Below are 57671 nucleotides of genomic sequence, written 5' to 3'. Positions count from 1 at the left end.
GCCCACTTGGCTAAGGGCTGCAAAATGCATCACCGCCACCGGCTGATGTTTGGTAAAAACCTCGTCCAGTCGCGCCCGGTCCATCAGGTCGCCCTGTTCGAACGGGCCGAATTTCACCGCATCCTGCCAGCCGGTGACGAGATTGTCATAGGTCACCGGGGTATAACCTGCCTGCGACAACGCCTTGCAGGCATGTGATCCGATGTAGCCAGCGCCACCGGTTACGAGAACAGTCTTCATATGTCGCCCATAGAGTCAGAGTTGAAGGTTGCTATGCCATCGCAATAGCGAACGTCAGGGGGAAAAGCGGTCAATCCAGACCCATATCTGCCATCATAGCCTCAATTTTAGGCACATCTTGGGGGTTGTTGAGCTCCCAAAACTGACGGCCCTTGGCCTCAACCTCGACGCACAGAACCTTGCGGCCGTTCTCCATGAACCGCAATTGTTCCAGCCCTTCCAGCTGCTCCAGTGGCCCCACCGGCCAATCCGGATAAGACTCCAGTGCGTCCGGGCGGTACGCGTAGACGCCGACATGATGAAAGACAGGGGTTGGATCGGTGCCCGCGTAGGTTTGCGCCGTGAACGGCACAACTTCTTTCGAGAAGTACATTGCGCTATGATCACTGGCAAAAACAGCCGTCGTGCCACCAACACGGTCATGTTTGCGGTCGTTCAAAAGACCTCTCAGCGCATCTCCGTCGCAGCGCAACACAGGTGTTGCCACACCCGCATCCGGTGCGGCGCGCAGGCCCGAGATAAGGTCTTCGACAAACCAATGCGGCGTCAGCGGAGCGTCGCCCTGCAGGTTGACCACGATGTCATACTTCGCGCCCAACACGCTATGAGCCTCGGCACATCGTTCGGTGCCATTGCCACAGGCCTCGGATGTCATCACTACCTCGGCCCCGAACGCTTCGGAAACCTCGCGGATGCGATCATCATCTGTGGCAACGACCACCCGATCGACGCCGGACACGGATTTTGCCGCGCGCCACGACCGTTCGATCAGCGTCATCGCAGTGCCGTTTGCACCTGTCAAAGGCACCAGAGGTTTGCCGGGATAGCGGGACGAGGCATAGCGGGCGGGAATGGCAAGCAGTACGGACATCAGGCCTCCTTCAGGTCTACGCCCGGGGCGTAGGCGATGAAAAACGGGTTTGCATACCCGTCCTTGCCATAAGTAAGGGCAGAATGATCATCAAAACGCACCACCTTGCCACCTGCACCGGCCAGCACAGCATGACCAGCGGCAGTGTCCCATTCCATTGTACGCCCAACGCGGGGATAGATGTCAGCCTCACCAGTCGCGATCAGACAGAACTTGAGCGAAGAGCCCGCGCTCTTGCTGTCCTGAACCTGATATTTGTTGATGTAGTCATCGGTCGCTTGATCGCGGTGAGATTTAGAAGCCACAACCAAAAGCGCGGAGTTGTCAGGATTCGATACAGATATCGGCGTCATCGCACCCGGTTGATCCTTTTCCAAGGCTCCGGTTTCCTCGACAGATTGGCCATCGGCTTGGGTATAGAACATGCGATCGCGGGCAGGGGCGTAAACAACGCCTCGGGTTGGCACGCCGTTTTCAACCAAAGCGATGTTCACCGTGAAATCGCCACGTCGGTTGATGAACTCTTTGGTACCGTCCAGAGGATCCACGATCAGGAACGTATCGCCCTTTTCAGAATGCGAGGCGGCCTGTTCTTCGGTCACCAGCAGAATGTCAGGAAACGCGGCACGCAACCCGGCGGAAATCAGGGCATCAGCAGCTTCGTCTGCCTCGGTCACTGGGCTGGAATCGGATTTGACTTTGACGTCAAAATCATCCGACTGGTAGATTTCCATGATCTTGTCGCCCGCTTCCAGGGCCAAACGTCGGATGACGGGAATGAGGGCGTCATAGGTCACAAAAATGCTCCGTTCCTGTGGTTTGTTGATCCAAACTCATGACGGACTTATGATGCGCCGGTTACCGAACGGCAAGATATTCATGCCAGATTAGGGACAACAAAGCAGGGAAGACGCGTCGCGTGTTTTATTTCAAGCGGAACCAAACGCTGCTGGGCGGCGCATTCACAACGATGGAACTGGTGTTCCATGCGGTGGTGCGCAGTGTACGTTCCCAGCATGCGAACGCGGTCATGGCGATCCTGATCAACATCATGCAGGTGGTGGTGATGGCGCTGATCTTCTATTTGATCATGTCATTCATGGGCACGCGGGTTGCCAAGATCCGGGGGGAGTTCATTCTTTACATCCTGTCGGGTGTTTTCCTGTTCATGATGCATGTCCAATCAGTCGGTTCCATCTCCGGGGTTAAAGGGGTCAATAACCCGATGATGCTGCACTCCCCAATGAACGTGATGGTCATGATTCTGGCGGCTGCGTTTGGAACGCTTTACAAGCAGATGATGTCTATCCTGGTGATCCTGTTTGTCTACAGTGTCTCCGTCAAACCGCTCGAGATTCAGGATCCCGGCGGCGCGTTTGCAATGTTGATCCTGTCGTGGTTCACAGGATGTGCAGTCGGTCTAGTGTTCATGGCGCTCAAGCCGTGGCTTCCAACCTTCTCGTCTATGGCCAGCAATGTTTACCGACGTCTGAACATGGTGTTCTCCGGAAAGATGTTCGTCGCCAATGCGCTTGGCGGCGGAATTCTTATGATGTTTGCCTGGAACCCGCTGTTCCACATCATCGATCAGTGCCGCGGGTTTGTGTTTCGCAACTACTTTCCACGCAACACCAGCTGGGAATACGCCCTTTGGGTTGGGATCGCGCTGCTGATGATTGGCCTGCTGGGCGAGTTCTTCACCCGCAAGCACGTCTCGCAAAGCTGGAACGCCCGCCGCTAATGCGCCACCCTTAGCGTCAGGTTGATCCTGCCACCCTTGGGCAACAGCTTTGATGATCCGTGCCGGATTCGATCCACGCCGTGATATGCCAACCTCGCGGGCCCGCCCATGATCACGACGTCCCCTGAATTCAGCCAGATCGATTCGGTCTTGCCTCCACGCGTGGTGTTGCCGATGCGGAACAGCGCATCGTCGCCCAGAGAAATCGACAATACCGGCCAGGAAAAATCTGCCTCATCCTTGTCCTGATGCAGCCCCATTCGGGCATCTTCACTATAGTAGTTGATCAGGCAGCAGTCCGGGTCACGTTCAGCGCTGGCCAGTTCGTGCCAGATATTCAGAACCGACTCGGGAATTCCCGGCCACGCGCCACCTTTGGGGTGTTGCGTTTGATATCGATACCCGGATCTGTCCGTGACCCAACCAACCGCGCCCGCCGAGGTCATGCGCACGGACATTTCCTTGCCTGACGGGGTCATCGCTCGGAACAAGGGTGCCGCTTTCAGAATCGGTCGCAGGTCTTCGACCAGCTGACCTTGCGCCGCCGCATCCAGATAGCCTTTTCTGATATCAAAACCGCGCAAAAGCAGCCGTGCCATCCCAGATTTCCCATTCCTTACCGAAACCTTGCGGAAAAAGGCCGCAGATTTGCGAAAACCTGCATTTCTGAACGCTTGCAGGCCCCTGTTCCCGCCCTTATATACGCCGGGACGCGCGATGGTGTAGTGCTGTCGCGCACAACATATCGGGGACGGGATGCCATAAAGGGTCCAGCCCTCGGGACATCGCCTTGAAGAGAAAGGGATCGCAAATGGGAAAAGTAATAGGGATTGACCTCGGCACCACCAACTCGTGTGTGGCCATCATGGACGGCTCGCAGCCGAAGGTCATCGAAAACGCCGAAGGGGCGCGGACCACGCCTTCGATCGTCGCCTTCACCGAAGATGAGCGACTGGTCGGTCAGCCTGCCAAGCGTCAGGCGGTCACCAACCCCGACAACACCATCTTTGGCGTCAAGCGCCTGATCGGTCGTCGTGTGGATGATGCAGAAGTCGAAAAAGACAAGAAAATGGTGCCATATGCTATCGTCAATGGTGGCAACGGCGACGCGTGGGTCGAAGCCCGCGGTGAAAAGTACTCCCCAAGCCAAATCTCGGCCTTCACTCTGGGTAAGATGAAGGAAACCGCTGAGAGCTATCTGGGTGAGGAAGTCACACAAGCCGTCATCACCGTTCCGGCCTATTTCAATGACGCCCAGCGTCAGGCGACCAAAGACGCAGGCAAGATCGCCGGTCTGGAAGTCTTGCGGATCATCAACGAACCGACAGCTGCCGCCCTGGCCTATGGCCTGGACAAGGAAGAAACCCAAACCATCGCGGTCTATGACCTTGGTGGTGGTACCTTCGACGTGACCATTCTGGAAATTGATGACGGTCTGTTCGAGGTCAAATCGACCAACGGCGACACCTTCCTGGGTGGTGAAGACTTTGACATGCGCATCGTCAACTACCTGGCGGACGAGTTCAAAAAAGAACACGGTGTCGACCTGTCTGCCGACAAGATGGCCCTGCAGCGTCTGAAAGAAGCTGCTGAAAAAGCCAAGATCGAACTGTCCTCGACCTCGCAGACCGAAATCAACCAGCCGTTCATCTCGATGGGTGCCAACGGTCAGCCGCTGCACATGGTCATGAAACTGACCCGTGCCAAGCTGGAATCTCTGGTTAGCGATCTGATCAAGAAATCGATGAAGCCTTGCCAGGCCGCGTTGAAGGACGCGGGCCTGTCGGCGGGTGACATTGATGAGGTTGTTTTGGTCGGTGGTATGACCCGGATGCCGAAAGTCATCGAAGAGGTCACCAAATTCTTCGGCAAAGAGCCGCACAAGGGCGTGAACCCAGACGAAGTTGTCGCCATGGGTGCCGCCATTCAGGCCGGTGTTCTGCAAGGCGACGTCAAAGACGTGGTTCTGCTGGACGTGACCCCGCTGTCGCTGGGGATTGAGACGCTGGGTGGCGTGTTCACCCGCCTGATCGACCGCAACACCACGATCCCGACCAAGAAGTCTCAGGTCTTCTCGACCGCCGAGGACAACCAGAACGCCGTGACCATCCGCTGTTTCCAAGGGGAGCGCGAAATGGCTGCGGACAACAAGATCCTGGGTCAGTTCAACCTTGAAGACATCCCGCCAGCCCCGCGTGGTATGCCCCAGATCGAGGTGACGTTTGACATCGACGCCAACGGTATCGTCTCGGTTTCGGCCAAAGACAAAGGCACCGGCAAAGAGCAGAAGATCACCATCCAGGCATCGGGTGGTTTGTCGGACGAAGATATCGACAAGATGGTCAAGGACGCCGAAGACAATGCCGAGGCGGACAAAGAACGCCGCGAGCTGATCGAGGCGAAGAACCAGGCGGAAAGCCTCATCCATTCGACAGAAAAGTCGATGGAAGAGCATGCCGATAAAGTCGACCCAACCACCATCGAAGCCATCGAGCTGGCGATTGCCGCGCTGAAGGACGAGCTGGAAACCGAGAATGCCGACAAGATCAAGTCGGGCATTCAGAACGTTACCGAAGCTGCCATGAAGCTGGGTGAAGCCATCTATAAGGCACAAGCCGAAGAGGGTGATGAAGAACCTGCAGCTGCGGATGAAGCTCCGGGCGCGGACGACATTGTCGACGCCGAATTCGAAGATCTGGACGACGACAAGCGTAACTAACGGGCAACCGTGCCATTTCGGGCCGGTCCGGTTACCGGGCCGGCCCGATTACGTTGAGACATAAGGAAACACTGATGTCAAAACGCGACTACTATGATGTGCTCGGCGTGTCCAAGGGCGCATCGGCGGACGAGATCAAGAAAGGCTTTCGTACGAAAGCCAAAGAGCTGCATCCCGACCGCAACAAAGACAACCCGGATGCTGAAGCTCAGTTCAAAGAAGCGAACGAGGCCTATGACATTCTGAAAGACGCCGAGCGCAAGGCGGCTTATGACCGCTTTGGCCACGCGGCTTTTGAAAACGGAATGGGCGGCGGGGGCCGTCCCGGAGGCGGCTTTGGCGGGCAGGGCGATTTCTCCAGCGCGTTCTCAGACGTGTTCGACGACCTGTTTGGCGATTTCATGGGCGGTCAACGTGGCGGTGGTGGCGGACGCCGTGCCGCGCGCGGGTCTGACCTGCGCTATAACCTGCGCGTCACGTTGGAAGAGGCCTATACCGGCTTGCAAAAGACCATCAATGTGCCTGCTGCCGTGGCCTGTTCGGCCTGCGAGGGCTCGGGTGCCGAAGGCGGCGTAGAGCCGACAACCTGCCCAACCTGTTCAGGCATGGGGAAGGTCCGTGCCCAGCAGGGCTTTTTCACCGTCGAACGAACTTGCCCAACTTGTTCGGGATTGGGTCAGATTATCAAAAACCCTTGTAAATCCTGTCAGGGCGCGGGCCGCGTCGAAAAAGAACGCGCCCTTTCGGTCAACATCCCCGCGGGCGTCGAAACCGGAACTCGTATCCGACTTGCGGGTGAGGGTGAGGCCGGAATGCGCGGTGGCCCTCCGGGCGATCTCTACATCTTCGTCGAAGTGTCCGAGCACAAATTGTTCGAGCGTGACAGTGTGAACCTGTACTGCCGCGTGCCGGTCAGCATGGCCAAGGCTGCTCTGGGTGGGTCTATCGAAGTGCCCACCATCGATGGCGGCCGTGGCCGTGTTCAAATCCCGTCGGGTAGCCAGTCAGGTCGCCAGATGCGCCTGCGGAGCAAGGGCATGCCCGCCCTGCGCGGCGGCGGTGTCGGCGATATGTTGATCGAGCTTGCTGTCGAAACCCCGGTCAACCTGACCAGCCGCCAAAAAGAACTGCTGCGCGAGTTTGATGATCTGGGCGAAGACAACCATCCGGAATCCAACAGCTTCTTTTCGTCTGTGAAGTCTTTTTGGGATGGCATGAAAGGCTAAAGCGTTTCTGAGCGCGGGGGTATCTGCCCCCGCAGCATACACACGGCTTTCCCCGAACATGCGTTCAACGGCAGCATATCTTTCCTGCTTCATTTGGCTGAAAATATCCCGGAGCGCGAGGCAGAGCCTCGCATTCCCTGACCTGCCAGGGGCTGTTTTGGCTATAGACTAAAGACCAAACTGGCCAAACAACGGGCAAATTGCCCCTTGATTCCCTGCGTCACCCCTGAGATGGTCTGCCCTAACCGTTGGGGTGCCCAGATCAATGGGCTGAGAGGCGCGAAATCGCTAACCCATCGAACCTGATCCGGGCAATTCCGGCGGAGGGAACGGTCTCAAGTCGATAGACGTTTTCCAAACCCGTTGCCCCCGAAACAGATGGAGCAACGACGTGGCACCTATTGCCTTGACCATTGCAGGATCCGACAGCGGCGGCGGTGCCGGAATTCAGGCTGATCTGAAAGCCATGTCCGCGCTGGGCGTCTATGGCGCCAGCGTCGTTACCGCCGTCACCGCCCAAAATACGCAGGCAGTCACTGCTGTACATGGCATTCCACTGGACGTCATTTCTGCCCAAATCGACGCTGTTCTTGGTGATCTTGACGTCAAGGCGATCAAGATCGGTATGCTGGCAACCCCTGAGATCATTCATACCGTTGCGCAAGGCATTTCCGGCTTTGCAGGTCCGGTGGTCTTGGACCCGGTTATGGTTGCAAAATCCGGTGACGCCCTGCTGGCTGGCGAAGCAATCCAGACCTTGCGCGATGTTCTGATGTCCCGCGCCACTGTCCTGACACCGAACCTGCCAGAGGCCGCTTGCCTGCTGGGCATGCCGGTTGCTGGCTCAACAGCCGAGATGATCGAACACGGGCGGGCCTTGTGTGCTCTGGGTGCAAACTCAGTGTTGATGAAAGGCGGTCATGGCAAAGGTGATGTCTGCCACGACCTGTTGATCAATTCTGCCGGCGTCGCGGCCGAGTTCCAGGCGCCCCGTCAGGACACGAACAACACCCATGGTACCGGATGCACATTGTCATCCTCGATCGCAGCGGGTTTGGCCAAAGGATTGGCGCTGACGGAAGCGGTTGCGCAGGCGCATGAATATCTGCAAGGGGCAATCTCGCAGGCGGACACATTGAATGTCGGCTCGGGCCACGGCCCCGTGCATCATTTCCATCGGATTTGGCCCACGTGACGCTTTGGTCTGTCATAGGGTCCGGCGTCGCCGGTCTGGCCGTCGCCAGCGAGCTGGTCGCGCGCGGTGCTCGGGTGCAGGTGTTCGATCCGGGCGGTCCACCGGGTCCGCATGGATGTTCCTGGTGGGCCGGGGGGATGCTGGCCCCATGGTGTGAATTTGAGAATGCCGAAGAACCGGTTTTGCGTCTGGGGCAATCGGCCATCGATTGGTGGGCGGACAGAACACCAGTTCAAAGGCGCGGAACGATTGTCGTGGCGAATACGCGCGACCTGCCGGATCTGCGCCGCTTTGCCCGTCGCACGACAGGGTTTGTCGACATTGATCGGGGTAAAATCACTGAATTAGAGCCTGATATGGGGTCATTCGGAAAAGGATTGTTTTTCGAACACGAGGCGCATCTCGACCCGCGGCAAGCGCTGCAGGATCTCAGTCGTCAGCTGAAGGAAAAAGGCGTTGAGTTTCGCCAGAAACTGGCCCCTGCACAGCTGGAAAACGCAATCGATTGCCGGGGCTTGCACGCGCGTGAGGTGCTCCATGATCTGCGCGGCGTAAAGGGTGAAATGTTGGTCGTACGCTGCCCCGACGTGACACTGACCCGCCCCGTGCGCCTTCTGCACCCGCGCATGCCACTTTACATCGTCCCCCGCGGCGACGGGATCTATATGTTGGGCGCAACGATGATCGAATCTGAGGACAGCAGCCGCATCACGGCGCGCTCGATGCTGGAATTGCTCAGCGCCGCCTATTCGGTCAATCCCGCTTTTGGCGAAGCTGAGGTGCTGGAAATCGGCGTCGATCTGCGCCCCGCCTTTCCTGACAACCTACCTCGCATCCGGCGCCTTGGGCGGACAATCTATGCCAACGGGCTGTATCGCCACGGCTACTTGTTAGCGCCCGCCCTGGCGCAAGGCGTGGCCGATCTGGCGCTTGAGAACAAACATTCGGAGATGGTCGATGAAGATCGTGCTTAACGGCGAAACGCGCGATGTGCGTGCCGAAACCCTGTTTGATCTGCTGGTGGAATGCGGATTCTCGGGCCGTGTCGCCACCGCCGTGAACGAAGAATTCGTCCCCTCAAGCCTTCGCATCGGCCGCGAACTGAAAGATGGCGACCGGATCGAAGTCCTGTCGCCGATGCAGGGGGGCTGACCATGAAGACTTTCTATGGCACCACGCTGCCCAACCCGCTGATGCTGGGCACCGCCCAATATCCCAGCCCGGCCATCTTAGAGCAAGCGTTTCGCGCAAGTGGTGCAGGTGTGGCAACTGTATCTTTGCGCCGGGAAGGGGCAGGCGGCACCGGGCAGACCTTCTGGGCCATGATCCGCGATCTGGGCGTGCAGATCCTGCCCAACACGGCCGGGTGCCACACTATCAAAGAGGCCGTGACCACCGCCCAGATGGCACGCGAAGTGTTTGATACGACATGGATCAAGCTGGAGTTGATCGGCCATACGGACAGTCTGCAGCCGGATGTGTTTCAGTTGGTTGAAGCCGCACGTATTTTGACCGAGGACGGGTTTCAGGTGTTTCCCTATACCACCGAGGATCTGATCGTCGGAGAACGGCTGCTTGAGGCCGGGTGCGAAGTTTTAATGCCCTGGGGGGCGCCTATTGGGTCTGGTCGCGGTTTGAACAACAAATACGCCCTGCGCGCGATGCGGGCCGAGTTTCCCGACGTGCCGTTGGTCATAGATGCTGGTATCGGCCTGCCCAGCCACGCCGCCCATGCGATGGAGCTGGGATATGATGCGGTGTTGCTGAACACTGCTGTGGCCCGAGCGGGCGATCCGATTGAAATGGCGCAGGCTATGGCATTGGCCGTGCAGGCCGGACAGCTGGCCCGTCAGGCCGACCCGATCGAGCCGCGCGACATGGCCGAAGCCTCAACCCCCGTTGTTGGAAAGGCCTTCTTGTCATGAGTTTGGATCGATTTTACCCGATTTTTGACCACTCGGATTGGTTGCGCCGGATGCTGCCATTGGGCGTCAAGCTGGTGCAGTTGCGCGTAAAGGATCAGCCGCTTGCTGAGGTTCGCAAGCAGATCGTGATCTCGCAGCAGCTGTGCCGTGAGTATGGCGCCACGTTGGTCGTGAATGACTATTGGCAAGTCGCCATCGACGCGGGATGCGACTGGATTCATCTGGGGCAAGAGGATCTGGATGACGCCGATCTAAAAGCAATCAGAAATGCGGGTCTAAAACTGGGCGTTTCCACTCATGACGATACCGAACTTGAGCGGGTTCTGGCCATGGCCCCGGATTATGTGGCGCTGGGCCCGGTCTATCCGACAATCCTGAAAAAGATGAAATGGCACCAGCAAGGACTGCCCCGGGTGACGGAATGGAAACAGCGCGTGGGCGACATTCCTTTGGTCGGCATTGGCGGTATGAGCGTGGAGCGCGCGCCCGGCGTGTTGGCGGCTGGCGCTGACATTATCTCGGCCGTGACCGACATCACACTAAATGCAGACCCCGAGGCCCGTGTACGCGATTGGATTGAGGTTACGCGATGAGCCGTTATGCCCGTCAGACAATCCTGCCGGAAGTTGGCGCAAAGGGTCAGGCCCGCCTGTCGGCTGCGCGTGTGCTGGTTGTGGGCGCGGGCGGGCTGGCGGCACCTGTTTTGCCTTTGTTGGCAGGGGCCGGGGTTGGGCATCTGACCATCTTGGATGACGACATAATCTCACTTTCAAACCTGCACCGTCAGACATTGTTCACTGAACAGGATTGCGGTCGTCCAAAAGTTGAGGCGGCAGCAGAGCGATGCCGCACGCTTAACGCTGGTATTGGAGTTAGTGCCAAGAATCAGGCTCTAACACGGGTAAATGTCGCCGAGTTCATAGCCGGCGTCGATCTGGTTTTGGATTGTGCGGACAGTTATGCGGCCAGTTACACTCTGTCAGATACCTGCCTGGAGATGAGCAAACCGCTGATCAGCGCGTCGGTGCTTGGCTTGACTGGATATGTCGGTGGATTCTGCGGCGGTGCCCCGTCCTTGCGTGCGGTGTTCCCCGATGCCCCCGACAGCGGTGCAAGCTGCGCAACCGCCGGCGTGCTGGGCCCCGTCGTTGGAGTGATGGGCGCGATTCAGGCGCAGATGGCTTTGAACCTGATCTTGGGACTCGATCCTTCACCCCTCGGGCAGATGGTGCAGTTTGACGCCCGTACTTGCCGCAGTACCGGGTTCCGGTTCGATGGTGCGCCAGAGCCGGATACCTATTTTTCATTCATCAGCGCGTCTCAACTTGGACCGAGCGATCTGATTGTTGAGCTACGCGATGCGCAGGAAGCGCCGAATCCGATCCATCCGGATGCACAGCGTATGAACCCTGAGAACCTGAAAATAGAGTCTAACAAAGACCAAAGACTGGCGTTGTGTTGTGCCACCGGCCTGCGCGCATGGCGTGTGGCCGAACGAATTCGACCGAATTGGCCGGGCGAGATTGTCCTCGTCGCGGCCTCGACCTCGTGAACAGAAGGAAATGCGAGATATGAAGAAGCTGATCGCTGCAATTGCCCTGCTTGCCGCTGCGCCGGCCTGGGCCGAAGACAAAATGACCGTTCTTCTGGACTGGTTCATTAACCCCGATCATGGCCCGATCATCGTGGCGCAGGAGAACGGCTATTTCGCCGAACAGGGCCTTAAGGTCGAGATCGTTCCACCCGCCGACCCCTCGGCGCCACCACGTCTGGTCGCCGCTGGTCAGGCCGATCTGGCCGTGTCCTATCAGCCGCAGCTGCACCTGCAAATCCACGAGGGCCTGCCGCTCAAACGTGTCGGCACACTGGTTGCCACCCCGCTGAACTGTCTGCTGGTTCTGGAAGACGGCCCGATCAAATCGCCCGCCGATCTTAAGGGTAAGAAAATTGGATTTTCAGTTGCAGGCGTGGAAGAGGCGGTCCTCAGCACAGTTCTGGGCAAGTATGGCGTCAAACTGGACGAGGTTGAGCTGATTAACGTGAACTTCTCGCTGTCGCCGTCGCTGATGACCGGTCAGGTGGACGCGGTGATCGGTGCCTACCGCAATTTCGAATTGAACCAGATGGATATCGAAGGCGTTCCCGGCACCTGCTTCTATATTGAGGAAGAAGGCGTGCCAGCTTATGATGAGCTGATCTATGTCGCCAATCCCGAAACCATGGATATCGACAAGGTCACCCGTTTCCTGGCCGCGACCGAAAAGGCAACGCAGTACATCGTCAACAATCCGGACAAAAGCTGGGAAATCTTCTCAGGCACCTCGCCCGAATTGCAGGACGAGCTGAACGCCCGCGCGTGGGTCGACACGCTGCCTCGCTTTGCCTTGCGCCCGGCGGGTCTTGAGGCCGGCCGCTATGCAAGGTTCGAAGCGTTCCTGAAAGACAGCGGCATGATCGACAGCATCAACCCTGTCAGCGACATTGCTATCGACGTGACAGCAAAATGAGCGAGTATGGCAAAGCCTTCGCGCTGATGCGCGATGCGGCGCAGGGGCCCTGGAGGGATTACACCCGCCACACCTTTGTCGAAGGGCTCAAGGACGGCACCCTCCCGCGAGAGGCGTTCCTGCATTATCTGCGGCAGGATTATGTGTTCCTCACCCATTTCTCACGTGCTTGGGCGCTGGCGGTGGTCAAGGCGCAGACCCATGAAGAAATGCAGGTCGCCTCGGCCACGGTTAACGGGTTGATGCACGAAGAGATGATGTTGCATGTGGGCGTCTGCGCCGATGCGGGAATCTCGCGCGAAGAGCTGTTTGCAACGCCCGAGCGGCCAGAAAACCTGGCCTATACTCGCTTTGTCCTGGAATCCGGGTATTCCGGCGACTACCTGACACTGCTTGCGGCGCTGGTACCTTGTGTCATCGGTTATGCCGAGATCGGATCGCGATTGGCACAGGAGGCGACGTCGGAGACCTATCGCCCGTGGATCGACACCTATGCAGGCGATCAATATCAAAGCTATTGCCATGATATCGGCACCTTGCTGGATGGGGCGTTGATCAGGCGGTTGGACGAAAACTATGACCAGCTTCCCGTATGGTTCGACCTTTGCAAGACCTTTGAAACGGCAACGATGCTCGAGGTCAATTTCTGGCAGATGGGCCTGACCCCGTGATCCCAGCGCCCGACCTTACGATTAGTGGACATGCCAGTATCGATGGCGCGGCTTTGTTCGCGCCGCTGACCCTGACCCTTGGGGCGGGGCAATGGACGTGTCTGTTGGGCGGGTCGGGCGTTGGCAAAACGACTGTTCTTCGGTTGATTGCCGGGCTTGAGACTGGGGCGGAATTCACCGGACAGATTATTGCCGGTGACGGCCAGCCCGTCGCAGCGCGGGTCGCCTATATGGCGCAGGATGATCTGCTGCTTCCATGGGCCTCCGTGGCGCAGAATGTCTCGTTGGGCGCGCGGTTGCGCGGCGAAAAGCCCGATCTGGCCCGTCGCGACCGTCTGATCGAACGGATGCGGTTGCAGAACCACATGACCAAAAAACCCTCCGAGCTTTCGGGCGGCCAACGTCAACGTGTCGCGCTGGCGCGTACGCTGATGGAAGACCGGCCCATTGTGTTGCTGGATGAGCCGTTTTCGGCCCTCGACGCCCGCACTCGGGCCGATATGCAGGAATTGGCTGCCGAGGCGTTACAGGGCCGCACGGTTCTGCTGGTGACCCATGATCCGGGTGAGGCCGCGCGGCTGGGTCAATCGATTGTCGTCATGACACCGTCAGGCCTGACGCCCTGCCAACCGCCCCAGGCCCCAGCCCCGCGCAAGGTGGACGATCTTGAGACGCTGGAAACCCAAGGTTCACTTCTGCGGCTTCTGCGTGAGGAGGTGGCATGAAGTACCTCTCGGCCCTCGCTGCGACCCTGTTTGCGTTGGCGATCTGGCAAGGCATTGTCACCCTGACCGGCCTGCCGAAATTCATCTTGCCTGGCCCGGCACTGGTAGCCGAGACGTGGTGGCAGAACCGCTGGGTGATCGCCGAGCATACCTGGATCACAGCCGTCGAGGTGGTGATTGGCATGGCGTTTGGCACGGTTCTGGGGGTGATCACTGCGCTGCAACTGGCCAATTCCCGTGCCGCGCGGGTGCTGGTGCAGCCGATTCTGGTGTTCACGCAGGCGCTGCCCGTCTTTGCATTGGCCCCGCTGCTGACGCTTTGGCTGGGTTATGGCCTGTGGTCCAAGGTGGCGATGGCGGTGCTGATCATCTATTTCCCGATAACTTCATCCTTTTTCGACGGGCTGATGCGCACGCCGTCGGGCTATCTTGATCTGGCGCGCACCATGCAGGCCAAGCGCCGCACGGTTTTGTGGCATATCCGCGTTCCCGCTGCGTTGCCCTCGCTGGCCTCGGGGATGCGGCTGTCGGCGGTTTATGCCCCGATCGGTGCAGTGATCGGCGAATGGGTCGGCTCGTCGCAAGGGTTGGGTTATCTGATGCTATTGGCAAATGGCCGCGCCAAGACCGATCTAATGTTTGCAGCGATGCTTACCTTGGGCGTGTTCTCGATCCTTCTGCACATGATCGTCCGTCGCGCCACGGCGCGCATGGCCGGTGAGATGCGTTAACCATTCGGAAACCGATTCTGCGCCAGTGTGGCGGCATGACACAGGACGCCTTTGCCGAAGCCTCGATGCTGTTTGACACGGACGAAGCACCCGCGCAGCCGCTGCCGTCTGGTCGGTTACCTTCCTACATCAAAGATCATCGGCGGCGGTTGCGCGAAAGGTTCATGTCCGGCGGGTCGGCCGCGATGCCGGATTACGAGTTGTTGGAGCTGGTCCTGTTCCGGTCCATCCCCCGGCAAGATGTGAAGCCATTGGCGCGTACATTGATCGATACGTTCGGCGATTTCAACCGTGTGCTGACTGCACCTCAGGAACGACTGCGTGATATCAAAGGCGTAGGCGACACGGTAATCACCGATCTGAAGATCCTCGAAGCCTGCGCCCATCGCATGGCCCGCGCACGGGTGATGCAGCGGCACGTAATCTCAGGATGGGATGCGCTGGTGGACTACTGTCACACCACCATGGCCCATCGCGAGACTGAGCAGTTTCGCGTGTTCTATCTGGATCGTAAGAATGTGCTGATCGCGGATGAGGAACAGGCCAAAGGCACCGTTGACCATGTTCCGGTTTATCCGCGTGAGGTTGCCAAACGCGCCTTAGAGCTGAACGCCTCGGCGCTGATCGTGGTCCACAACCACCCGTCAGGCGATCCGACCCCGTCACAATCGGATATAGATATGACCAATCGCATTCAGGATGCCTGTACAGCACTCGGGTTGACCCTGCATGACCATCTGATCATCGGCAAATCAACCGAACTTAGTTTTCGGTCAGAAGGCTACCTTTAGCCGCTACTGCACCCAAACTTCGACCCGGCGATTGACTTTGCGGCCCCAATCGGTGTCGTCACAAGCCATCGGCATCGCCTCACCGAACCCATCAACTGAAACCTCAACGCTGTCCGGAATGGCGGTTTCTACCGCTGCCAAAACGGCATTGCGCACGGTTTGGGCCCGACGCAATGCAATGCGGGCGTTGGCTGCGGCGGCCCCGTCACCGTCGCTGAACCCGACAAAGACCAGTTTGCGGGCATCAAACCTGCCGGCCTCAAGCGCTTGTGCCAGGTGCAGGATGTTGGATCGTGATTGGGCGTCGGGTCGGGACGATCCGGTCTCGAACCGGAAAGACAAAGACAGTCGAGACAAGGGACGCAATGTCGCGATCATGCGCTGCAACTCCTCCAATCCGACCTCGGCGCTGCCGGTGACGATTGCATTGGCCAGACGGTCACCCTGAAGCCCGATCCGCATCGTTTCAGGGGTCTGGTCGACAAAACCGGCTTGTCGGATCGCCATCTGAGCGTCCGGACTTTGGCTATAAGACAGGAACTGACGCGCCACCCGCGGCAGACGGCGTTCGGGCAAGTACAAAAACATGGGCGATGTCAGCGGGTAGTCTTCGGTCTTGATCGACTGACGCGTTGCGGCCAGCGCATGTCCACAGCCCCCGGTTAACGGCAACGCGCGGGCCGCTTCGGCTGAGGCTTGACTGGCAATCCCGATGGCAAAGGGATCATCTGCGACCGCACGCACCAGATCGCTGCCCCGTGAATGCCGGATGGCAGACGCCGACAGCTCGACCCCGGCTGGGATCAAAAGTTGATCTTCAACGGCCTGCGCCAGTCCCGATCCCGCATCGGGCATGTACAGGGCAATTGGAGCGTCCGGACCGCCAAGATCTGACCAACTGGAAATCTCGCCAGACAAAACGCCGGCCAGATCGCCGGGCGAGATCTGACGCACCACATTGTCTTGCGCCACCACTGGCACCATGGCGTCCAGCGCCACAACCCGAGACCGGCGGGTCTGTGTCAGATCGCCAAGTCCTGCAGATTGGGCCGCCTCGCGTTCAGTTTCTCGGATCTCACGCAAGGCCATGACGATGTCGGTATTGTTTTCGATCAGATCGGCAAATCCCCGATCGGTGTTGCCCAGGTGAAAGATCAGGCGCGCCAGCGGAGCTTGCCGTCCGTTTTGGTATAGCTCGTACTGAAACGTGCTTTGATCTACGCGCGCAGGCGTTGCTGTCAAACCCTCTTGTTGGGCGAAGCCGATAATCAGCGCGGGTAGGACGGTTTCAGCCATCACGGATGAGCCCGAAAACCGAACCTCAGCCACGAAATCGGTCAGGTTGGGGCAGGCCGGCCCGTCGCAGGTGACGCCTGACCCATCAACGGTCAATTCGCCGAATTGTGTATCGACCCGGTAGAATTCCCCATCGAACCCCAACAGATTGCCGGTCACCTCGACCTTGCCGTCATGCGAGGTGAGCGTGATGTCCTGCGCCATGACGCCTGATGCCAGCGTCATCGATAACAGTGCAGCCGCTGCTGCACGGAGAAATGTCATAAGATGGTCGAGCCTGCTTGCGGATTACTTTGCCGCAACTTTCAGGTCTTGGAGCAGATTATTCAACACCATAAACTCACCAGCTTGCGAACAATCCGGCAAATTCAGTATCAAATCCCGTGACCGCAGGCGGCGGTCTGCCCGCAGCTCCAGTGACTGCGCGCTCAGAGTCTGTCCGCAGTTCGCCTCGGTCACTTCAGCTTCGACGGTCAGATCAATCGTACCGGATTGATCCGCCTGACCTGCCGGGAAAGAATAAACCTCGATATTTTGCGCATCAACAAGCCCGGAATGGCCAAGGCTAACGACGTTGCCCGCCCCGTAGGCCGACGTGTCCGCCCAGATATGGCCTTCGCCGCCGTAACTGGCACCAAATTCCAACGCGTGAATCTGCAGCGCGGTATCGCCCCGCCATTGCAGTACGACACGTTCATGCTCGGCAATGTCCGGGACATGGGTTGTCGCAACAGTCCCGGTCTCATCTTCGAAGGAAATCAGGAAAATCGCATATTCTGACAATGCCGGAATGGTCAGGTTCAGTGCACCGTTTTTGTCGGTCATCTGGGTGACGGTCAGCCCGCTGTGATGAATTTCGACCCGTTTTTCCAGGTGGCATGGGGCCTTTACGCGCAGTCGTGCTTTGGCGCCGGGCACTGCAACGGCCCGTGCACCCATGGCGCAGTTTTTTTGAGTTCGGGTGGGGGCTGGTAAAGTGCGTGTGGTCGTGGACACAACGCTTGTATGTTCTGCGATAGCATCGGACGGTGAAGAAGATGTCAGGACGATGCTTTCAAGGCCCGCAAGGACTGAGGCTTGATCGGCAGTCGAAGCGACAGGCACATTGTCCTGCGCCCCGCTTGGCTGCGCGGACGTTCCATTTTGCATCAGGTAGCCAATGCCTAAGGCACAAGCGACTGTGCCGCACATGGTCACATAGTTCCGTACAACGAACAATTCACTCTCCCCCCGTGTCAGGAGCGAGTCGCAATGTCGTTAATAATCGCGGCCAATTTGTGGCCGCGAGGCGGACTCATTGTGTTTGACTGTGGGTGACGTTAGGTCAGCCTGCCGTGGCAATGCTTGAATTTCTTCCCTGACCCACACGGGCACTTGTCGTTGCGCGACGGGTTCCCCCAGGTTGACGGGTCGTCCTCGACAAACCCAGGAATCGGGTCGCCAGAAGCTTCGGCTTCGGCCGCTGCTTCGGCTTGGCTTGCGGCCTGATCCACGGCCTTTTGGTTCTGGGCTTGCTGGGCCGCCATCTGGGCAAGCATTTCCTTTTGCTCTTCTTCGGTCAAAGGACGTACGCGTGACAGCTGCTGCGTTACGGTTTCGCGCAGACTGTCCAGCATACCTTCGAACAGCTGGAAGCTTTCCGTTTTGTACTCGTTCAGCGGATCGCGCTGGGCGTAACCGCGGAAACCAACAACCGAGCGCAGATGCTCCAGCGTCAACAGATGCTCGCGCCACTTGCCATCAATGGTCTGCAGCAACACCTGTTTTTCGATATTGCGCATGTTTTCCGGCCCGAATGCGACAGCTTTTTGCGCCATCATTTCGTCGGCGGATTTGATTAAACGCTCGCGCACCTGTTCATCATCGACGCCTTCTTCTGCGGCCCAGTCCTGAACCGGGGCGTCGATGCTCAGCTTGTCCTTGATGGCCTCGTACAAGCCATCGGTATCCCATTGATCTGCATAGGATTTGGGCGGCATGTATTCGTCAATCAGATCATCAATCACCTGTTCGCGCATATCCGATACGATCTCGGACAGATCGTTGGTCGACATGATCTCGCGACGCTGGCTGAAGATTACCTTACGCTGATCGTTCATCACGTCGTCGAACTTCAGTACGTTCTTGCGCATGTCAAAGTTGCGACCTTCGACCTTGGACTGCGCACGTTCCAGAGACTTGTTCACCCAGGGGTGCACAATCGCCTCACCTTCTTTCATGCCCAGTGTGGTCAGAACTTTGTCGAGACGTTCCGAGCCGAAAATACGCATCAGATCATCTTCAAGGCTAAGGTAGAAAACAGTGCGGCCCGGGTCACCCTGACGACCGGAACGGCCGCGCAGCTGATTGTCGATGCGGCGGCTTTCATGGCGTTCGGAGGCCATCACATACAGGCCACCCGCTTCAAGTACCTTCTGCTTTTCTTCGGCATGACGCGCTTCTTCGGCTGCGCGCAGCTCGGTTGGGTCGGCTTCGGGGTTTTCCGCCAACGCCTGAAGCACTTTCATTTCGACATTGCCGCCCAGCTGAATGTCAGTGCCGCGACCGGCCATGTTGGTGGCGATGGTCACCGCGCTATAGCGGCCCGCATCGGCGACGATCTGGGCCTCTTGTTCGTGCTGGCGGGCGTTCAGAACGTTGTGTTCGATACCTTCCTTGGTCAGCAGCTGGCTCAGCAACTCGGATTTCTCAATCGATGTTGTGCCCAAAAGAACAGGCTGGCCCTTTTCGGTGGCCTTCTTGGTTTCTTGGATCATCGCGTCGTACTTCTCGCCACCGGTACGATAAACCTGATCGTCTTCATCCAGGCGCGCGATGGGTTTGTTGGTCGGAACCTCTACCACGCCCAAACCGTAAATCTCGGCAAATTCTTCCGCTTCGGTCAGCGCGGTACCCGTCATTCCACCCAGCTTGTCATAAAGGCGGAAATAGTTCTGGAACGTTACGCTGGCTAGCGTCACGTTTTCGGGCTGAATTTGCACGTTTTCCTTGGCTTCGATTGCCTGATGCAAACCTTCGGACAAACGACGGCCCGGCATCATCCGGCCGGTGAATTCGTCGATCAGAACTACGTTGCCGTCCCGGACGATGTAATCCTTGTCCCGCTGGAACAGCTTGTGCGCCCGCAGACCCTGATTGACATGGTGAACCACAGTGGTGCTTTCGGGATCGTAAAGAGAATGGCCTTCGGGGATCAGCTCCGCCTCTAGCAACTGGCTTTCCAGAAACTCGTTGCCTTCATCTGTGAAGGTCACGTTCCGGGACTTTTCGTCCAGTGTGAAGTGATCATCGCTCAGCGACGGGATCAGCGCATCAATGGCGGTGTATAGATCCGAGCGGTCCTCGGACGGGCCCGAGATGATCAGAGGGGTTCGCGCTTCATCGATCAGGATCGAATCCACCTCATCCACGATCGCGAAATTATGGTGCTTCTGGTACACCTGATCCAAATCTGCCTTCATGTTATCGCGCAGATAGTCAAAACCCAGCTCGTTATTGGTGGCATAAGTGATGTCGCAGGAATAGGCTGCCAGCTTCTCGGCATCGGGCTGGCCTGACCATATCACGCCAGTTGTCATGCCAACGGCGGCAAACACCTTGCCCATCCATTCTGAATCGCGCTTGGCCAGATATTCGTTCACCGTGACGACGTGTACGCCCTTGCCGGTCAGTGCGTTCAGATACGCAGGCAGGGTCGCAACCAGCGTCTTGCCCTCACCGGTTTTCATTTCCGAGATATTGCCCTGATGCAGAAACGCACCGCCCATCAGCTGCACGTCAAAAGCACGCAGGCCCAGCGCGCGCTTGGCGCCCTCGCGGACATTGGCAAAGGCCTCAGGCAGCAGGTCGTCCAGGCTTTCGCCCTCCAGTGCACGCTTGCGCAGTTCGGCGGTCTTCTCAATCAGACCCTCATCCGACAGCTTTTCGAACTCTGGCTCCAGCGCGTTGATCTGTTCGACCAGCGGGCGGGTCGCCTTGATCTTGCGGTCGTTCGGTGTTCCGAACACCTTTTTGGCGAGCGTTCCGAGTCCCAGCATGTTCACTCCAGCGGATCTTTTCTTGTCTTGGTTGCGACAGGCTTGCCCACCTTGCGCGCAACCCATAGATAGCTGGGATGAAAGATGGTCCTGTCAAAGGCTTCAAGGCGATGTAAGCGGCAGGTTCTGAAGTGTCAACGCCACGCCCCGTCGCGGCCAGAATATAGGATGATTCCATGCCCAAAGGTCTCACTTTTCTTCCATCGCTGGCCTTGGCGGCTGTGATGGCGCTGCCGCTGTCTGCAGAAACCAAGCCTGACGCCAGCACCGTCGTTGCCCGGGTCAACGGGGATGAGATCACATTGGGTCACGTCATCGCCACCGCGTCGACATTGCCGCCGCAATACCAGCAGGCTGAAGACGATGTGCTGTTTGACTTCATTCTCGAACAGCTCATTCAGCAGCAACTGCTTGGTCAGGAGCAAGATGGCTTGTCCAAACTCCATGCTCTGACGCTGGAAAACGAAACCCGTTCCTTGCACGCAGTGCAAACGGTTGATGCCTTGACGGATGCAGTCGCGACAGATGAGGCGGTTCAGGCGGCATATGATGCGCAATTTGCCGAATTTGATGGCGAAGACGAATACGACGCCAGCCACATTCTGGTCGAAACCGAAGACGAAGCCAAAGCCATCAAGGCGCAATTGGATGATGGTGCAGATTTTGCCGAGTTGGCGCGCGAGAAGTCGACTGGTCCGTCGGGACCAAGTGGTGGCGCATTGGGTTGGTTCGGCAAGGGCCAGATGGTACCAGAATTCGAGGCGGCCGTGCTTGAGCTTGAAAAGGGTCAGGTCTCGGACCCGGTTCAAACGCAGTTTGGCTGGCATCTTGTTGTCTTGAATGACACGCGCAAAACCCAAGCCCCTGAACTGGACGCCGTGCGGGAGGAATTGGTTCAGACCATCCAGCAAGAGGCGATTCAGTCGCGCATCGACGAATTGACGCAACAAGCGCAGATCGAACGCCCTGCACTTGAAGGGGTCGGGCCGGAAGTCCTGCGCCAACTGGACCTGATTCAGGAGTAACCCCCTTGGCCACGATCACTAAGGTGTCGCCGCTGGCGCCAGCGGCCTTCCCGGATTTGCCCGCCATTGACGGGATACGTTTTGCCACGGTTGAGGCGGGCGTGCGCTATCAGGGGCGCACGGATGTCATGCTGGCGGTTCTGGACCCCGGTACTTCGGTGGCCGGGGTGTTCACCCGGTCGGCCACCCGCGCCGCGCCTGTGCTGGATTGTCAGGAAAAGATCGGCGGGCCCAACGACGGGCCTGCAGCGGTTTTGGTCAATTCCGGCAACGCCAACGCTTTTACTGGCCACTACGGCCAGACCTCGGTCTCCGAAGTGACTCAGGCCGTGTCCACCGCGACGGGCGTCGCCGTCGAACGGGTTTTCACTTCGTCTACGGGCGTGATTGGCGAACCGATGCCACATGAGCGGATCGTATCGCAGCTAGAGACGTTGAAGTCCGGGCTCAGCAGGCATGCAGTGGAAGACGCCGCGCGGGCCATCATGACAACTGACACTTTCCCGAAAGGGGCCAGCGCTCAGGTCGAGATTGACGGCAAAACAGTCTCTATTGCGGGGATTGCCAAAGGGTCCGGCATGATCGCGCCTGATATGGCGACGATGTTGGTCTACATCTTCACCGACGCTCAAGTCGAACAATCGGCGTTGCAGCAGTTGCTGGGTGCCCAGACGGGCCGGACATTCAACTGCATCACCGTGGACAGCGACACCTCGACCTCTGACACCCTGTTACTATGTGCAACAGGCGCGTCCGGAGTGGATGCAACTGGCAACGGGTCATTCGCCAATGCACTGGAATCCGTCATGCTGGATCTCGCACAGCAAGTGGTGCGTGACGGCGAAGGTGCTACGAAATTCGTGGAAATTCGTGTGACTGGGGCGGCCTCGGATGCCGACGCCAAAGTACACGGGCTGGCCATCGCCAACTCTCCGTTGGTGAAAACCGCCATTGCGGGCGAGGATCCGAACTGGGGCCGCGTCGTCATGGCCATCGGCAAATCGGGTGCTGCGGCAGATCGTGACCTGCTTAGCATTTCCTTTGGCGATATTCTGGTGGCCGAAAAGGGCTGGGTCAGTCCGGACTACCGCGAAGACGCCGCCGCCGCCTATATGAAAGATCAGGATCTGGTGATTGCCGTTGACCTGGGTCTGGGCGACGGAAAATCGACCGTTTGGACCTGCGACCTGACCCACGGCTATATCGAGATCAACGCGGATTATCGCTCGTGAAAACCATATTAGTGTCTGCCGTCGCCCTGATCGACATCGAGGGCCGCGTGCTGCTGGCGCAACGGCCCGAGGGTAAATCCATGGCCGGCCTGTGGGAGTTTCCGGGCGGTAAGATCGAACCCGGTGAAACCCCCGAGGCCGCCTTGATCCGTGAGCTACAGGAAGAGCTGGGCATTGATACCTGGGCATCGTGCCTCGCCCCGCTGACCTTCGCCAGCCACAGCTACGACGATTTCCACCTGCTAATGCCGCTGTTCGCTTGCCGCAAATGGGACGGCATCCCGCAGTCAAAAGAAGGGCAATCCCTGAAATGGGTCCGTGCCAATGAGCTGCGCAGTTACCCCATGCCCGCGGCGGATGTTCCGCTGATCCCGATCCTGCGCGACTGGCTATGATCGTCCAAATTTTTGGTGCTTTGCGGCGTCTTCTGAATGAAGTCATTCCGCGCGCCAGACAGTCGTGGCTCTAGCGAGCCACTCGAATTCGAGAGCCCGACCGACCGGGGAGAGGGACATTTTGGTCGTTCGCTGCGAGGCGGATGTCCGCAATGCGTGACGAAGCCGACATTTGGTTACTACCAGCCAATGTCCGCCTTTCTAACTATGGGACAAGTGCGCTTGGCAATTAAAGCGGTGCTTTCTTTCGAGAATGGGAAACATGTCATCCTATCCGTCTAACTTTTCGCCCGGGTAAGGCAGATAATACGGCTATCATCCAGTATAGCTATTGGTGAAACTCTCTCACCATAATAGCCGTTTTATTGAATTTTCAACACAAGCCATATGCGCTCTAATACTTTCGTTGAGGTGTGCTGGTGGTCAGACGGATACGAAAGCAACGTAAAACGGTAGACGGTATTCATCTGGATGCGTCACCGGCATTCCACGTTGGTGGGATTTTGCGCCCGCTGTCCCTGCTCGAATTGTCAGACATTGTGGCCCACGCTTTTGATATCCTTTCAACAGTGGGTATGGCGGGGCTGCCAAAGATGGCAACTCAGCGTGCATTGAAAGCAGGGGCGTGGCACCGCGCGGATGGGCGGTTGTGTTTCTCGGAAGACATGATCCGAAACGCGTTGGAACGGGCGCCTCGCCATGTCACATTGCCGGGTTTCACACCTGACAGGGATTTGCAGATCGGAGGCCGCCGTGTTCACATCGGCACCGGCGGAGCGGCTGTTCAGGTGCTCAATGCCGCGACCGAGGACTATCAGGACAGTCAGCTCAGCGACCTGTACGACCTGATGCGTGTGTTGGATGCGTCGTCAAACATCCACTATGGGGTGCGCCCTGTCGTGGCCCGAGATCTGAGCGATCCCCTAGAGCTTGACGTCAACACCGCGTTTGCTTGCCTTAAGGCGACGACAAAACCTATTGGCATCAGCTTTTGCGACCCAGACCATATCGATCCGATTGTTGATATGTTTGACATCGCACTTGGGCATCCTGGCGCCTTCCGCGACAGACCGTTCTGCATGGCTGTCATTGTCCATGTGGTACCACCTCTTACCTATGCGGCTGAAGGCATAGTGATACTAGAGAGAGCTGTGCGGGCGGGCATGGTCCCACAGATATGCTCAGCTGGGCAAGCAGGAGCGACCAGTCCGGTCACTTTGGCAGGGGCGTTAGCGCAGGGGTTGGCGGAATGCCTCGCAGGGATGGTGGTGGTTGACAACATCAAAAGAAGCGCGCCCTGCATCTACGCACTGATGCCGTTCATTTCCGATCTGCGCACAGGTGCGATGAGTGGAGGCGGCGGAGAGGCTGCGATTGCAAATGCCGCCGCAGCACAGCTTCTGTCACATGTTGGCCTACCTTCAACCGTCTCGGCGGGAATGACGGACTCCAAGCTTGTTGATGCGCAGGCCGGTTATGAAAAAGGCTACACTGTCGCGCTGGCCGGGCATGGTGGGGCAGATATGATCAACCTCTCTGTGGGGATGCTCGGTTCCATCATGGTGGCCAGCCCAGAGGCGATGGTTATTGATGATGACATGTGTGGTGCCATCCTACGATCCATCCGAGGCATCGAAGTGAGTAAGGCCACGCTTGATCTGGAAGCTGTCGAACGAGTGGTCACCCATGATGGGCATTATCTGGGTGAAAGCGAAACGCTGAACCGCATGAAATCTGACTATCACTACCCCACTCTTGCTGACCGCCAGAGCGTCGGTGACTGGGTCGACGCGGGCAGCCTCTCGATCTGGGAGCAAGCCCGCAGCCGCGTAGCGGAAATCCTCGCCGCCCCACCGCCCACGCACCTAAGCGCTGATGCAGAGGCACGTATCCGCGCAAAATTTCCTATTCGCCTGAAGCCATGACAGGAGCCGCCATGCACGTTTTTCGAAGTATGATTATAGATGCCGAAATTGACCGGGTCTGGGCTGCTGTGCGTGCCTTTGACGGCGTGGTGGACTGGAACCCCGGGGTGGTGGCTGCAACGCTGAAAAACGGGGCCGCCACGGCCACCGGCACCATTCGAAGGCTCGAGATCCCGGACGGTACGGTCTTTCGCGAAACCCTGCTGGCCCATTCTGACGCCGAGTATTTTTACACCTACGATATCATTGAAAGTCCGCTACCGGTGGGCACCTATATCTCAACCCATCGCTTCTTCCCCATCACGCACACGGGTCAGACATTGGGCGTTTGGGAAAGCCATTTCGACTGCGCCCCCGACGTCGCAGATGAGATGGAACGGATCGTCGGGGATGCGATCTACATTGGCGGCATGATTGGATTGAACGAATTTCTCAAGGAGGCACAGAATGGCTGATACTCTCGCCCCCCGCGCGGTGATTGGCGTCATGACGCCAGCTATGAACACTGTAGTGCAGCCTGAAATGGAGCTGCTGCGCCCGCCAGGTGTGACCAATCAGATGCAGCGTTTTCGATTGGGCGGCGATGCAGTGTCGGGCGATTTGCCGGATGAAGCGGCTAAATTGATGGACTGCGCGCCATTGGCAATTGCGGTTGGATTGACCACAGATGCAGGCCCCGGCGGGCCGGACAAGCTGGCGAAGCGTTGTGCAGAAGTTTCACGGCAAGTTGGGATTCCGGTGCACGGGGCCTCTCAGGCGGACTACCAGGGCTTGCGTGCGCTGGGTGCAAAGCGCCTTGGCATTGTCACGCCGTTTAACGCCGAAGTGGACGCGGTAGTGAAAGCAAACACCGAAAGTGCCGGGTTTGAGGTGGTCGCCATCAAGGGCACTGAGGCACCGTCACTGCCCGCAATCTGCGAAACCCCGTTGGACGACATTCGCGCGGTCTTCGCTGCGGTCGCTGCGTCCGAGTGTGACGTCATCTTGCAAGTCGGGACCGCATTGCCGGTGGTGGCCATGATCGCCGAACTTGAAGCGGAACATCGCAAACCCATCGTGGCCTGCAATGCAGCTGTTTACTGGCAGACGCTGCGCACGGTCGGGATCACTGATCCGATCCATGGATTCGGAAGATTGCTGGAGGCGCACTGAATGCGGACCCATGCGCAGGTTGTCGTCATTGGTGGGGGCGCGGTCGGTGCAGCCATCCTATATCATCTGGCCAAAGCGGGCATAACCGACACCGTTCTGCTGGAAAAGAACGAACTGACGGCCGGGTCAACCTGGCATGCTGCTGGAAACATCCCAACCTACGCCAATTCTTGGCTGGGCATGCGCGCGGGTAACTACGCGTGGCGACTTTACAAAGAACTTGCCGATAACCCTGACGCGCCAATCACCTACCGCCACACGTCGGCAATCTGGCCCGCGCATACACCGGAACGCATGCAGCTTTTTCGGCATCTTTGCGGTGTGTCGCGGTCGGCAGGCTTTGACCTGGCGATGCTCGACCCCATTGAGATTGAGCAGATGCATCCCTATTGGAAAGCAGACGACACTGTTCTAGGCGGCGTTCTTGACCCGTACGAGGGCGACATCGACCCAAGCCAGTTGACCCAGGCCTTGGCGAAACATGCCCGCGCCATGGGGGCGGAGGTGAAGCGGTTTACGACCGTCACGGGGTTGCACCAGCGTCGATCTGGGGAATGGGAGGTTGAGACACCTTCTGGCACACTTATTGCGTGCACTGTCATCAATGCCGCAGGCTCAAACGGCGCAAGGATTGCGGCGATGGCGGGGATGCATGTGCCAGTGGTTACGCTGGAACACCAATACATGGTGACTAGCCCACTGGCTGCATTAGAAAAAGACACGGCCGTCTTCCCCCTCATCCGGGACCCTGACATTCGCTTTTATCTGCGTCGCGAACGCAATGCCTTGCTGCTCGGCTCTTACGCGCACAAAGGCCGCCCGGTCTGGCGAGACGGCGTGCCCCAAGATTTTGACCATCAGCTCTTTGCCGATGACATCGACGGGATGATGGCCGTGTTCGAGGTGGCGGCATCTCATGTGCCGCTGCTTGCCGAGGCGGGCGCCCAGCGGTTTGTCAATGGACCGATCCCTTATTCGCCTGATGCGTTGCCCTTGGTTGGTCCAGCGGCGGGTGTTCGCAACTTTTATCACGCGACAGGTGTGCAGATCGGCATCACGCATTCCGCCGCGATTGGCAAAGCCATGGCTGAATGGCTGACGGTAGGCGAGACCGAATGGGATCTGTCTGCTTGGGATCCGCGCCGGTTTGGTTCATGGACTACACAAGAGTACGCTTCTGCGCGCGCGTCAGAGCACTATGATTTGCAATACGCGATCCCTTATCCGCATCGGATTATGGAAACCGGTCGTCCCGTCAACCAAACCCCACTTTATGAACTTCTGGCCCAGCAGGGAGCTGTCTTTGGCCAGATAGGCGGCTGGGAGCGCGCCTTTTGGTTCAATCGCGATCAGGCAAGCGATGCCCACGCACTGAGCTTTGCCCATGAGCCCTGGCAGGATGCGGTACGGGTCGAATGTGAGACCGTGCGCGACCATGTCGGCGTGATGGACCACGGCGGTTTCACCAAGTTTACCCTAGAAGGGCCAGAAGCAGCCAAGGTGCTGGACATGGTGATCTGCGGCACACTGCCCCCCGTCGGTCGCGTGCGCCTGTCTTACACGTTGACCCCGCTGGGCCATATCTGGTCTGAAGCAACAATTGCCCGACTGGCTGACGACAAATTCATGTTGTGCGGCCCAACGATGGCAGTCGACCGTGACTTTGACTGGCTCTCAGCCGCGCTGGGTGATGCCGATGCCATATTGACCAAGGGCTATTCTCAGGACGGCGCATTGCTGGTGATGGGGCCAAAGTCACGCGAACTTTTGCAGTCGCTGACGAAGGCCGACCTGAGTGCGACCAGCGCGCCATGGATGAGCGTCGCCGAGATCAATATTGCAGGCGTTCCCGTCACGGCGATGCGTGTAAGCTATGTTGGGGAATTGGGCTGGGAGTTGCATGTCGCCTCAGCCCATTTGACACTTCTCTATGATGCGATTTGGCAGGCAGGTACCGCGCACGGCATCTGCAATTTTGGCTCCTATGCGCTTAATGCGATGCGGATAGAAAAGGGGTATCATGGCTGGGGTGCGGATTTTGGGACCGAATATACGCTGTTTGATGCGGGCCTGTCCAAATTTGCCAAAATTGGCAAAGCTGACTTCACGGGTTGCACTGCCGTAGCGCAACAAGCAATGCGACAGGCAGACTGGGCTTTCATAGGGCTGGAAGTCAACGACCCCGGACCAGAGCCGCTACCTTCCGACCCCATCATCCTAGAGGGTCGAGCCATTGGGTACCTTACTTCCGTCTCGATGGGGTATCGAACGGGGAAGCTTCTGGCGCTTGGGTACGTGGAAAACGGTACGCTGGAGATGGGCGGCACCTGTTTCGTTCAGGCGTTCGGAGTGATGCGCACTGCCACTCGCCACTCGCCTCATGTCTACGATCCGCGCAACGACAGATTGCGATCCTAGCCAAAACCACCATTGATCGATGACCATTGGGCAAGGGCTTCGGCCACATCCAGAATGGGCCCCGCGTGCTTATCTTCTGAGCGGATTAGCGCACCCCAGGGCACTTCTATACCGTCTTTGCCGACGCGCGCGCCGATGATGCGCTCCGCCTTGATTGCAGGGCGCACAGCCCAACCTGCTAGGACACTGCTACCCTGACCGGCCGCGACCAATTCAACGATGGCTTCGGGCATCTCCACCATCGCCGTCCAGCGCGGATACCTGCCTGATGGGCGAAAGAGGCGGGCAAACTCGCGGTCAGGTTCTGGCGTCAGCGTGTAGGTGATAAAGTCCTCACCTTCGATGTCGTCCCCTTCAACATAGGCCTTTCTGGCAAGCGGGTGATTGGGCGGAAAGATAAACATCAGCTCATCTTGGAACAGTGAAATCCGATGCGTGCCGATCGGGACTCTACTCCCTGACGTCACCACAATATCGGCGTTTCGGTTGGTCAGTGCGCGAACCGGTTCGCGGGTGACACTTGCCATAACCTGAAGCTCGACACCGGGCAGGTGGGTTTGCAGATACTTGGTAAACCCGGGCAGCCAGTGATACGAGCTGTAAGCCTCAACCGCGATGCGAACGACGTGTTCAACTCCGCGATCCATCCGTCGCACATCGCCTTCTGCACGGTCCATTTCGGACAAAACCCGATCCGCCACATCGGCCAGGTATTCTGCCGCCGGGGTCATGCGCAATCGCTTGTGTATGCGTGTAAACAGCACCAGATCAAGCCGCCGTTCGGCCTCTTTGATACGATGCGAAAGTGCGGACGGTGTGACGCCTAAGGCTTCTGCTGCATCGCTGACACGCCCGTGTTCCGCGATCGCACGGATCATCTTGAGGTGACGTAAATCTAGAAAGGGGCCTTCAGACATCATTTTACCTGAGAGAGCTTCATCAAACCACCTGATTTTCTTCATTGCTTTTCATCTCTGGTCAAGCCGAAACTTTGACCAAAGACGCACTGCAGGAGAACCACATGACGCAGACAAGTCAGCAAGAGTGGCGCGAAAGGGCACAAAAGGTGCTGCCCGCCGGTGGGTTCGGGAACTATGATCCAAAAGTTATTCTCAAAAAGGGACGTGGATCACGTGTTTGGGATGAGGACGGAAATGAGTATATCGATTTCCTGATCGGTTCAGGTCCGATGTTGGTGGGGCATAACCATCCCGAAGTCATGGAGGCTGTGCAGGCCCAACTGGCTGACGGCGCGACATTTTTCACGTCAAACGCCGTGGGTATCGAATTGGCGGAAGTCATCTGCGATGCGGTGCCCTGTGCAGATCAATTGCGCTATGTTTCAACCGGATCAGAGGCTGACATGTACGCCTTGCGTCTGGCACGCGCGCATACGGGGCGCGATCTGATCCTGAAGTTTGAAGGTGGATATCACGGCATGTCGGGCGAGGCATTGATGAGTATGGCCCCCCAGAGTCTCGCCAACTTTCCGATGCCCGTGCCAGATTCAGCAGGCATTCCGCAGAGTACGCGCGATGGCGTAATCGTGGCACCCTTCAATGACATCACCTTTGCCCGGCAAATCATTGCAGAACATGCCGACACACTGGCGGGCGTCATTGTCGAGCCCCTGCAGCGACTGATCCCGCCTGTCCCGGGATTTCTGGAAGCACTGCGCGAGGAGACGACCCGTTATGGGATTGTCTTGATCTTTGATGAGGTTGTTACCGGGTTCAGGTTGGCATTGGGCGGAGGGCAGGAACTCTATGGTGTCACGCCTGATCTTTGCACATTGGGTAAAGTGATTGGAGGAGGCTTCCCGCTAGCTGCGATTGCTGGCACGTCCGAGGTGATGTCGCACTTCGACATTGAGAAGGTGGGTCAAGAAAAGTTCACGTTTCAGGTAGGTACGCTGAGTGGCAACCCGGTGGCGTCAGCGGCAGGTTTGAAGACCTTGGAAATACTGAAACGGGAGGCCGCTTATGATACCCTGCGACAGGCAGGTCGGAGATTGATGACGTCTCTTGAAAGTGCGGCCAAGAAGGAGGGCATTCCCGCGGTGGTCGTTGGCGACCCCGTTCTCTTCGATATCGTATTTTCTGCAGGGCCAATAGATGACTATCGAGATACCCTTAATACCAACGCAGAATTTCAGAGAATGTTTAATATATCACTGCGGCGTGACGGCATCTTCAAGGCTCCAATGAAGTTCTACAGTCCCTGGCGCTTACTGGAGACGACATTGCCACAACAGAAGAGGCTATTTCAGGCGCTATGGAGGCCTGCGCCCAGCTTTAATTGACCCCAACGAGTGATAGGCAGTCTTGGTCGATACAAAAGAGATCAAAACAAACCAGCCAATGCGCGCCTTGCAATACCATTCAACCGTTGATCCACCGTGCAACATCAGTTTGGGCTCGAACCGGTCATCTGACGGTTTAATTGATCATCGGGTCGGTGCAGACGGCATCAAGGTCCGGCTAGCGGACTTTGCTACCATTTGAGGTAGAGTGTGTATGACTAATTGGTGGACCGGAGACTGAAACGTTGAAAAACTTGTTTTTTAACCTCGAAGGAGAGCTTGAGCAAAACTCAGTGCGGGCATTCGTCTTCCTGTTGGCGTCGCATTTCGCGTTCTTTTTGTTGTTGATCTTTGCAACCTCTACATTCCCAAATCGTGATGTCCTCGTTGCAAGTATTGTGATCTGGATTTGGCTATTTTGGATAGTGTATCTTGGTGTGCCGACCGTTAGATACTTGAATAGAAAGTTTGGGAGCATGAAGTAGCTCAGGGCTCGAGCGAGACATTCGACGCGCCTCGTATCAATACCCAATCTCCAACCTCATCAACCTCACGGCCGAAGCTTGACATCACGCCCGGTGCAGACCGACGTTTCGCTTATCCCCAGAGTTTTGCGAGTTGTAAGTTTTGCTCAGATCAAAAGATCGCCTCTCCACACCTGTTACAATTCGTAAGAATTGAGAAAACATCAGGAAAAAGTTGACGCTGATCGTGCAGCTGTCCCTAATCGGGGCGTTGGCGTCCGGGCTGTGTTCCGGGTCCGCCGTTTCCGGCCTAGAGGAAGGGCTGGATGGGGAGGAGAGAAAGATTGGCTCAGACGCAGTCGGGCGCTGAAGGGATGCACTCTCTTCCGGCGCTGCTACATCGCAATGCGGCACAATTCGGGGACGCCCCGGCGTACCGGGAAAAGGAATTCGGAATCTGGCAATGCTGGAGCTGGGCTGAGACATCTGCCGAAGTGCGCTCGCTTGCCCTGGGTTTTCTGGAAGTTGGCGTCGAGAAAGGTGACCATATCGCCGTGATCGGGCGTAACCGTCCGGCGCATTACTGGGCTATGGTCGCTGCACAAATGGTTGGTGCGGTTCCGGTGCCGCTGTACCAGGATGCGGTGGCCGAAGAGATGGCCTATGTGATGGAGCATTGCGGCGCGAAATATGTCGTCTGCGGTGATCAGGAGCAGGTCGATAAAGTCATCGAGATTCAGGAAAACCTAAGCCAGATCAAACACATCCTATATACCGACAAGCGGGGGATGCGGAAATACGATCATTCCCAGATGAATGCGCTTGAAGACATCATGGCTGAGGGGAATGCAGGTCACGCCCGCTTTGATGCGGAGCTGGACAAACGCATTTCCGCGATCACCTATGACGACACTTGCGTCATGCTTTACACCTCGGGCACGACAGGCAAGCCCAAGGGTGTCGTGCTGTCGAATCGGAATGTGATTGAAAGCGCCAAGAACTCGGCGGATTTCGATCATCTCAAGCGGGACGAAGACATCCTGTCTTATCTGCCGATGGCGTGGGTCGGCGACTTCATCTTCTCTATCGGTCAGGCCTATTGGTGTGGGTTCTGCGTGAACTGCCCCGAGAGTGCGGAAACCATGATGACCGATCTGCGTGAGATCGGGCCGACCTATTTCTTTGCCCCACCGCGCGTATTCGAAACTCAGCTGACCAACGTGATGATCCGCATGGAAGACGCAGGCAAGCTTAAGCAGCGGATGTTCCACCACTTCATGGCCCATGCCAAGAAAGTTGGTGGGTTGTTGTTGGATGGCAAGCCGGTTGGCTTTGGTGACCGTTTGAAATACGCGCTGGGCAATATGCTGGTTTACGGGCCGCTCAAGGACACTTTGGGGTACGGCCGTTTTCGCGTCGGGTACACGGCGGGTGAAGCCATTGGGCCAGAAATCTTTGATTTCTACCGGTCTTTGGGCATCAACCTGAAACAGCTCTACGGCCAGACCGAAGCCACGGTATTCATCACTGTCCAGCCGGATGGCGAAGTGCGGGCCGACACGGTCGGCGTGCCAGCGCCGGATGTCGAGCTGAAGATCGATGATACAGGCGAGATCTACTATCGCTCGCCGGGTGTGTTTGTGGAGTATTTCAAGAACCCCGATTCCACGGCTTCGACCAAGGATGCCGAGGGTTGGGTTGCCACGGGTGATGCGGGGTTCATAGAAGAGGGATCAGGCCATCTGCGCATCATCGACCGGGCCAAGGATGTTGGTAAAATGGCCGATGGCTCGATGTTCGCGCCGAAATATGTCGAGAACAAGCTGAAGTTCTATCCCGATATTCTGGAAGTTGTGCTGTTTGGAAACGGCAAAGATCGCTGTGTCGCCTTCATCAATATTGACCTGACCGCGGTTGGGAATTGGGCAGAACGCAACAACATTGCCTATGGGTCTTATCAGGAACTGACGGCCAATACCCGTGTGTTAGAGACGATAAAATCCCACGTGGAAGAGGTGAACAAATCTGTTGCTGCCGACGAAATGCTGTCGGGCTGTCAGGTGCATCGCTTTGTGGTGCTGCACAAGGAGCTGGATGCGGATGATGGTGAGATCACCCGCACGCGTAAAGTGCGCCGTGGATTTGTCGAGGACAAATACGCTGACATCATCGCGGCTTTGTATGACGGATCTTCGAGTGTCTCGACCACCACCGAAGTGACCTATGAGGACGGCCGCAAAGGCTCGATCAGCGCAACGCTTGAAATCGTTGATGCGCCGGTTGTCGCGGTGGCACAGCATAAGGTTGCGGCGGAATGAGTGTCGGAGGTGCGCCGCTCGACCTGCGGTCATCGCCCCGCCCACCGTCCCGTTTTCGTGTAGTTCAAGGAGCCACACATGCTTGATGCAGCTGATGGATATGTCACCGAGGATGGCCGCCAGATCGGCGGCGTGGTGATGGAGATGAAGAACATCACGCTGCGGTTCGGCGGCGTGGTGGCGATCAAGGATATCTCGTTCGACATTCGCGAAGGCGAGATTCGTGCCATTATTGGTCCAAACGGGGCTGGCAAGTCCTCGATGCTGAATGTGATTTCGGGGTTTTATGTCCCGCAAGAGGGTGAGGTTTGGTTCCACGGGGCCCCACGCCCGCAAATGCGTCCCTATGAGGTCGCGCGTCAGGGCATCGCTCGAACGTTCCAGAACATCGCCTTGTTCGAAGGCATGAGCGTTCTGGACAACGTTATGACCGGGCGCTTGAACTACATGAAGACCAACATTTTTCAGCAGGCGCTATGGAAAGGTAAGGCCGAAGCGGAAGAGACCGAGAATCGCGAAGCCGTTGAAAAGATCATCGACTTTCTGGAAATCCAGCACATCCGCAAGACGCCGGTGTCACGTCTGCCCTATGGCCTGAAAAAACGCGTCGAACTGGCGCGCGCCTTGGCGGCGGAACCCAAGCTTTTGCTGCTGGATGAGCCGATGGCGGGCATGAATGTCGAAGAGAAAGAGGACATGAGCCGTTTTGTCTTGGATGTGAATGATGAATTCGGCACCACGATCGCCCTGATCGAGCATGACATGGGTGTGGTGATGGACCTTAGCGACAGGGTGGTTGTGATGGATTACGGGCGCAAGATCGGCGACGGCACGCCGGACGAGGTGCGCAACAATCAGGAAGTCATCGACGCTTATCTGGGGGTCAGCCATGACTAAGCTCTGGGCGAAATTGGGGAGGGGCTGGCATGCCTGAACAACTCGTGTTTGCGATGGAGGTCATCCTCAACGGTCTGATGGCCGGGGTGCTGTATGCTCTGGTCGCGCTGGGCTTTGTGCTGATCTACAAGGCGTCGGGGATATTCAATTATGCGCAAGGGGTTATGGCCCTATTTGCGGCGATGACGCTGGTTGGAATCATGAACGGTCAGGTGCCGTTTGCGCATCTGATCAACGCGACCTTCGGGACCCATATCCACTACTTCGGTTGGAACGTGCCGGCACTGGCGGCGATCCTTTTGACCATGGCCGTGATGGTGGTTCTGGCCTGGGCAGTGCAGCGATTTGTAATGCGCCATCTGGTCGGGCAGGAACCGATCATCCTGTTCATGGCGACGATCGGCCTGGCGTATTTCCTCGAAGGCGTGGCCGACCTGATGTGGGGGTCCGAGATTAAGACACTGGATGTCGGTCTGCCGCAGGGCATCAACCTGTGGCTGGACGAGGCGACGTTCAACATCTTTGGCTACGGCTTCTTCATCGACAATCTGGATATCGTGGCGACGGTGATTGCTGCGCTGCTGGTGGCCGCGCTGGTGATGTTCAGCCAGTATACCAAGCAGGGCCGGGCGATGCGCGCGGTGGCGGATGACCATCAGGCCGCGCTGTCAGTGGGTATCTCTCTGAACTTCATCTGGATCATGGTCTGGTCGGTTGCCGGTTTCGTTGCCTTGGTCGCGGGCATCATGTGGGGCACCAAGTCAGGCGTTCAATTCTCGCTGTCGCTGATCGCGCTCAAGGCGCTGCCAGTTTTGATGTTGGGTGGATTCACATCGATCCCAGGCGCGATTGTTGGCGGTTTGATCATCGGTGTGGGTGAGAAACTGTTCGAGTTTTCCATCGGCCCGCTGGTCGGCGGCGCGACCGAGAATTGGTTCGCCTATGTCCTGGCGTTGATCTTCCTTGTGTTCCGGCCTCAGGGTCTGTTCGGCGAGAAGATCATCGAGAGGGTGTAGGTCGTGACCAAGCTGATTGCCATCATAAACGTGATTGCATGGGCGGGCTTTTGGGCTTTTGGGTACATCGCTCTGACCACGGATGATCTTAGCGACAGCCAGTTGGTGATTGCTGCGGTCCTGGCCTTTGCCGGGTTGGTGACGGGCGTCATGGCCTACATGAAACTGGTGCGCGCCACCGAGGCAAGCGGTTACGCCAAGGGGTCGAAACAGCTGGATGCCGCGACCCGGAACCGGGCGCAGGAAGAATGGGGAAAGTAAGACATGTTCTATCGTGAGGCCGGAGATTTCAAAACCTCCTATACAGATGACAGCCAGACTTTCCCGATCAAGTTTGACCGGTATCGGTATTATGTCGTGCTGGCAGTGGCCTTTGGGATCATCCCGTTCATCATCAACGACTATTGGGCCAATGCACTGTTGTTGCCGTTCCTGATTTACGCCATCGCGGCGATCGGGCTGAACATTCTGGTTGGGTATTGCGGGCAGGTCAGCCTTGGGACCGGCGGGTTCATGGCCGTGGGGGCTTATGCCTGCTACAAGCTGATGACGGCCTTTCCGGATGTCAGCATGTTCATCCATGTGTTGCTGGCCGGTGGGATAACGGCCGTCGTTGGCGTGCTGTTTGGCTTACCATCGTTGCGGATCAAAGGTTTTTACCTTGCCGTGGCCACACTGGCGGCGCAGTTCTTTCTGGTCTGGCTCTTTAACCGGGTGCCGTGGTTCTACAACTACTCGGCCTCGGGTCAGATCAACGCGCCCGAGCGCGATGTGTTTGGCATCATCATCACTGGCCCGAATGCGCCAGCCTGGGCGACCTATCTGTTCTGCCTGATTTTCCTCGCCTTATGTGCGGTCCTTGCACGCAACCTGACCCGCGGCACCACAGGGCGGACCTGGATGGCAATCCGCGACATGGATATCGCGGCCGAGATCATTGGAGTGAACCCGCTGAAGGCAAAACTCACCGCCTTTGCTGTCAGTTCGTTCTTTGTCGGGATTGCCGGTGCGCTGTTCTTTGCCGTTTACCTCGGCGCGGTCGAGGTGGGTGAGGTGTTTGGTATCCAGAAATCGTTCCTGGTGCTGTTCATGGTGATCATTGGCGGATTGGGCTCGATCTTTGGGTCCTTTGCTGGCGCGGCTTTCCTGGTGTTGCTGCCGGTGGTCCTGAAAGTTGTCGGTGTCGATGTTCTGGGCTGGCCCACCGATATCGTTGCGCATCTGCAGCTGGTGATCGTCGGCGCCCTGATCGTTATGTTCCTGATCCTCGAGCCGCACGGGCTGGCGCAGCTGTGGCGCGTCGCGAAAGAGAAACTCAGACTCTGGCCGTTCCCCCACTAGCGGGGCAGGCCCAATCAAAAGACGGGCGGCAAGCCCGAAGACAACGTCGGATCAATCAAGGGAGGAGACACCCGATGAAGACTAAACTGGCAACCATGGCGCTGAGCGCCCTGATGGCCGCAGGACCCGCTGTCGCGGATCTTGTGATCCCCGATCTCAGCTATCGCACCGGGCCTTATGCGGCTGGCGGTATCCCGTTCTCGGATGGCTATAATGACTATTTCACCCTGCTGAACGAGCGCGATGGCGGTATCGGCGGTGTTCCGGTTCGTATGGTCGAATGCGAGACCGGCTACAACACCGAAAAAGGTGTTGAATGCTATGAGGCAACCAAAGGCGAAGGCGCGTTGGTCTATCAGCCGCTGTCGACCGGGATTACCTATCAGCTGATCCCCAAAGTGACCGCTGACGGAATCCCGCTGCACACGATGGGTTATGGTCGGACCTCCGCTAAGAACGGCGACGTGTTCAGCCACACGTTCAACTATCCGGCCAACTACTGGGACGGAGCCTCGGGTGCAGTGAATTATCTGCTTGAGGAAAACGGAGGGGATCTGAGCGGTAAGAAAATCGCGCTGGTTTACCACAACTCGGCCTACGGCAAGGAACCCATCCGCACGCTGGAAGAGCTGTCCAAGAAGCATGGATTTGAACTGGCAGCCCTGCCGGTCGACCATCCGGGTCAGGAACAGAAGTCCCAGTGGCTACAGATCCGCCGCGACAAGCCCGACTATGTTCTGATGTGGGGCTGGGGCGTAATGAACCAGGTTGCCGTACAGGAAGCCGCCAACATCCGTTTCCCGATGGAAAACTTCATCGGTATCTGGTGGTCAGGTTCGGAAAACGACGTGCTGCCCGCGGGCGAAGCCGCCAATGGGTACAAGGCGTTGACGTTCCACAATGTGGGCACGGATTTCCCGGTTTTTGACGATCTGCAAAAGCACGTGGTCGATGCTGGCAAAGCTGCTGGCGCGGGTGATCAGGTTGGCACGGTTCTGTACAACCGTGGTCTTTACGCTGCTGTTCTGGCCGCCGAAGCCATCAAGAAAGCGCAGGAAATTTCTGGCAACGCCGAAATTACTCCGGCAGACATGCGTGATGGTATGGAAGCGCTTGAGATGTCCGAGGCCAAGATGGCTGAGCTAGGCCTGCCTAACTTCGGTCCAACGTTCTCGGTCTCATGTGAAAACCACGGTGGTGACGCTCTGGTTGGTGTGACCCAATGGGATGCGGCGAACAAGACCTGGACGCTGATCTCGGACTTTAAAGCAACAGATGGCGACGTGATTGGTAGCCTCATCGATGAGGATTCCGCAGCTTATGCGGCGGAAAACAAGATCGAATCGCGCTGCAACTAAAGCGCCAAACCATACGGGGCGGCGGCTGACCGCCGCTCCGAACCCGACACACGCACGAGGATATGCGCTGATGCTGGATGCGGCACACACCACTGACGTGCAGGCGGAAACCCTGCTGGAAGTCAACAACATCGAGGTGATCTACAACCATGTGATCCTTGTGCTGAAAGGCGTCAGCCTGAATGTGCCCAAGGGCGGCATCACCGCGCTGCTAGGTGGCAATGGCGCGGGCAAGACAACGACGCTGAAGGCGGTGTCGAACCTGCTGCATTCCGAACGTGGCGAAGTCACCAAAGGCTCGATCAAGTATCGCGGGACCAGTGTGCATGAAAGCGACCCGGCCGATCTGGTGGAAAAAGGCGTGATACAGGTGATGGAGGGCCGCCACTGTTTCGAACATCTGACAGTTGAAGAAAACCTGCTGACCGGCGCCTATACGCGCAAGGACGGCAAAGCTGCGATCCAGCAGGATCTGGAGCTGGTCTATACCTATTTCCCCCGCCTCAAGGAACGTCGCCGATCTCAGGCGGGCTATACCTCGGGCGGTGAACAACAAATGGTGGCGATGGGCCGTGCGCTGATGTCGCGGCCGGAAACCATTCTGCTGGATGAACCCTCGATGGGTCTGGCGCCGCAGCTGGTCGAAGAGATTTTCGGCATCGTCAAAGATCTGAATGAAAAAGAGGGCGTGTCCTTCCTGCTGGCAGAGCAGAACACCAACGTCGCGCTTCGGTTTGCCCACTACGGATACATCCTGGAATCAGGGCGCGTTGTGATGGATGGCCCGGCTGCGGAGTTGCGCGAGAACCCGGATGTGAAGGAATTCTATCTTGGGGTGTCCGACGAAGGCCGTAAGAGTTTTCGCGACGTGCGGTCTTATCGCCGTCGCAAAAGATGGTTGTGAGGGAATGGAGGATATGGCGATGACTTATTTCGATGCTCTCGAAACGCGCTCGGCAGACGAACGCGCCTCCGATCAGGCCGTAGCGCTGCGCGAGCAGCTTAAGCGAGTAACCTCGGCCCCGGCTTTTGCGGCGCATTTAGCGGATGCGGATATAAATGCCGTTGGATCCGCGGATGATCTGCCGGTCTTGCCTGTCTTGCGCAAGTCAGACCTAAGCCGGGCGCAGGCCGAACGGCCCCCTTTTGGCGGATTTACTGTGAAACCGGCGCAGCATTTCCACCACGTCTTTCAATCACCCGGGCCGATTTATGAGCCAGGCAGCACTGACCATGACTGGTGGCGGATGGGGCGTTTCTTGCACGCTTCGGGCGTGGGAGCAGCGGACATTGTTCAGAATTGCTTTGGGTATCATCTGACCCCTGCGGGGATGATCTTTGAAAGCGGCGCCCGTGCGGTTGGCGCGTCTGTTTTGCCAGCCGGAACCGGACAGACCGAGCTGCAGGTGACGGCCGCGCGCGACATTGGCTGCACGGCTTACGCGGGAACGCCAGATTACCTGAAGGTGATTTTGGACAAGGCTGATGACATGGGCGTGGCCCTGAACTTTTCCAAAGCTGCCGTTGGCGGTGGTGCACTATTCCCATCCCTGCGTCAGGACTATGCTGATCGAGGAATCTCTTGCCTGCAATGTTACGCGACAGCCGATCTGGGCAACATCGCCTATGAAAGCGCCGCGATGGACGGGATGATCATTGATGAGCATGTGATCATCGAAATCGTGACCCCCGGAACCGGAACCCCCGTGGCCCTGGGTGAGGTTGGCGAGGTTGTCGTGACTTCGCTCAACCCCGACTACCCGTTGATCCGGTTTGCAACCGGTGACTTGTCGGCGATGCTGCCCGGCCAATCACCGTGTGGACGCACCAATATGCGCATCAAGGGCTGGATGGGACGTGCCGATCAGACCACCAAGATCAAAGGCATGTTTGTGCGCCCGGAACAGGTTGCCGCGTTGGTCAACAAGCATGATGAGATCGTCAAGGCCCGCGTCATTGCCGCCCGTCAGGGTGAGATGGATACGATGACGGTTCAGATTGAAAGCCCGTGCGAGAACGACCTAGCCTACGCCAAATCGGTGGCTGAAGTGCTGAAACTGAAAGGCGCGGTCGAGGTCGTGGCCCCAGGAAGCCTTCCCAAGGATGGGCTTGTGATCGAAGATCAGCGTGTCTACGAATGATCTTCAATCTGCACTGACGCGCCCCAGCTGATGTTTGACAACCATTCCTTCACCGCCTGAATCGTTTTCAGATGGCTCTGATCCCTGTGTGACAGCAACCAGACAGGGCGTCTTGGGGCGTCTGGAACGGGCAGGGTGCCTATTTGGCGCAAACGGGTATCGTGTTGGCAGGCGGCAATCGGTAATAGGCTCTGCCCCAGACCATTCGCGACGGCTTCGATGGCGGTATTCAAATCCACCACGCGTAGGGTGGCCACCGAATGCCGGTCAGATTGCGCGCTCATCCATTTCGCCTGCTCCAGATAGGCATGGGCTGTGTCGTACAGGACCCACTGGGGCGGCTCGCACGGCGTTGTTGTGATCGACGATCTGTAAAGGCCAAACTCCAACCATCCGATGCGCTGCGCGAGGGTATCAGATCCCCCTGCTTTGGGTGGACCCAATCGCAACGCCAGATCCGCCTCTCGACGGGTGAGGCTTAGGTTTCTGCCTTCTGGCACCAGTTCCAGCGTGATGTCGGGATAGTGTTGCTGAAATCCGCGAAAGGCGGGCACCAATATCCGGTCAACGACAACAGGAACAGCCGTTACCCGAACAGTGCCAACCAGGCGGCGTTGATCCATACCAGCCAGCTCTGCCATATGGCGGGTTTCCGTTTCCATATGCAAGGCATGGGCAACCAGCCTTTCAGCTAGCTCGGTAAGCCGTTGTTTTCCAACTGCATCTCGAAACAATAGTTGAGCCGAAAGGGCATGTTCCAACCTGCGAACCCGGCGCGCAACTGTTGTTTCATCTTGGCCCAGTTCTGCCGAAGCTGCGGCAAAGCTGCCCCGGCGGTTTAGCGCAATCAGATATCGAAGGTCGTCCCAGTTCATGTCCGGCCTTTCTGCAGGTTAAGTCGGACAAGTTCCGCATTCAATCAGCATCTATGCGGGTTCAATGTGCCTACATCCAAACGGAGGAGACGCATGGCACATATTATCCTTTTCAAAGACAACCCCCACGCCGATCCCGACATTCGTCGCGACCACATGGCTGAACACCTGAACTTCTTAAAGGCGCATAAAGATAAAATCGCTGCCGCAGGGCCTCTGTTCGATAGCACTGGGGCTGGGGCTGGCGGCATCTGGCTGGTGGGTGACAGCGATCCGTCGGAGATCGATCAACTGATACACCAAGACCCGTTTTGGCCCACTGGTCTGCGTGCATCTTATGACACTCTGCACTGGAAGGTCGTTTTCGAGAACCTGTCATTGCTGCGCCCTCGTGACCTGGCCTGAGACGCTTTGGCGCTGGAAATTCCGACGAAATTGGTCGATTAAGGCAGGGCGCATGAGGCGCGCCAATACAAACAGGACGAATGGCCCAGATCGAATACTCACAAAACGGATCACGCAATCGCGGCGCACGGGGTACCCGGCTTTTGGCTGGGGGCTCTTATTGCGTGGCTGCAGTTTGCCTGTTGCCGATGGTGGCTGTGGTTCTGGCGGCGTTGACCGGTGGAACAGACACGATCTCGCATCTGATGCAAACTGTGTTGCCTCGCTATACCGCGACCACGCTGATCCTTGTGACTTTGGTGGCGGCGGGCACCTTCTGTATCGGGACCGGTGCCGCTTGGCTGGTGACGATGACGCGTTTCCCTGGTGTTCGGTTTCTTGAAATTGTTCTGATCCTGCCATTGGCCTTTCCAGCTTACGTTCTGGCGTATGCCTACACCTTTATTCTGGATCACCCTGGCATCGTTCAATCGACCCTGCGGGATATCACCGGGTGGGGCCCACGCGACTATTGGTTCCCCGAGATCCGGTCGACCGAGGGCGCGGCTGTGATGCTGATCCTTGTGCTCTACCCCTATGTCTACCTGCTGGCCCGCGCTGCGTTCCTGCAGCAAAGCGCCACAGCGTTTTTGGCGGCACGAGCGCTGGGCAACAATCCGTGGCTGGCGTTCAAGCGCATCTCACTGCCCATGGCGCGTCCGGCGATTGCCGGGGGTGTGCTGTTGGCGGTGATGGAAACCATCGCTGATTTCGGCACGGTGTCTTATTTCGGTGTTCAGACCTTTGCCACCGGGATCTATACCAGCTGGTTTTCAATGGCGGATCGCGCCGCGGCGGCGCAGCTAGCGCTGGGGCTGCTGGCATTTGCACTAATCATGGCCGTTACTGAGCGCAGCCAGCGCGGCAAGGCAAAATACTATCATGCAGGTAAACAACACGTGGCGCAGCCGGCGGTTCAACTGACGGGCTGGCGTGCGGTTGGGGCGTTTGCGCTCTGTGCCATTCCGGTTTTGTTCGGGTTTCTTCTGCCGGTGATTGTGTTGGTCGAAATGGGTCTGCATTCGGAACAGAACCTGTTGTCGCAACGCTATCTGGGCTTCATCCGGAACTCTTTGATTTTGGCAGGTACCGCAGCCGTCGTTACGGTTTCTGCGGCCATCTGCATCGGGTTTTTTCAACGCCTCAGACCAGGGCGCGTATCTTCGGCGGCCGCCTATATTGCACGCCTCGGCTATGCCGTGCCCGGCGGAGTTATTGCCGTGGGCCTGATCGTTCCCTTTGCCGGATTCGACAATGCGCTGGATGCCTGGATGCGCGGCACGTTTGATGTGTCGACCGGGTTGCTGGTTACCGGATCGATCTGGCTGTTGGTCGCGGCCTATATGGTGCGCTTTCTCGCGGCCGCACTCAGCGCCTATGAAGGCGGCCAAAGTACCGTTCACGCGAATATGGATGCGGCGGCGCGATCATTGGGGCAATCGCCGCTGGGCACTTTGCGCCGCGTGCATTTACCCATTCTCACCCCTTCGCTGCTAACAGCCCTGCTGATCGTATTTGTTGATGTGATGAAAGAGCTGCCCGCGACGCTGATCATGCGCCCGTTCAACTTTGATACGCTCGCGGTACAGGCCTACCGGCTGGCCTCTGACGAACGTCTTGAAGGCGCCGCTGTGCCGTCGCTGGTCATTCTGGCAGTCGGCCTGCTGCCCGTGATCCTGATTTGTCGTCAGGTTGGTCGTCGGTAACACCTTCAATCGAAATACTGCGACATGGCCCATCAGGCTTGATTCAATCGCATTTTCCGGCAAGGCTGGGGGTATGAATATGCAGCCTCCCAGCCGGTTCTCTGCAAGCCCGGCGCAGATGCCGGTGGCCTTCGATCGGCGAGAGATGTCTCAGATTCTATCGGTATATGGCCGCATGGTCGCCGCCGGAGAATGGCGGGACTATGGTATTTCAAACCTGCGTGACATGGCGATTTTCTCGATCTTCCGGCGCACTGCGGAACATCCGATTTACCGGGTCGAGAAAGACCCGCGCCTGCGATCCAAACAAGGGATGTATTCAGTCGTCGGGATGGATGGTCGCATCCTGAAACGCGGGCATGATCTGCGGACCGTTCTGCGGGTGTTAGAGCGTAAACTGATCCGGTCTGTCAGTACGGACTAAAGCCGTTTATGCGCGGTCACCGGACCGTCGCCTTGTGCCTGAATTCTGGCAATGGCCTGATCCATCGGTTCAAACGCGACCGCCATATGATGGGCGTTGGCGTGTAGCAACATGTTGGGTCCGGACACCCAGGCCACATGTCCTTTCCAGAACAACAGATCACTGCGTTTGGCGGGTGTTTCATCTGGCACCGACGCGCCCAATACACGTTCCTGTTCACCGCTGTCACCGGGGCAGGCGATGTCGCAGGCCAGCAAACCAACCTGCACCAGCCCGGAACAATCCAACCCGAACCGGCTATTTCCCCCCCACAAGTAAGGCGTGCCAAGAAACAGTTCGGCGACAGCGACGGGATCGGCTGCTTTTTCCGTGATCGGCGCGCAGTGAACTGAGGGGATAAACCCCAATTCAGTTTCCAGAAATCCGTTCTGTTCCGACAGCATCTTTACTTTGCTACCATAACTCAGGGACGTCAGATCGCGGCTTTTCATATCAGCCCGCTCATAAGCATGCGTCGCGGGTACCGTGATGCAATGGGTCTCTGACAGCGTTGATCCCAGATGTTCTGAGGCAACCCAGCCGGTATATGAGTCTTTGTCCGACGTGACCCAGCTCCAGCCGGCTGCACGCTCGGCTACCTTTACTGTATCGCCATACAGCAACTGACGATCACGTGGACCGTCTGGCGTTCGCCGCAAGTCCACGACCGGTTGTATGATGCGCCGAGCGGTCACAAGCCTAAAATCTCGGGCAATGCCGTCAGTATTGCGCGCGGGCCTTGACCCAGCCCGCCTTTGCTGCGCCCGGGCGCTTTGCTGGGTTGCCACGCGTAGATGTCGAAATGCATATAGCGGCTGTCTCTGGCAAATCGGCGCAAAAACAGCGCCGCGGTGATCGAGCCAGCAAACCCGCCCGACGGAGCATTGTCCAGATCGGCAATCCCGGGCTCGATCATCGCCTCGTAAGGATCGTGAAACGGCATCCGCCAGACCGGATCGGCAGCCGGTGTGCCGGCCTGGGACAACGCCCCTGCAACCGCGTCATCATCAGTGTAGAACGGCGCCAGATCGGGGCCGACCGCGACACGCGCTGCGCCTGTCAGGGTCGCCATCGAGATCACCAGATCGGGTTGCCCTTCATCAGCCAGGGTCAGCGCATCGGCCAACACAAGTCGCCCCTCAGCATCGGTGTTGTTGATTTCGACCGTCAAGCCCTTGCGAGAGGTCAGAATATCCCCTGGCCGGAATGCATCACCCGCCACCGAGTTTTCGACGGCGGGGATCAGTACTCGCAATTGCAAAGGCAGCTCTAGCGCCATGATCATGCGAGCCAGACCCAGCACGTTGGCGGCACCGCCCATGTCCTTTTTCATCAAGCCCATCGACGCACCTGGTTTCAGGTTCAAACCACCCGTGTCGAAACACACACCTTTGCCCACGAGCGTCAACTTCGGTCCGCTGGCACCCCAGCACATGTCGATCAAGCGTGGTGCCTGAGTCGCCGAACGCCCCACTGCATGAATCATCGGGAAATTCTGGTCCAACAGCGCTTGGCCACGGATCACATTACAGGTTGCACCAAACTCGTCCGCCAGGGCCTCGACCGCCACTTGCAATTGATCCGGACCCATATCCGATGCAGGCGTATTGATCAGATCACGCGTCAAAGCTTCAGCGTTGGCGAGTGTTTCGATCCGTCTGGCATCAATGCCGTCCGGGGCAACCAAACCCGCTGTGCTGGCGGATTGGGTGGCATAGCGATCAAAGGCGTAACCGGCCATCAGCCATCCAAGGCACTCTGTTTCCAACTGATCCCCGGATACACCGGACGCAATGTGATAGCTACCTTCTGGCAGGGCTTCGGCCGCCGCGGCCAGGGGAAAGCGTTTGCGCGCTCGCTTTGCCTCGGACCCATATCCGGCCAGGGCCATTTCGGCTGCACCATCTGCACCCGGCACAAGTAGAGCCTGGCCCATCGCGCCGGTAAATCCGTTTGCTGCAATCCATGATTGCACCAACTCCGGCTGGTTCTGCAGCCAGCCCTCCAGATCAGGCTGCGCAATCACGTGCAGCGGCATCGAAAGGTCAGTAGGCGGGACAAAGGACAGGGTCATGGGCGTCTCGGTTGGTTCAATCCGCGCCCAGACTAGTCACCCCTGATCCGCCTGCAACCCCCGTCAGACGGAAAGGTCTTGCTGATCCCAGATGGCTGTGAGCGACCGTTCGCCCACCCGGATCAACCGGCCCAGCGTCGCGCCTGCAGCGACCGCGTCCCCTGCATCAACCGAACGGGCCACGTCGCTTGCAACCCGGGCCAGCGCCATCATGCCGATCTGTTCTGAAATTGCGACCAGCGATTTGGCGCATTTGCGCAGCCCGGCCCAGTCACGGCGTCGCCAGAAGCGTTCGCAATTCGATAGCCGAACCGCAAGTTCTTCAATAGTGCGGCACAGCACGTCCAATGCGTTCTTGTCGCCCAGTTGCCGGTACAGACCGCTCAGCCGATCCGGATCGACGCGGACGGATTCCTTGTGTTCAAGTGTGATAATCTTATCCACCACATTCACCCCAGTTTCTACGCCCCCACGGCGCGGGTTCGATATTGGCGATAACTTCCTTTGCAAAACCTTGCAGTGAAGCCGGATAATGGCTCGAATTTTCGTTGAATTCGGTTTAGAGCATCCGGCAGCGACAAAAACAGGGACACTGCAATGGACTTTGCCAAACCTCTGCCGACCTATCTGGTCAAACGGTACCATGGCTGGAAGGCCACCACATATTCCGAAAATCAGGTCTGGTATCGGCGTCTGGCGGATGAAGGACAACGTCCCCGCGCAATGGTGGTCTCTTGTTGTGACAGCCGGGTGCATGTCACCTCGATCTTTGGCGCAGATCAGGGCGAGTTTTTTATTCACCGCAACATTGCCAATCTGGTCCCGCCTTACGCGCCGGATGGCGATCACCACGGGACCAGTGCGGCAATCGAATACGCGGTGACCGCGCTGAAAGTCGCGCATCTTATCGTTCTGGGCCATTCCCAATGTGGTGGTGTCCAAGGCTGTATCGACATGTGCAAGGGTCAGGCGCCACAGTTGGAAGCCAAGGAAAGCTTTGTTGGCCGCTGGATGGATATCCTGAAGCCGAAATACGATTTGGTCGCTGATGTAGAAGACGGCGTCGAACAAGCCAGGCAGCTTGAACGCCAGGCTGTCGTTGCTTCGCTGGAAAACCTGATGACCTTTCCATTTGTATCTTCTGCGGTCGAAGATGGCGCGCTCAGCCTGCACGGGCTCTGGACCGATATCGGTGAGGGCGGGTTGCAATGCTACGATCCGTTGCACAAGAAATTTGTCACGGTCTGATTAGGCGCAAACATGCCCGAGCTCGAGTGACGCGGATCAGACCTCTGATTTCGTGTCATTTTTTGGTATGATTGCAGGAACTGCACTAGAATCGGATCATATCATGAGATTGATTAAGCGACTTCTCGTCACCCTGCTTGTTATCGTTCTGGTCTTGGTCGGGGTGTCTTATCTGCTACCGGGCAAGGCCGAGGTTTCGCGCAGCATCACCATCGATGCACCGCCCGAAGTGATCTTTCCCTACGTGAACTCGATGCAAGAGACGGAGAAGTGGTCACCCTGGCTGTCACGCGATCCAGAAACCAAGCTGTCTTATAGCGGACCGGATGCCGGGGTCGGCAATATTCTGAACTGGAGTTCGGATCATCCCCAGGTTGGCACGGGATCACAAGAGATCATGGAAAGCGTAGAGAACCAGCGAGTAAAAACCGCACTGGATTTCGGCCCGATGGGGGCGGCCGAGGCGTCGTTCGTTTTGCAGGCTGAAGGATCCGAGACGCAGGTAACCTGGGGCTTCGAATCCGATCTGGGCCTGAACCCGATGTCACGCTGGATGGGGCTGATGATGGATAAATGGGTTGGCGGCGATTATGAGCGTGGGCTGGATAATCTGAAGGTGTTGGTCGAAGGGCAGGGGTGACCGGACGCGGTTTTCTAAGAAGCATGGAATGTCTTGCGTAAGCCCATTTCGCCGTTCCTCTGCAACGCTGTAAATGGCTTCTGTCGCGGGATATAAAAACCTTCAGCCACTGCATTGCTTTCAAGCAAGGATTATAGTGGCGCAAAACAAGAAAGTTAGGTCACACTACGCCAACGAACCTTTGCCGCGTGGCCCAGATTTCTGACACGTGAACTTCGCGCTTTCGCCACCCAGGTAAACTGCGTTAATCGTCTCGTCCGGGTTCGTTCGGGTCGCTGGAGAAGAGCGCGATCTTGTTACCTTGAGGGTCGCGAAGGTAGCCAACATAAAAGTTAGGCCCATACAAGGCGCGGAAGCCCGGCTGACCCTCGTCAGAACCACCTGCGGCAAGGGCGGCGGAATGAAGGTCCCGAACCTGCTTTTGACTGCGCGCCTCAAACGCGACCATCGCCCCGTTCCCAGCCGAGGCGGGACGTCCATCGAAAGTTGGTTTGACGTAGAATTCAGGCAGAGCGACGGACTGACCCGGTTCAACTGGCAGCGCATAGCTTAGGCCCTCAGGACCCTCCTCCAGCCCGTAATCAAGGGCCGGTAGGAACGCAGAGTAAAACAGTTTCGCGCGAGCGATGTCATCAGCACCGACGGTGACGTAGGCAATCATGCCGCCTGCTCCTTTCCGCAGTTTCGATCTTTGCAACGAGATTTCTGCACAACCGTAAGCCAGCAGGCAAATCGGTTCAATAATCATGACACGATACGGAACATGACCGGCTAATTGGGCGAATTGCGGCGTAAGCTTACGTTGCCCGTCCTGCATCGTACACGCATCGCTACCGTGAAAAAATCCCGCTGGCAGCGCAGCGGGATTTTGAGGGATCAGATATTTCGTGCCTGACTTTCGATCAGCCTTTTTTCAGAACCTCACGGCCCAGCAGTTCGGCGATTTGTACTGCGTTTAGCGCCGCGCCCTTACGTAGGTTGTCCGAAACGCACCACAGGTTCAGGCCGTTTTCGACGGTCGAATCCTGCCGGATACGGCTGATGAACGTTGCGAAATCGCCGACGCATTCGATGGGTGAGACATAGCCGCCAGCCTCACGCTTATCGATCACCATGATGCCCGGTGCCTCGCGCAGGATGTCGCGGGCTTCATCTTCATCCAGAAACTCTTCGAATTCGATGTTTACCGCTTCGGAATGGCCGACAAAAACCGGGACGCGGACACAAGTTGCAGTGACCTTAATCGCCGGATCGACGATCTTTTTGGTCTCAACGACCATCTTCCATTCTTCTTTGGTCGTGCCGTCTTCCATGAAAACGTCGATCTGCGGAATGACGTTGAAAGCAATTTGCTTCTGGAACTTGTTCGGCTCTACCTCGGTCGTCGGGTTGTAAACCGCTTTGGTTTGATCCCACAGCTCGTCCATACCGTCTTTGCCGGCACCTGACACGGATTGATAGGTCGAGACGACAACGCGTTTGATCTTGGCACGGTCATGCAAAGGTTTCAGCGCCACCACCATCTGCGCGGTCGAGCAGTTGGGATTGGCGATGATGTTCTTCTTGGCGTAATCATGGATCGCCTGCGGGTTACACTCTGGCACGATCAGCGGGATGTCCGGATCATAGCGATAGAGCGACGAGTTATCGATCACCACGCAACCCGCGGCTGCGGCTTTTGGGGCATAGTCTTTGGTCGCAGCAGATCCGACCGCAAACAGCGCGATATCCCATCCGTTGAAGTCGAATGTATCCAGGTCCTGCGTCGTGAGTGTCTTATCGCCAAAGCTGACCTCTGTACCCAGCGAACGGCGGCTTGCCAACACGGCAAGTTCGTCCACGGGGAACTGGCGCTCAGCCAGGATGTTCAGCATTTCGCGGCCCACGTTACCCGTGGCGCCGACGATGACGACGCGATAGCCCATTTCTAGTCTCCTGAATAAAGGACGCGCGTTCATAGCCGCGATGCAGAAAAGAAAAAAGGGCTTTCGGGGCCGAATTCGATGTTTGACGTCGAATTGATACGGTTGGGTTCGTTTTAGTCCGCGCTTAGCAGTGATCGATAGACGCGAACGATGGCTTCCGCTTCGCCTTCGATTCTAAATTTCTGCTCAACCCGCGCCCTTGCGGCCTGTCCGGCCGCAGTCAACTTCGCCGGATCGTCCAGCATCGACCTGAGCGCTGCGGCCAATTCCGGCGCGTTGTCTTTCTCGAACAAACGCCCGGTGACGCCGTCTTCGATCTGCGCACTAAAGGCGCCTACGCCGTGGCAGGCAATTGCAGGAACACCAGAGGCCATCGCCTCAAGCGGGGTCAGCCCAAACCCTTCGTGACGGGCCGGGGCAGCAAAGATATCCAGCGCCCGGTATGTTTCGACAATCTCTTCCCAAGGGCGTTCGCCCAGAAACCGAACGCGATCCGCAAGGCCGGCGTCTTTCAGCTTTAGTACCTGTTCTTGCTGAAAGGCTTCGAATTCTTTGGTCGCACGGCCTGTGAATACGATACTGGCCTCGGGGAAGGATGGTAGCACGTCAATCGCCGCGTCGACCAAAAGGTCGACACCCTTTTGTGGCCGGATGCGCCCAAAGCAGCCAATCAAAAACCCGTCGGGCAGGTCAAGCTTTTGCCGTAACGCCGGCTTGTCATCGGCTGGGTGAAACAGTTCTGTGTTCACGCCATGCATGATGACCGTTGACGGGTGTTTCAGGAACGACGCTGCCTGTGGTGTCGTGGCAATCAGCGCGTCCATTTTTGAGATCAGCCATTTTGTGAACCCGGAATGATCCCGTTGCGCGGCCGATGTGAACAGAAGTTTCAGGTTTCGCCGCAAGACCGTTCTTAGGAACAGACCCATCAGCATTTCGGTGTTACGCCGCGCGTGCCAGACCCGCGTTGTGCGGTTCGACAGGAACGGAACTTTGAACAGCCGAATATGCGGCAGATCTTCCGGCAGACCGGGGCCTGTTGCCACAATCCCAATCATCTTTTTTTGGATGGGAAGTAGACGAATGATGGTTGTGGTCACCCCTGAAAGGCTGTGCTTCAGGTTGGGTGCAATGACCTCGATTTCCTGCACAGCACTCTCCTTTCTGAATGATCCTGTCGAATTCAGTCCACGCTATCCCGGCTGAATAGATAGATCACGCAACCGATGGCAAGGGTAACAGCAAAAAAGCCAAAAATAGCCGTGTAGGGTGCGGTTGATCCCGTCTCGACGGTGGCAGCGTGAATGCGCCCGGTGACGAATTGCGCGATGCCCACGCCTCCGATGCCAAAGAGGTTCAACAAAGTGACCCCGCGCCCCACCAGATGCGGCGGCACAAAGGCACGACCATGGGCCATGATCACCGGAAAGCTTGCCCCCAAAAACCCGATGACGGCCAGCAGCAGAACCGAAATCCAAATGCCACTGTCAATCCACAGGCACAGCAGGCCCAAAGCCGCAGCGCCCAGCGCATTGCCTGCGAACACCACCCATTTTCGTGTGCCAAACACCCGGTCGAGCGGCCCATAGACAAACGTTCCTGCAATCATTGCCGCCCCCATCACCAATGTCGCTGTTCCGATCTGGGTGGTGCCAAGCCCAAACACATCGCTCAGATACGGTCCTGCCCACAACCCGCGCAACGCGGCAGACGGAGCGTAAGCGACCAGCATCAGCGGCAGGATCAGCCAAAGGGCGGGCTCTTTCAGCAGATCCAGCAGCGATCCCTTGTGGTCTGTCTCAACCTTGGCGGGGTCGTGCACGCTCAGCCAGATACCGGCGGCGATGGCGGCGGACACCCCGGCTAGCCCAGCCATTGTTGCGCGCCAGCCCATCATCTCGACCGCCAAAGCTGTTGGATAAGACGCCACCAGATTACCCACCGATCCAACGCCCAGCATTACGGCTGCCAGCGTGGCGAACCTTGCGGGGGGGTATTCGTGCGCGAAGATATAGTAAGACGCCATCAGAACCGGAGAGCACCCGATGCCGATCAATCCCATGGCAATGCTGATATGCAGCGGCGATGTGGCAACAGCGAACACACCCGCGCCACCTGCACCGCCAGCCAATAGCAAAGCCGCGGCTGTCAAACGCGGGCCGACGCGGTCCAACGCCCAGCCCACCGGGATCTGCATCGCCGCGAAGACCAGAAACCAAAGGCCCGAGGCAAATGCCAGATCTTCTGGCGTGGCACCGATATCGTGTTCCAGATCCAGGCTGAGAACCGCCAGAAAAGCGCGAAAGAACTGGCTGAGGACGTAGGCCAGACACAAAATCACCAAACCTGCCTGCATGAACGGCCCCTTCCCAAGGTTCTGAAGGAATGCTTGGCACGCCATGGCAAAACGCACAAGCACGTGTACAATGTTGCAGAGGGCGGACAGCGATCACATTCGAACTATCCTTTGCTCACACCCGAACCTGAGGGGACAATGAAAGACCTTCATTCCGCGTTTTATGAAAACCTGCCCTTGCTGCGTGACTTCACTCGATTGGCGGACCCAGCGCAATTTACCCCGGTACCTGATGATTGGGTGCTGGGTGTAGCAGATATTGTTGATTCCACAGGGGAAATTGAACGAGGCCGATACAAGACGGTGAACATGGTCGGGGCGGCGGTGATCTCGGCCATGATCAACGCGATGGACGGCAAGCTGTTTCCTTATGTCTTTGGTGGTGATGGTGCAGGCTTTGCCATTCCGCCCAGCGCCGCTGAAACTGCGCGTATCACTCTGGCGTCCTTGCGGCGCTGGGCGGAGGAAGAGTTTTCGATGCCCCTGCGCGCCGCGTTGGTTTCTGTGGCCGAGATAAGGCAAACGGGCAAAGATCTGCGTGTGGCGCGCTATGCGCCGTCGACGGGTGTGGATTATGCCATGTTTTCTGGCGGAGGCTTGGCCTGGGCCGATGCGCAGATGAAAGCAGGGAGCCATGAGGTTCCTCCGGCCGATCCAGGAGCAGCGCCCGACCTGACGGGGTTGTCTTGCCGATGGTCCAACAGCCCGGCACAACATGGCCGGATCGTCTCGGTTGTTGTGCAACCCACGCCGGCCGCCACCGAAAGCGATTTTTCCGATCTGGTGAAATCTGTGTTGTCCGCATCTGAGGGGCTGGAGCGTGGCGGCCATCCGGTCCCTGTCAACGGCCCACCGATCACTTGGCCGCCTCCGGGTGTGGAAATTGATGCACATGTGTCCCGCAACGGTCGGAACATGTTTGTGCAAAAAACACTTCTATTGATGCAAAATCTGCTAATCGGACTGCTGTTCAAAACAGGAAAACGATTGGGGCAGTTCGAACCGGAGCATTACAAGCGCATGGTCAGCAGCAATGCTGATTTTCGAAAATTCGATGACGGGTTGAAGATGACCTTGGATTGCGACCAGGGTACACGCGCGCAGATCGAACATCTGCTGGAAGAGGCGCGCGGGCGTGGCAAAATCCGGTATGGCCTGCACGCACAAGACGAAGCGATGATGACCTGCTTTGTCCCGGCGGCCACGCGCGATGATCATGTGCATTTCGTCGACGGTGCCTCGGGCGGTTACGCGCAGGCCGCTGCTACGATGCGCGCCTGACGCGCTATTTTGCTTTCCACTCTTTCGCTAATGCCCTTGATGCCTGTGTCAGCAGCATGACGTCGATCCCTACTGCCAGAAACTGCGCGCCCATTTCCAGATACGTTTGCGTTGCTTCTACATTGGTGCCCAGAATGCCGGGTGCCTTACCTGCGGCTTTAGTCCTGGACAGAGCGTCGGCAATCACTTCGCGCACTTCGGGGGCTTTGCTGTTGCCCTGAAATCCCATGTCCGTGGACAGGTCGGCGGGCCCGATAAAAACACCGTCAACACCGTCAACCTGAAGGATCTCGTCCAGCGCCGCTATTCCAGCGCGGTTTTCGACCTGAACCAATAGACAGATTTCCTGATCCGCCGTTTGGATATAATCACTTGTGGTCCCATACGTCGTCGCCCGCGACGCTGATGCGCCGACCCCACGCACCCCCTCTGGCGGATAGCGACAGGCGCGCACCAATTCTCGCGCCTGTTCGGCGCTTTCCACAATGGGTACCAGAATGGTCTGCGCGCCCGCATCCAGAACCATTTTTATCAACCAGGTTTCACCCACCGGTATTCGCACCACCGGATGAGACGCGCTGTTGGCCAGCGCCATCAGCTGATCCCGAATTGATCGAATGTCATTCGGCGCATGCTCACCATCAATCACCAACCAATCGAAACCTGCGGTTCCCATGATTTCGGCAGTGATGGGCTCGGCGAAACTCATCCAGCAGCCGATTTGCCGTTTTCCCTGTGTCAGAGCCTGTTTGAACGTGTTTGTCGGGGCAGCCATTGAGTGTTCTCCAGTCTTAGTCTGTCAGGGATCGGGCGATTTCTGTGATGACATCAAACGCCATCTTCACGTCCTCTTCGGTGGTTTCGAACTGTCCCGCCTGAAAGCGAATGACAAACGTGCCATCCACCCGTGTTTGCGTCAGGTAAATACGCCCGTCGTCGTTGATTGCGTTCACCAGGCGCAGGTTCAGGTCTTCCAAGTTGTACAAATCGGGGTTTTCGGTCGGTACAAAACGAAAAGTCCAAAGGGACCACATCGGAGGGGTAACTATTTCGAAATCCGGTTCGGCGGCCAGCCGGTCATGCAGATCCTTGGACCAGTTGACGTGATTTCGTAGCCTATCCCGCAGACCTTCAAGACCATAGGCTCGGATCACGAACCAAAGCTTTAGTGCACGGAAGCGACGACCCAGCGCAACAGTCCACTCTGAGTAATTGATGATCCCGTCCTTGCCGTGTGTTTTCAGGTATTCGGGGCTGATCGCCAGTGTTTGCACCAGATCATCGGGGTTTTTAAGGAAATGCGCGCAGCAATCGAACTGTATGCCCAGCCACTTATGCGGATTGAAGACGATGCTGTCCGCCTGATCGATGCCCGGCCAATAGTGCCGATATTCAGGACATATCATTGCTGATCCCGCCCATGCCGCATCCACATGGGTATACAGCCCGTGTTTTTGCGCAATCTCCAGACAGCGGTCCACCGGGTCAGTCGCCCCTGTCCCGGTTCCGCCAACGCAAAGAATGACACCTGCAGGGTGTAAACCAGAGTCTAAATCGGACTGAATCGCCTTGTCCAAGGCTTCCGGATCCATACCGCGCCAATCCCCTTTGATTGGAACGCGTACAAGGTTGTCCTGACCAATCCCGGCCACCCAAATGGCCCGGTCTATCGATGTATGGACCTCGGATGAACAGTAGATTCGGAGCGGTTTCTTCCCGAACAGACCGTGTCGATTGCCCTGCCAATCCAGCGCCTTTTCACGCATTGTCAGCACGGCGGCCAATGTGGCTGATGAGGCTGAATCCTGAATGACCCCGGCAAACCCTTCTGGCAAATCTAGCGCCTGACGCAGCCAGTCCATCATCCGCGTTTCCATTTCCGTCGCAGCGGGCGAGGTCTGCCACAACATGCATTGCGGCGCGATTGCGCTGGTCAGGAACTCGGCCAAGACTGATGGGGCCGAGGCGTTTGCGTTGAAATAGGCAAAGAACCGGGGGTGCTGCCAATGGGTGATCCCCGGCATCACAATTTTCTCAAAGTCCTGAAAGATGTCTTCCATGGGCTGCGCGTGTTCTGGCGGTGCAGCAGGCAAAGCATTGAGAACATCACCCGGTTCGGTTCGCGCCCGTACCGGTTTGTCGCCGACATTCTGATGATAGTCCTGCGTCCAATCCGCGACTTTCTTGCCCCATCCGGCGAACTCATCCCATTTCATTCTGATCCTCCCGTGCGGCACCAGACGGGCGAGCCCGGGGTGCGTATGTCTTTGAGATCAGTGATAGGTATTCAACAGGCAAGGTCAATTCCGTTTCCTAAGACTCTCAATTCCGGTGGATTGCTTGCGAACCTACTGGATTTCGGCCAAGATTCCGTATGACTGACGAACTTCCACTTACCTCTCGATCTTTGCCGATTGCTCTGCTGAGAGCACGGGAAAAGGTCATGGGTCCCATTCGCACATTGCTGAGCGATGCAGGCGTCACCGAACAGCAATGGCGCGTCTTGCGCGTTCTCAACGAAGAGGGACCGCAGGAGCCAACCCACATCGCCGAGAGGGCCTGCCTACTGCTGCCCAGCCTGACGCGCATTCTGCAAAACCTTGAGCAAAAAGACTTGATCGCCCGGCGCAACCATCCGGTGGACCGGCGCCGCCAGATTGTCGAGATCAGCAAGGGCGGTGTGGAAGTTATTCACGCAAACCTTGCTGTCAGCGTCGCACAGGCCGAGCGCATTCGAACTCAACTGGGCCCCGAAAAGCATGAATTGCTGCTGGATCTTTTGACTGAGTTGAAAGATCTGGAGACCTGACCATCGGGTCCTTGAACCCCTGATTTTGGCACCCCGCCGGAGAAGGTAGGGGGAATTCTCCGGCGGGGAGGCCAGACCCAGACTGGATTAAAATCCAGGTCCTCACTTCGAAGCAATTGCAGAACCGAAAATACGGTTCACCGAACGGCCCGAAGGATCCAGGGGGATGGACCTTGTGCCTATGCGCTCCGAAGCGGTCGTAGCCTAATGCCGACTTCTGGTGGTGCCAGCAATAGGTATCTTCGAGTCAGGGTCGTAGTGCTGTTTTGCCCTGGTAATTTTCCAAGGCGGTTGGTGTTACCGGGATATTGTGCGCAATAGGCACAATATGTCTTCAATCACTTCAATGAACGTTGGCATCTGCAATTCATGCGCAAGCCAAGCTGCAGTACCCAGAAATTCCGAACGGTTTGGACACTCTTCTTTTTGCTACCTCATGTGTCCAGCGAACCAGCTTCCGAATCCGATTGGGCTTATCGATTGGTCGCGCCTATAAAGGCGCAACGAACTGCCGCTGGGAACGATCGCTGAGATGTGGAAGAAAATTGAGCAAATTCATGCCGAAACAATCTAAGGGTGTTGGCAGAAACTGGCGTGTTCCAATCACTTGCCAGTGCAAATGCGCCTACCACGATGCGTGTTTCGCAATCAAAAGGGATCACTATGCAAGATAACCTGTTCACTCTGCCGGAACCTATAACCATCCCTGTTGACGGTGAGGCTGGTGCGTATCCGGTTGGGCGGATCTTCTGTGTCGGACGGAACTACGCAGCTCATGCGGCCGAGATGGGAAATGAGGTTGACCCAGAAGCTCCGTTTTACTTTACGAAATCTGCCGCCAATGCGGTTTTGACAGGTAAAACCGTTCCTTTCCCGCCCGGAACCGAAAATTTCCATCATGAGATGGAACTGGCCGTCGCACTCGGCAAGCCGGTGTTTCGCGCCACCAGCACCGAGGCTCTGGATGCGGTCTATGCCTATGGCTGCGCGTTGGATATGACCCGGCGTGACCTGCAAATTCGTGAGCGTAACAAGCAACGACCCTGGGATTTGGGCAAGGATGTCGAAAACAGCGCTGTTTTTGCCCCGTTGACCCGGTCAACCGCCTGGTCGCCGGATGATGACAAGCGCATCCATCTGAGCGTGAATGGAGAAATCCGGCAGGATGCAACCCTGGCAGAGTTGATCTGG

At 57.5% G+C, this 57671-nt stretch carries 56 protein-coding genes and 1 riboswitch (2 of these 57 cut by a window edge); of the genes, 38 read left to right on the top strand and 18 right to left on the bottom strand.

Features of this window, described 5'->3' with window-relative positions:
• The 3 genes from galE to cysQ form a co-directional block, all read right to left on the bottom strand.
• Positions 1 to 240: the 5' end (the start) of a UDP-glucose 4-epimerase GalE gene (gene galE / locus ACR0BU_RS11430; RefSeq protein ID WP_298935913.1), read on the bottom strand. It extends 744 nt beyond the left edge of the window; the window shows 240 of its 984 coding nt (coding positions 1–240); the start codon lies at positions 238 to 240; its stop codon lies off the left edge, out of view.
• Positions 241 to 310: 70 nt separating this feature from the next.
• Complete coding sequence (locus ACR0BU_RS11425) at positions 311 to 1111, bottom strand: 3-deoxy-manno-octulosonate cytidylyltransferase family protein (RefSeq protein WP_298935914.1); 801 nt, start codon at positions 1109 to 1111, stop codon at positions 311 to 313.
• Entirely contained in the window at positions 1111 to 1908 is a 798-nt protein-coding gene (gene cysQ, locus ACR0BU_RS11420; RefSeq protein ID WP_298935915.1) for a 3'(2'),5'-bisphosphate nucleotidase CysQ, read from the bottom strand. Before cysQ ends, ACR0BU_RS11425 begins: the two co-directional genes overlap by 1 nt.
• Positions 1909 to 2030: 122 nt before the next feature.
• Here cysQ and ACR0BU_RS11415 point away from each other — a divergent pair, with 122 nt between their 5' ends.
• Positions 2031 to 2852, top strand: coding sequence for an ABC transporter permease (locus tag ACR0BU_RS11415; RefSeq protein ID WP_480737450.1), 822 nt, complete (start codon positions 2031 to 2033; stop codon positions 2850 to 2852).
• Here ACR0BU_RS11415 and ACR0BU_RS11410 read toward each other — a convergent pair.
• On the bottom strand, positions 2849 to 3451 hold the full coding sequence (locus tag ACR0BU_RS11410; RefSeq protein WP_480737451.1) for an alpha-ketoglutarate-dependent dioxygenase AlkB family protein: 603 nt from the start codon (positions 3449 to 3451) through the stop codon (positions 2849 to 2851). The two genes, ACR0BU_RS11415 and ACR0BU_RS11410, sit on opposite strands and share 4 nt — an antisense overlap.
• Before the next feature lie 212 nt (positions 3452 to 3663).
• On the opposite strand from ACR0BU_RS11410, the gene dnaK reads away from it, so the two are divergent.
• The 13 genes from dnaK to radC all read left to right on the top strand — a co-directional run bounded on the left by dnaK (position 3664) and on the right by radC (position 15342).
• The gene (dnaK, locus tag ACR0BU_RS11405) at positions 3664 to 5571 is read left to right on the top strand and encodes a molecular chaperone DnaK (RefSeq protein ID WP_298935919.1); all 1908 of its coding nucleotides are present in this window, start codon (positions 3664 to 3666) and stop codon (positions 5569 to 5571) included.
• A 74-nt stretch (positions 5572 to 5645) separates the two neighbouring features.
• The gene (gene dnaJ, locus ACR0BU_RS11400; RefSeq protein WP_480737453.1) at positions 5646 to 6797 is read left to right on the top strand and encodes a molecular chaperone DnaJ; all 1152 of its coding nucleotides are present in this window, start codon (positions 5646 to 5648) and stop codon (positions 6795 to 6797) included.
• A gap of 239 nt (positions 6798 to 7036) precedes the next feature.
• Positions 7037 to 7143, top strand: a riboswitch (TPP riboswitch).
• A gap of 45 nt (positions 7144 to 7188) precedes the next feature.
• Complete coding sequence (thiD, locus tag ACR0BU_RS11395; RefSeq protein ID WP_298935921.1) at positions 7189 to 7992, top strand: bifunctional hydroxymethylpyrimidine kinase/phosphomethylpyrimidine kinase; 804 nt, start codon at positions 7189 to 7191, stop codon at positions 7990 to 7992.
• Complete coding sequence (locus ACR0BU_RS11390) at positions 7989 to 8966, top strand: FAD-dependent oxidoreductase (protein WP_480737454.1); 978 nt, start codon at positions 7989 to 7991, stop codon at positions 8964 to 8966. Before thiD ends, ACR0BU_RS11390 begins: the two co-directional genes overlap by 4 nt.
• A complete protein-coding gene (gene thiS / locus ACR0BU_RS11385; protein ID WP_299890654.1) occupies positions 8950 to 9144 on the top strand; it encodes a sulfur carrier protein ThiS in 195 nt (64 codons plus the stop codon). The genes ACR0BU_RS11390 and thiS overlap by 17 nt, the downstream gene beginning before the upstream one ends.
• 2 nt (positions 9145 to 9146) lie before the next feature.
• Complete coding sequence (locus ACR0BU_RS11380) at positions 9147 to 9917, top strand: thiazole synthase (protein WP_480737455.1); 771 nt, start codon at positions 9147 to 9149, stop codon at positions 9915 to 9917.
• Positions 9914 to 10510, top strand: coding sequence for a thiamine phosphate synthase (locus ACR0BU_RS11375; RefSeq protein ID WP_480737456.1), 597 nt, complete (start codon positions 9914 to 9916; stop codon positions 10508 to 10510). The genes ACR0BU_RS11380 and ACR0BU_RS11375 overlap by 4 nt, the downstream gene beginning before the upstream one ends.
• Positions 10507 to 11469, top strand: a complete 963-nt coding sequence (locus ACR0BU_RS11370; RefSeq protein ID WP_480737457.1) for a HesA/MoeB/ThiF family protein — start codon at positions 10507 to 10509, stop codon at positions 11467 to 11469. The genes ACR0BU_RS11375 and ACR0BU_RS11370 overlap by 4 nt, the downstream gene beginning before the upstream one ends.
• Before the next feature lie 19 nt (positions 11470 to 11488).
• Complete coding sequence (locus ACR0BU_RS11365; RefSeq protein ID WP_480737459.1) at positions 11489 to 12424, top strand: ABC transporter substrate-binding protein; 936 nt, start codon at positions 11489 to 11491, stop codon at positions 12422 to 12424.
• A complete protein-coding gene (tenA, locus tag ACR0BU_RS11360) occupies positions 12421 to 13095 on the top strand; it encodes a thiaminase II (protein WP_480737460.1) in 675 nt (224 codons plus the stop codon). Before ACR0BU_RS11365 ends, tenA begins: the two co-directional genes overlap by 4 nt.
• Positions 13092 to 13820, top strand: a complete 729-nt coding sequence (locus ACR0BU_RS11355; RefSeq protein ID WP_480737461.1) for an ABC transporter ATP-binding protein — start codon at positions 13092 to 13094, stop codon at positions 13818 to 13820. Before tenA ends, ACR0BU_RS11355 begins: the two co-directional genes overlap by 4 nt.
• Positions 13817 to 14551, top strand: a complete 735-nt coding sequence (locus tag ACR0BU_RS11350) for an ABC transporter permease (RefSeq protein WP_480737463.1) — start codon at positions 13817 to 13819, stop codon at positions 14549 to 14551. Before ACR0BU_RS11355 ends, ACR0BU_RS11350 begins: the two co-directional genes overlap by 4 nt.
• A 35-nt stretch (positions 14552 to 14586) precedes the next feature.
• Positions 14587 to 15342 carry a RadC family protein gene (gene radC, locus ACR0BU_RS11345; RefSeq protein ID WP_299890666.1) on the top strand — a complete coding sequence of 252 codons (756 nt, stop codon included), beginning with the start codon at positions 14587 to 14589 and terminating at the stop codon, positions 15340 to 15342.
• A gap of 3 nt (positions 15343 to 15345) precedes the next feature.
• Here radC and ACR0BU_RS11340 read toward each other — a convergent pair whose 3' ends face one another.
• The 3 genes from ACR0BU_RS11340 to secA all read right to left on the bottom strand — a co-directional run bounded on the left by ACR0BU_RS11340 (position 15346) and on the right by secA (position 20675).
• On the bottom strand, positions 15346 to 16902 hold the full coding sequence (locus ACR0BU_RS11340; protein ID WP_480737464.1) for a substrate-binding domain-containing protein: 1557 nt from the start codon (positions 16900 to 16902) through the stop codon (positions 15346 to 15348).
• A 24-nt stretch (positions 16903 to 16926) separates the two neighbouring features.
• On the bottom strand, positions 16927 to 17856 hold the full coding sequence (locus ACR0BU_RS11335) for a hypothetical protein (protein ID WP_480737465.1): 930 nt from the start codon (positions 17854 to 17856) through the stop codon (positions 16927 to 16929).
• A 101-nt stretch (positions 17857 to 17957) separates the two neighbouring features.
• Positions 17958 to 20675 (bottom strand): preprotein translocase subunit SecA, encoded by a 2718-nt coding sequence (secA, locus tag ACR0BU_RS11330; RefSeq protein WP_480737466.1) that lies wholly within the window; start codon positions 20673 to 20675, stop codon positions 17958 to 17960.
• Between the two features lie 176 nt (positions 20676 to 20851).
• Here secA and ACR0BU_RS11325 point away from each other — a divergent pair, with 176 nt between their 5' ends.
• The 7 genes from ACR0BU_RS11325 (at position 20852) to ACR0BU_RS11295 (ending at position 28822) form a co-directional block, all read left to right on the top strand.
• On the top strand, positions 20852 to 21700 hold the full coding sequence (locus tag ACR0BU_RS11325) for a peptidylprolyl isomerase (protein ID WP_298935936.1): 849 nt from the start codon (positions 20852 to 20854) through the stop codon (positions 21698 to 21700).
• Positions 21701 to 21705: 5 nt separating this feature from the next.
• Positions 21706 to 22932 (top strand): bifunctional glutamate N-acetyltransferase/amino-acid acetyltransferase ArgJ, encoded by a 1227-nt coding sequence (gene argJ, locus ACR0BU_RS11320; protein WP_480737468.1) that lies wholly within the window; start codon positions 21706 to 21708, stop codon positions 22930 to 22932.
• Positions 22929 to 23327, top strand: a complete 399-nt coding sequence (mutT, locus tag ACR0BU_RS11315; RefSeq protein WP_120633087.1) for an 8-oxo-dGTP diphosphatase MutT — start codon at positions 22929 to 22931, stop codon at positions 23325 to 23327. Before argJ ends, mutT begins: the two co-directional genes overlap by 4 nt.
• Before the next feature lie 419 nt (positions 23328 to 23746).
• Positions 23747 to 25252 carry a trimethylamine methyltransferase family protein gene (locus tag ACR0BU_RS11310; RefSeq protein WP_480737470.1) on the top strand — a complete coding sequence of 502 codons (1506 nt, stop codon included), beginning with the start codon at positions 23747 to 23749 and terminating at the stop codon, positions 25250 to 25252.
• Positions 25253 to 25263: 11 nt separating this feature from the next.
• A complete protein-coding gene (locus ACR0BU_RS11305) occupies positions 25264 to 25707 on the top strand; it encodes an SRPBCC family protein (RefSeq protein ID WP_480737471.1) in 444 nt (147 codons plus the stop codon).
• On the top strand, positions 25700 to 26404 hold the full coding sequence (locus tag ACR0BU_RS11300; protein WP_480737472.1) for a maleate cis-trans isomerase family protein: 705 nt from the start codon (positions 25700 to 25702) through the stop codon (positions 26402 to 26404). Before ACR0BU_RS11305 ends, ACR0BU_RS11300 begins: the two co-directional genes overlap by 8 nt.
• Entirely contained in the window at positions 26405 to 28822 is a 2418-nt protein-coding gene (locus ACR0BU_RS11295) for a GcvT family protein (protein ID WP_480737473.1), read from the top strand.
• On the opposite strand, the gene ACR0BU_RS11290 is transcribed toward ACR0BU_RS11295, so the two are convergent.
• Complete coding sequence (locus ACR0BU_RS11290; RefSeq protein WP_480737475.1) at positions 28819 to 29784, bottom strand: LysR family transcriptional regulator; 966 nt, start codon at positions 29782 to 29784, stop codon at positions 28819 to 28821. The two genes, ACR0BU_RS11295 and ACR0BU_RS11290, sit on opposite strands and share 4 nt — an antisense overlap.
• A gap of 59 nt (positions 29785 to 29843) precedes the next feature.
• Here ACR0BU_RS11290 and ACR0BU_RS11285 point away from each other — a divergent pair, with 59 nt between their 5' ends.
• The 9 genes from ACR0BU_RS11285 (at position 29844) to ACR0BU_RS11245 (ending at position 40659) form a co-directional block, all read left to right on the top strand.
• The gene (locus ACR0BU_RS11285) at positions 29844 to 31124 is read left to right on the top strand and encodes an aspartate aminotransferase family protein (protein WP_480737477.1); all 1281 of its coding nucleotides are present in this window, start codon (positions 29844 to 29846) and stop codon (positions 31122 to 31124) included.
• 838 nt (positions 31125 to 31962) lie between these two features.
• Entirely contained in the window at positions 31963 to 33906 is a 1944-nt protein-coding gene (locus tag ACR0BU_RS11280) for an AMP-binding protein (RefSeq protein WP_480737568.1), read from the top strand.
• A 78-nt stretch (positions 33907 to 33984) separates the two neighbouring features.
• Positions 33985 to 34803: an ABC transporter ATP-binding protein gene (locus ACR0BU_RS11275; protein WP_298935830.1), complete on the top strand. Its 819-nt coding sequence runs from the start codon at positions 33985 to 33987 to the stop codon at positions 34801 to 34803.
• Between the two features lie 29 nt (positions 34804 to 34832).
• Positions 34833 to 35819, top strand: coding sequence for a branched-chain amino acid ABC transporter permease (locus ACR0BU_RS11270; protein ID WP_480737479.1), 987 nt, complete (start codon positions 34833 to 34835; stop codon positions 35817 to 35819).
• A 3-nt stretch (positions 35820 to 35822) separates the two neighbouring features.
• The gene (locus ACR0BU_RS11265) at positions 35823 to 36080 is read left to right on the top strand and encodes a hypothetical protein (RefSeq protein WP_480737481.1); all 258 of its coding nucleotides are present in this window, start codon (positions 35823 to 35825) and stop codon (positions 36078 to 36080) included.
• 3 nt (positions 36081 to 36083) lie between these two features.
• Positions 36084 to 37160, top strand: coding sequence for a branched-chain amino acid ABC transporter permease (locus ACR0BU_RS11260; RefSeq protein WP_120634824.1), 1077 nt, complete (start codon positions 36084 to 36086; stop codon positions 37158 to 37160).
• 74 nt (positions 37161 to 37234) lie between these two features.
• Positions 37235 to 38518 (top strand): ABC transporter substrate-binding protein, encoded by a 1284-nt coding sequence (locus ACR0BU_RS11255; protein WP_299081274.1) that lies wholly within the window; start codon positions 37235 to 37237, stop codon positions 38516 to 38518.
• A 70-nt stretch (positions 38519 to 38588) separates the two neighbouring features.
• Positions 38589 to 39422: an ABC transporter ATP-binding protein gene (locus ACR0BU_RS11250; protein WP_298935824.1), complete on the top strand. Its 834-nt coding sequence runs from the start codon at positions 38589 to 38591 to the stop codon at positions 39420 to 39422.
• A 19-nt stretch (positions 39423 to 39441) separates the two neighbouring features.
• Entirely contained in the window at positions 39442 to 40659 is a 1218-nt protein-coding gene (locus ACR0BU_RS11245) for a phenylacetate--CoA ligase family protein (RefSeq protein ID WP_298935823.1), read from the top strand.
• Here the strand turns inward: ACR0BU_RS11245 and ACR0BU_RS11240 are convergent.
• Positions 40650 to 41534 (bottom strand): LysR family transcriptional regulator, encoded by an 885-nt coding sequence (locus ACR0BU_RS11240; RefSeq protein WP_480737484.1) that lies wholly within the window; start codon positions 41532 to 41534, stop codon positions 40650 to 40652. The two genes, ACR0BU_RS11245 and ACR0BU_RS11240, sit on opposite strands and share 10 nt — an antisense overlap.
• 93 nt (positions 41535 to 41627) lie before the next feature.
• Between ACR0BU_RS11240 and ACR0BU_RS11235 the strand changes: the two genes are divergently transcribed.
• The 3 genes from ACR0BU_RS11235 (at position 41628) to ACR0BU_RS11225 (ending at position 44108) form a co-directional block, all read left to right on the top strand.
• The gene (locus tag ACR0BU_RS11235; RefSeq protein ID WP_480737485.1) at positions 41628 to 41939 is read left to right on the top strand and encodes a YciI family protein; all 312 of its coding nucleotides are present in this window, start codon (positions 41628 to 41630) and stop codon (positions 41937 to 41939) included.
• A gap of 80 nt (positions 41940 to 42019) precedes the next feature.
• Positions 42020 to 43684 carry an ABC transporter permease gene (locus tag ACR0BU_RS11230; protein WP_480737487.1) on the top strand — a complete coding sequence of 555 codons (1665 nt, stop codon included), beginning with the start codon at positions 42020 to 42022 and terminating at the stop codon, positions 43682 to 43684.
• 73 nt (positions 43685 to 43757) lie between these two features.
• Entirely contained in the window at positions 43758 to 44108 is a 351-nt protein-coding gene (locus ACR0BU_RS11225) for a DUF2794 domain-containing protein (RefSeq protein WP_120634873.1), read from the top strand.
• On the opposite strand, the gene ACR0BU_RS11220 is transcribed toward ACR0BU_RS11225, so the two are convergent.
• From ACR0BU_RS11220 to ACR0BU_RS11210, 3 genes are all read right to left on the bottom strand, one after another.
• Positions 44105 to 44842, bottom strand: a complete 738-nt coding sequence (locus ACR0BU_RS11220) for a C40 family peptidase (protein WP_298935818.1) — start codon at positions 44840 to 44842, stop codon at positions 44105 to 44107. The two genes, ACR0BU_RS11225 and ACR0BU_RS11220, sit on opposite strands and share 4 nt — an antisense overlap.
• A complete protein-coding gene (locus tag ACR0BU_RS11215; RefSeq protein ID WP_480737490.1) occupies positions 44839 to 46221 on the bottom strand; it encodes a leucyl aminopeptidase family protein in 1383 nt (460 codons plus the stop codon). The genes ACR0BU_RS11220 and ACR0BU_RS11215 overlap by 4 nt, the downstream gene beginning before the upstream one ends.
• A gap of 63 nt (positions 46222 to 46284) precedes the next feature.
• Entirely contained in the window at positions 46285 to 46674 is a 390-nt protein-coding gene (locus ACR0BU_RS11210; RefSeq protein WP_300071167.1) for a hypothetical protein, read from the bottom strand.
• Positions 46675 to 46818: 144 nt separating this feature from the next.
• Between ACR0BU_RS11210 and ACR0BU_RS11205 the strand changes: the two genes are divergently transcribed.
• Both ACR0BU_RS11205 and ACR0BU_RS11200 read left to right on the top strand, forming a co-directional pair.
• The gene (locus ACR0BU_RS11205; RefSeq protein WP_298935815.1) at positions 46819 to 47469 is read left to right on the top strand and encodes a carbonic anhydrase; all 651 of its coding nucleotides are present in this window, start codon (positions 46819 to 46821) and stop codon (positions 47467 to 47469) included.
• 103 nt (positions 47470 to 47572) lie between these two features.
• Entirely contained in the window at positions 47573 to 48109 is a 537-nt protein-coding gene (locus tag ACR0BU_RS11200) for an SRPBCC family protein (protein WP_480737493.1), read from the top strand.
• Between the two features lie 244 nt (positions 48110 to 48353).
• Here ACR0BU_RS11200 and ACR0BU_RS11195 read toward each other — a convergent pair whose 3' ends face one another.
• The 4 genes from ACR0BU_RS11195 to ACR0BU_RS11180 form a co-directional block, all read right to left on the bottom strand.
• Positions 48354 to 48770: a VOC family protein gene (locus ACR0BU_RS11195; RefSeq protein WP_480737494.1), complete on the bottom strand. Its 417-nt coding sequence runs from the start codon at positions 48768 to 48770 to the stop codon at positions 48354 to 48356.
• 241 nt (positions 48771 to 49011) lie between these two features.
• Entirely contained in the window at positions 49012 to 50034 is a 1023-nt protein-coding gene (locus ACR0BU_RS11190) for an aspartate-semialdehyde dehydrogenase (protein ID WP_480737496.1), read from the bottom strand.
• A 113-nt stretch (positions 50035 to 50147) separates the two neighbouring features.
• Positions 50148 to 51185, bottom strand: coding sequence for a glycosyltransferase family 4 protein (locus ACR0BU_RS11185; protein WP_480737498.1), 1038 nt, complete (start codon positions 51183 to 51185; stop codon positions 50148 to 50150).
• A 32-nt stretch (positions 51186 to 51217) separates the two neighbouring features.
• A complete protein-coding gene (locus tag ACR0BU_RS11180; protein WP_480737499.1) occupies positions 51218 to 52390 on the bottom strand; it encodes an MFS transporter in 1173 nt (390 codons plus the stop codon).
• 138 nt (positions 52391 to 52528) lie between these two features.
• Between ACR0BU_RS11180 and ACR0BU_RS11175 the strand changes: the two genes are divergently transcribed.
• Positions 52529 to 53671 carry a DUF3095 domain-containing protein gene (locus tag ACR0BU_RS11175; RefSeq protein WP_480737501.1) on the top strand — a complete coding sequence of 381 codons (1143 nt, stop codon included), beginning with the start codon at positions 52529 to 52531 and terminating at the stop codon, positions 53669 to 53671.
• Between the two features lie 4 nt (positions 53672 to 53675).
• Here the strand turns inward: ACR0BU_RS11175 and ACR0BU_RS11170 are convergent, their stop codons facing one another.
• Positions 53676 to 54446 (bottom strand): HpcH/HpaI aldolase family protein, encoded by a 771-nt coding sequence (locus ACR0BU_RS11170; RefSeq protein ID WP_480737503.1) that lies wholly within the window; start codon positions 54444 to 54446, stop codon positions 53676 to 53678.
• A 16-nt stretch (positions 54447 to 54462) separates the two neighbouring features.
• Positions 54463 to 55887: a pyridoxal phosphate-dependent decarboxylase family protein gene (locus ACR0BU_RS11165; protein WP_480737505.1), complete on the bottom strand. Its 1425-nt coding sequence runs from the start codon at positions 55885 to 55887 to the stop codon at positions 54463 to 54465.
• Between the two features lie 158 nt (positions 55888 to 56045).
• On the opposite strand from ACR0BU_RS11165, the gene hpaR reads away from it, so the two are divergent.
• Complete coding sequence (gene hpaR, locus ACR0BU_RS11160) at positions 56046 to 56480, top strand: homoprotocatechuate degradation operon regulator HpaR (RefSeq protein WP_298935805.1); 435 nt, start codon at positions 56046 to 56048, stop codon at positions 56478 to 56480.
• 663 nt (positions 56481 to 57143) lie between these two features.
• Positions 57144 to 57671, top strand: partial view of a fumarylacetoacetate hydrolase family protein gene (locus ACR0BU_RS11155; protein ID WP_480737507.1) — the 5' portion only. 171 nt of this gene lie beyond the right edge of the window; only the first 528 of its 699 coding nucleotides appear in the window; it begins with the start codon at positions 57144 to 57146; its stop codon lies off the right edge, out of view.

This window comes from Ruegeria sp. CK2, assembly GCF_056536585.1.
The sequence above is the reverse complement of the archived record's forward strand: the minus strand, read 5'-3'. Positions and strand labels throughout refer to the sequence as shown.

Bases quoted from the DNA above. Each gene is read 5' to 3' on its own strand.
- ACR0BU_RS11240 (WP_480737484.1), bottom strand. From the start codon at position 41,534: ATGAACTGGGACGACCTTCGATATCTGATTGCGCTAAACCGCCGGGGC.
- ACR0BU_RS11380 (WP_480737455.1), top strand. From the start codon at position 9,147: ATGAAGACTTTCTATGGCACCACGCTGCCCAACCCGCTGATGCTGGGC.
- secA (WP_480737466.1), bottom strand. From the start codon at position 20,675: ATGCTGGGACTCGGAACGCTCGCCAAAAAGGTGTTCGGAACACCGAAC.
- dnaK (WP_298935919.1), top strand. From the start codon at position 3,664: ATGGGAAAAGTAATAGGGATTGACCTCGGCACCACCAACTCGTGTGTG.
- ACR0BU_RS11235 (WP_480737485.1), top strand. From the start codon at position 41,628: ATGGCACATATTATCCTTTTCAAAGACAACCCCCACGCCGATCCCGAC.
- dnaJ (WP_480737453.1), top strand. From the start codon at position 5,646: ATGTCAAAACGCGACTACTATGATGTGCTCGGCGTGTCCAAGGGCGCA.
- tenA (WP_480737460.1), top strand. From the start codon at position 12,421: ATGAGCGAGTATGGCAAAGCCTTCGCGCTGATGCGCGATGCGGCGCAG.
- ACR0BU_RS11370 (WP_480737457.1), top strand. From the start codon at position 10,507: ATGAGCCGTTATGCCCGTCAGACAATCCTGCCGGAAGTTGGCGCAAAG.
- hpaR (WP_298935805.1), top strand. From the start codon at position 56,046: ATGACTGACGAACTTCCACTTACCTCTCGATCTTTGCCGATTGCTCTG.
- thiS (WP_299890654.1), top strand. From the start codon at position 8,950: ATGAAGATCGTGCTTAACGGCGAAACGCGCGATGTGCGTGCCGAAACC.
- ACR0BU_RS11350 (WP_480737463.1), top strand. From the start codon at position 13,817: ATGAAGTACCTCTCGGCCCTCGCTGCGACCCTGTTTGCGTTGGCGATC.
- ACR0BU_RS11230 (WP_480737487.1), top strand. From the start codon at position 42,020: ATGGCCCAGATCGAATACTCACAAAACGGATCACGCAATCGCGGCGCA.
- ACR0BU_RS11375 (WP_480737456.1), top strand. From the start codon at position 9,914: ATGAGTTTGGATCGATTTTACCCGATTTTTGACCACTCGGATTGGTTG.
- ACR0BU_RS11175 (WP_480737501.1), top strand. From the start codon at position 52,529: ATGAAAGACCTTCATTCCGCGTTTTATGAAAACCTGCCCTTGCTGCGT.
- ACR0BU_RS11340 (WP_480737464.1), bottom strand. From the start codon at position 16,902: ATGACATTTCTCCGTGCAGCAGCGGCTGCACTGTTATCGATGACGCTG.
- ACR0BU_RS11190 (WP_480737496.1), bottom strand. From the start codon at position 50,034: ATGGGCTATCGCGTCGTCATCGTCGGCGCCACGGGTAACGTGGGCCGC.
- ACR0BU_RS11250 (WP_298935824.1), top strand. From the start codon at position 38,589: ATGCTGGATGCGGCACACACCACTGACGTGCAGGCGGAAACCCTGCTG.
- ACR0BU_RS11180 (WP_480737499.1), bottom strand. From the start codon at position 52,390: ATGCAGGCAGGTTTGGTGATTTTGTGTCTGGCCTACGTCCTCAGCCAG.
- ACR0BU_RS11260 (WP_120634824.1), top strand. From the start codon at position 36,084: ATGTTCTATCGTGAGGCCGGAGATTTCAAAACCTCCTATACAGATGAC.
- ACR0BU_RS11290 (WP_480737475.1), bottom strand. From the start codon at position 29,784: ATGAAGAAAATCAGGTGGTTTGATGAAGCTCTCTCAGGTAAAATGATG.
- ACR0BU_RS11215 (WP_480737490.1), bottom strand. From the start codon at position 46,221: ATGACCCTGTCCTTTGTCCCGCCTACTGACCTTTCGATGCCGCTGCAC.
- ACR0BU_RS11275 (WP_298935830.1), top strand. From the start codon at position 33,985: ATGCTTGATGCAGCTGATGGATATGTCACCGAGGATGGCCGCCAGATC.
- ACR0BU_RS11165 (WP_480737505.1), bottom strand. From the start codon at position 55,887: ATGAAATGGGATGAGTTCGCCGGATGGGGCAAGAAAGTCGCGGATTGG.
- ACR0BU_RS11205 (WP_298935815.1), top strand. From the start codon at position 46,819: ATGGACTTTGCCAAACCTCTGCCGACCTATCTGGTCAAACGGTACCAT.
- ACR0BU_RS11410 (WP_480737451.1), bottom strand. From the start codon at position 3,451: ATGGCACGGCTGCTTTTGCGCGGTTTTGATATCAGAAAAGGCTATCTG.
- ACR0BU_RS11225 (WP_120634873.1), top strand. From the start codon at position 43,758: ATGAATATGCAGCCTCCCAGCCGGTTCTCTGCAAGCCCGGCGCAGATG.
- ACR0BU_RS11255 (WP_299081274.1), top strand. From the start codon at position 37,235: ATGAAGACTAAACTGGCAACCATGGCGCTGAGCGCCCTGATGGCCGCA.
- ACR0BU_RS11325 (WP_298935936.1), top strand. From the start codon at position 20,852: ATGCCCAAAGGTCTCACTTTTCTTCCATCGCTGGCCTTGGCGGCTGTG.
- ACR0BU_RS11195 (WP_480737494.1), bottom strand. From the start codon at position 48,770: ATGATTGCCTACGTCACCGTCGGTGCTGATGACATCGCTCGCGCGAAA.
- ACR0BU_RS11285 (WP_480737477.1), top strand. From the start codon at position 29,844: ATGACGCAGACAAGTCAGCAAGAGTGGCGCGAAAGGGCACAAAAGGTG.
- ACR0BU_RS11295 (WP_480737473.1), top strand. From the start codon at position 26,405: ATGCGGACCCATGCGCAGGTTGTCGTCATTGGTGGGGGCGCGGTCGGT.
- ACR0BU_RS11200 (WP_480737493.1), top strand. From the start codon at position 47,573: ATGAGATTGATTAAGCGACTTCTCGTCACCCTGCTTGTTATCGTTCTG.
- ACR0BU_RS11305 (WP_480737471.1), top strand. From the start codon at position 25,264: ATGCACGTTTTTCGAAGTATGATTATAGATGCCGAAATTGACCGGGTC.
- ACR0BU_RS11280 (WP_480737568.1), top strand. From the start codon at position 31,963: ATGCACTCTCTTCCGGCGCTGCTACATCGCAATGCGGCACAATTCGGG.
- ACR0BU_RS11365 (WP_480737459.1), top strand. From the start codon at position 11,489: ATGAAGAAGCTGATCGCTGCAATTGCCCTGCTTGCCGCTGCGCCGGCC.
- radC (WP_299890666.1), top strand. From the start codon at position 14,587: ATGACACAGGACGCCTTTGCCGAAGCCTCGATGCTGTTTGACACGGAC.
- ACR0BU_RS11170 (WP_480737503.1), bottom strand. From the start codon at position 54,446: ATGGCTGCCCCGACAAACACGTTCAAACAGGCTCTGACACAGGGAAAA.
- ACR0BU_RS11245 (WP_298935823.1), top strand. From the start codon at position 39,442: ATGACTTATTTCGATGCTCTCGAAACGCGCTCGGCAGACGAACGCGCC.
- ACR0BU_RS11270 (WP_480737479.1), top strand. From the start codon at position 34,833: ATGCCTGAACAACTCGTGTTTGCGATGGAGGTCATCCTCAACGGTCTG.
- ACR0BU_RS11300 (WP_480737472.1), top strand. From the start codon at position 25,700: ATGGCTGATACTCTCGCCCCCCGCGCGGTGATTGGCGTCATGACGCCA.
- ACR0BU_RS11425 (WP_298935914.1), bottom strand. From the start codon at position 1,111: ATGTCCGTACTGCTTGCCATTCCCGCCCGCTATGCCTCGTCCCGCTAT.